This window comes from Sphingobacterium sp. (assembly GCF_032065005.1).
Taxonomy (GTDB): domain Bacteria; phylum Bacteroidota; class Bacteroidia; order Sphingobacteriales; family Sphingobacteriaceae; genus Sphingobacterium.
Genome location: NZ_DAMBMM010000001.1, coordinates 474,871 through 532,541 on the forward strand (window position 1 = coordinate 474,871; position 57,671 = coordinate 532,541).

46 protein-coding genes and 1 tRNA gene (1 of these 47 running past the window's edge) are annotated in these 57,671 nt (G+C 39.8%); 28 read left to right on the plus strand and 19 right to left on the minus strand.

Annotated features, from left to right (window positions below):
- Positions 1 to 688: 688 nt before the first annotated feature.
- From RT138_RS02035 to gyrA, 3 genes are read right to left on the minus strand one after another with little or no spacing between them, the layout of a single operon-like run.
- A complete protein-coding gene (locus tag RT138_RS02035) occupies positions 689 to 1,864 on the minus strand; it encodes a tetratricopeptide repeat protein (RefSeq protein ID WP_313189310.1) in 1,176 nt (391 codons plus the stop codon).
- A gap of 17 nt (positions 1,865 to 1,881) precedes the next feature.
- Positions 1,882 to 2,994: a tetratricopeptide repeat protein gene (locus RT138_RS02040; protein ID WP_313189311.1), complete on the minus strand. Its 1,113-nt coding sequence runs from the start codon at positions 2,992 to 2,994 to the stop codon at positions 1,882 to 1,884.
- Positions 2,978 to 5,542, minus strand: coding sequence for a DNA gyrase subunit A (gyrA, locus tag RT138_RS02045; protein ID WP_313189312.1), 2,565 nt, complete (start codon positions 5,540 to 5,542; stop codon positions 2,978 to 2,980). The genes RT138_RS02040 and gyrA overlap by 17 nt, the downstream gene beginning before the upstream one ends.
- Positions 5,543 to 5,883: 341 nt before the next feature.
- Here gyrA and serC point away from each other — a divergent pair, with 341 nt between their 5' ends.
- The 4 genes from serC (at position 5,884) to lysA (ending at position 10,502) form a co-directional block, all read left to right on the plus strand.
- On the plus strand, positions 5,884 to 6,951 hold the full coding sequence (gene serC, locus RT138_RS02050; protein ID WP_313189313.1) for a 3-phosphoserine/phosphohydroxythreonine transaminase: 1,068 nt from the start codon (positions 5,884 to 5,886) through the stop codon (positions 6,949 to 6,951).
- A gap of 5 nt (positions 6,952 to 6,956) precedes the next feature.
- Positions 6,957 to 7,904, plus strand: coding sequence for a D-2-hydroxyacid dehydrogenase (locus tag RT138_RS02055; protein WP_313189314.1), 948 nt, complete (start codon positions 6,957 to 6,959; stop codon positions 7,902 to 7,904).
- A gap of 115 nt (positions 7,905 to 8,019) precedes the next feature.
- Positions 8,020 to 9,333: an aspartate kinase gene (locus RT138_RS02060; protein ID WP_313189315.1), complete on the plus strand. Its 1,314-nt coding sequence runs from the start codon at positions 8,020 to 8,022 to the stop codon at positions 9,331 to 9,333.
- A gap of 5 nt (positions 9,334 to 9,338) precedes the next feature.
- Positions 9,339 to 10,502, plus strand: a complete 1,164-nt coding sequence (gene lysA, locus RT138_RS02065) for a diaminopimelate decarboxylase (protein ID WP_313189316.1) — start codon at positions 9,339 to 9,341, stop codon at positions 10,500 to 10,502.
- 201 nt (positions 10,503 to 10,703) lie between these two features.
- Here lysA and clpB read toward each other — a convergent pair whose 3' ends face one another.
- Positions 10,704 to 13,304 carry an ATP-dependent chaperone ClpB gene (gene clpB, locus RT138_RS02070; RefSeq protein ID WP_313189317.1) on the minus strand — a complete coding sequence of 867 codons (2,601 nt, stop codon included), beginning with the start codon at positions 13,302 to 13,304 and terminating at the stop codon, positions 10,704 to 10,706.
- 245 nt (positions 13,305 to 13,549) lie between these two features.
- Between clpB and RT138_RS02075 the strand changes: the two genes are divergently transcribed.
- Positions 13,550 to 13,622 (plus strand) — tRNA-Thr (locus RT138_RS02075).
- Positions 13,623 to 13,674: 52 nt separating this feature from the next.
- On the opposite strand, the gene RT138_RS02080 is transcribed toward RT138_RS02075, so the two are convergent.
- Positions 13,675 to 13,911 (minus strand): hypothetical protein, encoded by a 237-nt coding sequence (locus tag RT138_RS02080; RefSeq protein ID WP_313189318.1) that lies wholly within the window; start codon positions 13,909 to 13,911, stop codon positions 13,675 to 13,677.
- Between the two features lie 2 nt (positions 13,912 to 13,913).
- A complete protein-coding gene (locus RT138_RS02085; RefSeq protein WP_313189319.1) occupies positions 13,914 to 14,762 on the minus strand; it encodes a universal stress protein in 849 nt (282 codons plus the stop codon).
- A gap of 200 nt (positions 14,763 to 14,962) precedes the next feature.
- On the opposite strand from RT138_RS02085, the gene RT138_RS02090 reads away from it, so the two are divergent.
- The gene (locus RT138_RS02090; RefSeq protein ID WP_313189320.1) at positions 14,963 to 15,571 is read left to right on the plus strand and encodes an RNA polymerase sigma factor; all 609 of its coding nucleotides are present in this window, start codon (positions 14,963 to 14,965) and stop codon (positions 15,569 to 15,571) included.
- Between the two features lie 12 nt (positions 15,572 to 15,583).
- Entirely contained in the window at positions 15,584 to 16,957 is a 1,374-nt protein-coding gene (locus tag RT138_RS02095; RefSeq protein ID WP_313189321.1) for a hypothetical protein, read from the plus strand.
- Between the two features lies 1 nt (position 16,958).
- On the opposite strand, the gene RT138_RS02100 is transcribed toward RT138_RS02095, so the two are convergent.
- Positions 16,959 to 17,570 carry an HAD-IA family hydrolase gene (locus RT138_RS02100; RefSeq protein ID WP_313189322.1) on the minus strand — a complete coding sequence of 204 codons (612 nt, stop codon included), beginning with the start codon at positions 17,568 to 17,570 and terminating at the stop codon, positions 16,959 to 16,961.
- A gap of 87 nt (positions 17,571 to 17,657) precedes the next feature.
- Positions 17,658 to 18,848: a proline dehydrogenase family protein gene (locus RT138_RS02105; protein WP_313189323.1), complete on the minus strand. Its 1,191-nt coding sequence runs from the start codon at positions 18,846 to 18,848 to the stop codon at positions 17,658 to 17,660.
- Between the two features lie 95 nt (positions 18,849 to 18,943).
- Between RT138_RS02105 and RT138_RS02110 the strand changes: the two genes are divergently transcribed.
- The 14 genes from RT138_RS02110 (at position 18,944) to ruvB (ending at position 38,706) form a co-directional block, all read left to right on the plus strand.
- A complete protein-coding gene (locus RT138_RS02110; protein ID WP_093096688.1) occupies positions 18,944 to 19,150 on the plus strand; it encodes an RNA-binding S4 domain-containing protein in 207 nt (68 codons plus the stop codon).
- Between the two features lie 87 nt (positions 19,151 to 19,237).
- Complete coding sequence (aroB, locus tag RT138_RS02115; RefSeq protein WP_313189324.1) at positions 19,238 to 20,302, plus strand: 3-dehydroquinate synthase; 1,065 nt, start codon at positions 19,238 to 19,240, stop codon at positions 20,300 to 20,302.
- A gap of 5 nt (positions 20,303 to 20,307) precedes the next feature.
- Positions 20,308 to 21,033, plus strand: a complete 726-nt coding sequence (locus tag RT138_RS02120; RefSeq protein WP_313189325.1) for a ThuA domain-containing protein — start codon at positions 20,308 to 20,310, stop codon at positions 21,031 to 21,033.
- 518 nt (positions 21,034 to 21,551) lie between these two features.
- The gene (locus RT138_RS02125) at positions 21,552 to 24,824 is read left to right on the plus strand and encodes a TonB-dependent receptor (protein WP_313189326.1); all 3,273 of its coding nucleotides are present in this window, start codon (positions 21,552 to 21,554) and stop codon (positions 24,822 to 24,824) included.
- Positions 24,825 to 24,852: 28 nt separating this feature from the next.
- Positions 24,853 to 26,544, plus strand: coding sequence for a RagB/SusD family nutrient uptake outer membrane protein (locus tag RT138_RS02130; RefSeq protein ID WP_313189327.1), 1,692 nt, complete (start codon positions 24,853 to 24,855; stop codon positions 26,542 to 26,544).
- A 121-nt stretch (positions 26,545 to 26,665) separates the two neighbouring features.
- Entirely contained in the window at positions 26,666 to 27,961 is a 1,296-nt protein-coding gene (locus RT138_RS02135) for a D-alanyl-D-alanine carboxypeptidase (RefSeq protein ID WP_313189328.1), read from the plus strand.
- A 43-nt stretch (positions 27,962 to 28,004) separates the two neighbouring features.
- Positions 28,005 to 29,321, plus strand: a complete 1,317-nt coding sequence (locus RT138_RS02140; protein WP_313189329.1) for an MFS transporter — start codon at positions 28,005 to 28,007, stop codon at positions 29,319 to 29,321.
- Complete coding sequence (locus tag RT138_RS02145; RefSeq protein ID WP_313189330.1) at positions 29,321 to 30,052, plus strand: (Fe-S)-binding protein; 732 nt, start codon at positions 29,321 to 29,323, stop codon at positions 30,050 to 30,052. The genes RT138_RS02140 and RT138_RS02145 overlap by 1 nt, the downstream gene beginning before the upstream one ends.
- A gap of 20 nt (positions 30,053 to 30,072) precedes the next feature.
- Positions 30,073 to 30,951, plus strand: coding sequence for a sugar phosphate isomerase/epimerase (locus tag RT138_RS02150; RefSeq protein WP_185216369.1), 879 nt, complete (start codon positions 30,073 to 30,075; stop codon positions 30,949 to 30,951).
- Positions 30,952 to 31,434: 483 nt separating this feature from the next.
- Positions 31,435 to 33,018 (plus strand): peptide MFS transporter, encoded by a 1,584-nt coding sequence (locus tag RT138_RS02155; protein ID WP_313189331.1) that lies wholly within the window; start codon positions 31,435 to 31,437, stop codon positions 33,016 to 33,018.
- 200 nt (positions 33,019 to 33,218) lie between these two features.
- Positions 33,219 to 35,009, plus strand: coding sequence for a peptide MFS transporter (locus tag RT138_RS02160; RefSeq protein ID WP_185212194.1), 1,791 nt, complete (start codon positions 33,219 to 33,221; stop codon positions 35,007 to 35,009).
- A gap of 21 nt (positions 35,010 to 35,030) precedes the next feature.
- Positions 35,031 to 36,563 carry a peptide MFS transporter gene (locus RT138_RS02165; protein WP_313189332.1) on the plus strand — a complete coding sequence of 511 codons (1,533 nt, stop codon included), beginning with the start codon at positions 35,031 to 35,033 and terminating at the stop codon, positions 36,561 to 36,563.
- Between the two features lie 356 nt (positions 36,564 to 36,919).
- Positions 36,920 to 37,654: a polyprenol monophosphomannose synthase gene (locus RT138_RS02170; protein ID WP_313189333.1), complete on the plus strand. Its 735-nt coding sequence runs from the start codon at positions 36,920 to 36,922 to the stop codon at positions 37,652 to 37,654.
- A 29-nt stretch (positions 37,655 to 37,683) separates the two neighbouring features.
- The gene (ruvB, locus tag RT138_RS02175; protein WP_313189334.1) at positions 37,684 to 38,706 is read left to right on the plus strand and encodes a Holliday junction branch migration DNA helicase RuvB; all 1,023 of its coding nucleotides are present in this window, start codon (positions 37,684 to 37,686) and stop codon (positions 38,704 to 38,706) included.
- Here ruvB and RT138_RS02180 read toward each other — a convergent pair.
- From RT138_RS02180 to RT138_RS02190, 3 genes are all read right to left on the minus strand, one after another.
- Complete coding sequence (locus tag RT138_RS02180; RefSeq protein WP_313189335.1) at positions 38,703 to 39,254, minus strand: hypothetical protein; 552 nt, start codon at positions 39,252 to 39,254, stop codon at positions 38,703 to 38,705. The genes ruvB and RT138_RS02180 overlap by 4 nt on opposite strands.
- 63 nt (positions 39,255 to 39,317) lie before the next feature.
- A complete protein-coding gene (locus RT138_RS02185; protein ID WP_313189336.1) occupies positions 39,318 to 41,801 on the minus strand; it encodes a DPP IV N-terminal domain-containing protein in 2,484 nt (827 codons plus the stop codon).
- Positions 41,802 to 41,888: 87 nt separating this feature from the next.
- Positions 41,889 to 43,313: an AAA family ATPase gene (locus RT138_RS02190; RefSeq protein WP_313189337.1), complete on the minus strand. Its 1,425-nt coding sequence runs from the start codon at positions 43,311 to 43,313 to the stop codon at positions 41,889 to 41,891.
- A 73-nt stretch (positions 43,314 to 43,386) separates the two neighbouring features.
- Here RT138_RS02190 and RT138_RS02195 point away from each other — a divergent pair, with 73 nt between their 5' ends.
- The 3 genes from RT138_RS02195 to coaD are packed head-to-tail and all read left to right on the plus strand — an operon-like array spanning position 43,387 to position 45,172.
- Positions 43,387 to 44,172 carry a DUF3822 family protein gene (locus RT138_RS02195; protein ID WP_313189338.1) on the plus strand — a complete coding sequence of 262 codons (786 nt, stop codon included), beginning with the start codon at positions 43,387 to 43,389 and terminating at the stop codon, positions 44,170 to 44,172.
- Positions 44,163 to 44,696 (plus strand): 16S rRNA (guanine(966)-N(2))-methyltransferase RsmD, encoded by a 534-nt coding sequence (gene rsmD / locus RT138_RS02200; RefSeq protein WP_313189339.1) that lies wholly within the window; start codon positions 44,163 to 44,165, stop codon positions 44,694 to 44,696. The genes RT138_RS02195 and rsmD overlap by 10 nt, the downstream gene beginning before the upstream one ends.
- 2 nt (positions 44,697 to 44,698) lie before the next feature.
- Complete coding sequence (gene coaD / locus RT138_RS02205) at positions 44,699 to 45,172, plus strand: pantetheine-phosphate adenylyltransferase (RefSeq protein WP_313189340.1); 474 nt, start codon at positions 44,699 to 44,701, stop codon at positions 45,170 to 45,172.
- On the opposite strand, the gene RT138_RS02210 is transcribed toward coaD, so the two are convergent.
- A complete protein-coding gene (locus RT138_RS02210; protein WP_313189341.1) occupies positions 45,164 to 46,474 on the minus strand; it encodes a DEAD/DEAH box helicase in 1,311 nt (436 codons plus the stop codon). The genes coaD and RT138_RS02210 overlap by 9 nt on opposite strands.
- Positions 46,475 to 47,113: 639 nt before the next feature.
- Between RT138_RS02210 and RT138_RS02215 the strand changes: the two genes are divergently transcribed.
- Both RT138_RS02215 and RT138_RS02220 read left to right on the plus strand, forming a co-directional pair.
- On the plus strand, positions 47,114 to 47,440 hold the full coding sequence (locus RT138_RS02215; protein WP_313189342.1) for a hypothetical protein: 327 nt from the start codon (positions 47,114 to 47,116) through the stop codon (positions 47,438 to 47,440).
- A gap of 670 nt (positions 47,441 to 48,110) precedes the next feature.
- Positions 48,111 to 49,004: an OmpA family protein gene (locus RT138_RS02220; RefSeq protein ID WP_093096626.1), complete on the plus strand. Its 894-nt coding sequence runs from the start codon at positions 48,111 to 48,113 to the stop codon at positions 49,002 to 49,004.
- Between the two features lie 724 nt (positions 49,005 to 49,728).
- Here RT138_RS02220 and RT138_RS02225 read toward each other — a convergent pair.
- Genes RT138_RS02225 through mazG form a run of 4 tightly spaced genes read right to left on the minus strand, consistent with a single transcriptional unit; the run spans position 49,729 to position 53,245 of the window.
- A complete protein-coding gene (locus RT138_RS02225; RefSeq protein WP_313189343.1) occupies positions 49,729 to 50,502 on the minus strand; it encodes a sulfite exporter TauE/SafE family protein in 774 nt (257 codons plus the stop codon).
- Positions 50,492 to 51,160, minus strand: a complete 669-nt coding sequence (locus tag RT138_RS02230; protein ID WP_313189344.1) for an HAD family phosphatase — start codon at positions 51,158 to 51,160, stop codon at positions 50,492 to 50,494. Before RT138_RS02230 ends, RT138_RS02225 begins: the two co-directional genes overlap by 11 nt.
- Before the next feature lie 53 nt (positions 51,161 to 51,213).
- The gene (locus RT138_RS02235; protein WP_313189345.1) at positions 51,214 to 52,389 is read right to left on the minus strand and encodes a serine hydrolase; all 1,176 of its coding nucleotides are present in this window, start codon (positions 52,387 to 52,389) and stop codon (positions 51,214 to 51,216) included.
- 52 nt (positions 52,390 to 52,441) lie between these two features.
- On the minus strand, positions 52,442 to 53,245 hold the full coding sequence (mazG, locus tag RT138_RS02240; protein ID WP_313189346.1) for a nucleoside triphosphate pyrophosphohydrolase: 804 nt from the start codon (positions 53,243 to 53,245) through the stop codon (positions 52,442 to 52,444).
- An 83-nt stretch (positions 53,246 to 53,328) separates the two neighbouring features.
- Here mazG and RT138_RS02245 point away from each other — a divergent pair, with 83 nt between their 5' ends.
- On the plus strand, positions 53,329 to 53,637 hold the full coding sequence (locus RT138_RS02245; RefSeq protein ID WP_093096607.1) for a hypothetical protein: 309 nt from the start codon (positions 53,329 to 53,331) through the stop codon (positions 53,635 to 53,637).
- Positions 53,638 to 53,761: 124 nt separating this feature from the next.
- Complete coding sequence (locus tag RT138_RS02250; protein WP_185212178.1) at positions 53,762 to 54,703, plus strand: hydrogen peroxide-inducible genes activator; 942 nt, start codon at positions 53,762 to 53,764, stop codon at positions 54,701 to 54,703.
- Positions 54,704 to 54,718: 15 nt separating this feature from the next.
- On the opposite strand, the gene RT138_RS02255 is transcribed toward RT138_RS02250, so the two are convergent.
- The 3 genes from RT138_RS02255 to RT138_RS02265 all read right to left on the minus strand — a co-directional run.
- Positions 54,719 to 55,309 (minus strand): riboflavin synthase, encoded by a 591-nt coding sequence (locus RT138_RS02255; protein WP_313189347.1) that lies wholly within the window; start codon positions 55,307 to 55,309, stop codon positions 54,719 to 54,721.
- A gap of 547 nt (positions 55,310 to 55,856) precedes the next feature.
- Complete coding sequence (nhaA, locus tag RT138_RS02260; RefSeq protein WP_313189348.1) at positions 55,857 to 57,041, minus strand: Na+/H+ antiporter NhaA; 1,185 nt, start codon at positions 57,039 to 57,041, stop codon at positions 55,857 to 55,859.
- A 109-nt stretch (positions 57,042 to 57,150) separates the two neighbouring features.
- Positions 57,151 to 57,671, minus strand: the final stretch of a protein-coding gene (locus RT138_RS02265) for an ABC transporter permease (protein WP_313189349.1). It continues 796 nt past the right edge of the window; the window shows 521 of its 1,317 coding nt (coding positions 797–1,317); the start codon falls outside the window, past its right edge — the gene reads right to left on this strand; the stop codon is at positions 57,151 to 57,153.

Consider the following 57,671-nt stretch of genomic DNA (forward strand, 5'->3'; position numbering starts at 1 on the left):
CGGTGGGAGGAGAGCCGTACAGATTCTTCACGAATTGTTCAGAATTGTAAGTTCGCTGAAGTGGGATTCAGAGTGCAACGAGGAATCTATTGTTGTTTTTTATGAGGATGTTGGTCTTTGTGAATCGTAAGATGAGCAAACTATTCACCCTGCTAGGCAATGTCAAAAAGTTTAGTTTTTTTCTGTTATTGGTAGGAACAAAGCTCGGAGAAATGCGAACCTTCAAAATCAAGGACAACCATCAAGGTATTAGCGTACAGTTCCTTGACCTTCGGTCAAGGATGACAGGGCCGGTAGGAGGAGAACCGTACAGATTCTTCACGAATTGTTCAGAATCACAATGCGCTAAAGAGGGATTCAGAGTGAAACGAAGAATCTATCTCTTTTTTTATTTAGAGGTGGTTGTCATTACGAATCGTAAGATGAGTAAACTATTTTTTTGATTGTTTTCTATCTATAGAAAGATATTTTGAAAAATATTTCACCCACGCTGTGGGTTCGCCATTTTAAACCTCCAAGTTCTACAAAGATTCCATCCCCTCTGGGGGTTTGCAAATCTTTCAATGAGCATATTATCTTGGTCCATCCTCTCATCCATTACCCTGAGCTGCGTCGAAGGGCATCCTGGTTCAAAACAAAAAAAGGGATGACCATCTGATCATCCCTTTTATTATGTTGTATGCTAAACTTAGTTTAGGGCTTCGATTTTAGCTTGCAATTCAGCAGATTTTGCTTCGTCGTTCATAAAATCGTAGTAGTTTTTAAGGTTTCTTAAAGCATCTACGTTTTTAGCGTCAAGTTGAACAGCTTTTTCCAAGTAAGGAACCGCTCTTGCGATTTTACCTTTGATAGCTTCTACTTTTTTGTTGTAATCGGCAGCAGGAACTGATTTGTCTTCGTTTAACTTCATCAATTCATCACGGCCACCATTCATGATAACTACGGCAGCATTTGTGTTTGCTTCCAAGTAGTTAGGGTCGATCTCGATTGCTTTTTGGTAAGAAGCTAATGCTTTTTCAGGATCTCCTGAAGCACCATAAGCAAGACCTAGGTAGTAGTGAAGGCTTTTGTTCTGTGGGTCTTTTGCTAATTGAGACTCGATATCAGATACAATCTTAGCTTCATTTCCAGTGATCAGGTTCAATTCGATGTTCTGAACAACAGCATCGTTATCGTTAGGATAAGCCGTTACTGCTTCAGCAGCAGCAGCGATTGCTGATGTGGTATCACCTTTTTGAAGGTAAAGTTTAGGAAGGTCCACCATAATTGTTTTATGGCTAGAGTATTCCTTAACTGGAACTAGCTCTTTGTATTTTTCGATCGCTTTGTCGTATTCCTTGTTCTGAACTGCCGCTAAACCTGAATAGAAGGTAAGGGTAGTATCGCCAGGAAGGTAAACTAAAGCATCGCTAAAGTCTGAATAAGCTGTTTTATAATCTTGTTTATCCCATGCTGCAACACCTTGGTTGAATTTGTATTGACCTAAAGTCTGACCAGCAACAGTGATATTTTCAGCGTGTTTCTTGTCTTTGTCCAGTTCAGTAGCTTTTTTGATTGCGTCTTGCGCTTTGGCAGCGTCTTCTGCATTCTTGTCTAAGCTAGCTAAGTTGGAGTAAACTAGGGCATAATATGTCCATGCTTCTGGATCATCTTTCGTTTTGTCATGTACTACTGCAGCATCGATTGCTTCTTTTGCAGCAGTAAGGTTTGATTTACCTAATTCAGCAGAACCTGCTCCCTTAAGTTCTTCAAACTTTACAATTGCAGCTTTTGCTTTTTTCACATTGCCCGACTGTGCAAAAAGGGCAGTGGAACTGGTTGCAAAAAGCAATCCTACAAATAATATCGATTTTCTTAAATTCATATCTATTTATTGTTTGTTTAATTTGTAAGTTGGTTTAACAAAAGATTCACTCGGTCTAATTGAGCTTCATCTTCAGTCTTTTGATAGAATAAAGCTAAGGATTTTAAAGCATTAATTTCATAAGGCTTAATTTCATTTGCTTTCAGCAAATAATTTTGAGCATTATATTGTGCTTCTTGATTTTCATTATCCTTTAAGAAAGTATTCAAGTTGATTAGACCTAGTGCTAGATTAGACTCATAGTTGTTTGGGTCCAATTCAAGTACTTTCTCATAATATGTCTTAGCTATCTCTAAATTATTGGCATTTTCATTTGCATAACCTGCCAAGTAATTTAATTCTATGTTTTCTGGCTCGAGTTTGATGGCCTGTTCAATAATAGGAACGATGGCATCATATGCATCACTTTTTGCATATTTATCGATCAACAAGAACAGTAAAGCTTTGTCATCAGCATATTTGGTCCTTCCTTCTTCCAAGGTTGATAGTGCTTGTTGTTTCTGATCCAATTGGTCGTAAAGATTAGCCAATTCAATATACTGGTTTGGGGTCATGTTACCGGCTTCATGGATCTTTCCATAATACTTGATAGCTTCCTCCGGTTTACCTGCTTTGCTGGCTAATAGCGCCAAATTGTAGGTTACATCTCCACTTTTGGCATCTAAGGCATCAACCTTGCTGAAATCTGCAAAGGCTTCGTCAAACTTTTTGTTCTCTAGCGATTTGTTTGCACGATAAATCAGTGCAGCAGCTAAGTTTTGGTTGACATAGCTTATTTCTCCAGAGTAGCCTGGCCTGTCTTTTTTATCGATCTTATCCATTGTTTGGTAGGTCAGATCGATTGGGTCAGCATTTAACTTGATGGTCCTTGCAGAATCTGCATAAGCAATTGAACTCAATACCATGGCTCTAAGGACATTCACGCGGGTTTTGGAAGAGTCGCGTCTTGTCTTGTAGATATTGTCGATTTGTTTCCTGGCATTATCAAGGTTGGCGATGTTACCTGTTTGGGTGTATAATGCAAAGGCATTGCTGGCTTCTTTATAAGCCGACTGTCCGAAAGCACTATTGGCACCCAATAGTAATATAGCTCCTAAAGCACTTGAAATATATCTATTCTTGTTCTTCATTCTCCGTGTTAGCTGATTCATTGTCTGTTGAGTTTTCTGCTCCTTCAGCTCCTTCAACGTCTAATTCCTCTTCTTCCTCTTGTCTTTCAACTTTGGTCACTGATGCAATTTCGTCGTTGTCTTTCAAAGTGATCAATTTCACACCTTGAGTAGCACGACCCATTACACGTAAGCTTTCAACTCCGATACGGATTACAATTCCAGATTTATTGATGATCATCAAATCGTTCTCATCAGTAACGCCTTTAATAGCAACCAATTCACCTGTTTTGTCCGTAACGTTGATTGTTTTTACACCTTTACCACCACGATTGGTAATTCTATAATCATCGATATCGGTACGTTTACCGTATCCTTTCTCGGAAACTACCAGTACAGTGGTTTCTTGATTATTAACACTAATCATGCCAACTACCTCATCTTTTTCATGCGCTAAGGTAATACCACGAACACCGGTAGCTGTCCTACCCATCGGTCTTACGGTTGATTCATTGAATCGGATCGCACGACCAGAACGAAGAGCCATAACGATTTCGCTCGTACCATTGGTCAATGTTGCTTCCAATAATTGATCGCCATCATTGATGTTGATCGCATTGATACCATTTGCCCTTGGTCTCGAATAAGCTTCAAGTGATGTTTTCTTGATGGTACCTTTCTTAGTACACATGATGATAAAGTTGTTCTCAAGGTATTCCTGGTCCTTCAGGTTGGTTACCTTAATATAGGCCTTGATCTTCTCATCTTTAGGAATATTGATGATATTTTGAAGGGCACGGCCTTTAGAAGTACGGCTTCCTTCAGGAATCTCGAATGCTCTTAACCAGAAACATCTACCTGCTTCTGTAAATAACAATAGATAGTTATGAGCAGATGCCGTAATGATATGTTCTGTAAAGTCTTCATCGCGGGTCGTTGAGCCAATAGCTCCCTTACCACCGCGACCTTGTACGCGGTACTCTGTTAGAGGAGTACGTTTTACATAACTGTTGTGGGAGATTGTGATTACAACCTCTTCATCATCGATGAAATCTTCCATACGAAGATCTTCCGCTGAGTGAACAATATGAGAGCGTCTTTCGTCGCCATATTTCTCTTTAACTTCAATCAGTTCATCTTTAATGATCTTAAAGCGAAGGGATTCATCAGCAAGTACTTCTTTCAAGAATTCGATGGTTTTCATCAATTCAGCATATTCTTCTTTGATCTTGTCGCGTTCCAGTCCTGTCAACCTTCTTAGGGTCATGTCCAAGATAGCTCTTGCTTGGATATCAGAAAGCGCAAAACGCTCCATCAAGCCAACACGTGCATCTTCTGGGGTATCTGAATTACGGATCAATTTGATTACCTCGTCCAAGTGGTCTAGGGCGATCAGGTAACCTTCAAGGATATGGGCTCTTTTTTCAGCTTCAGCTAATTCAAACTTAGTTCTGCGGATAACCACATCATGTCTATGTTCTACGAACTCGTGGATCATATCCTTCAAGTTCAACATCTGAGGTCTTCCTTTAACTAAGGCAATATTGTTTACCGAAAAAGAGGTTTGTAAAGCGGTATGCTTATATAGGTTGTTTAGAACCACATTGGCATTCGCATCACGTTTTATTTCATAGATAACACGGATATCTTTAGAGGATTCATCCCTGATTTCCGAGATACCTTCGATTTTCTTTTCTTGCACCAAATCGGCTGTTCTTTTGATCATGTCCGATTTGTTGACTTGGTAAGGGATTTCTGTTACGACGATGATCTCTTTACCGGTCTTAGTGGTTTCGATTTCCGCCTTAGCGCGCATCACGATACGGCCACGGCCAGTTTCGAAAGCTTCTTTTACGCCATTGTAGCCATAGATCAGACCGCCAGTAGGGAAGTCAGGACCTTTGACATGGGTCATCAATTCCGAAATTTCGATATCTCTGTTGTCGATATAGGCAATGGTACCATCGATAACTTCGCTCAAGTTGTGCGGAGCCATATTGGTCGCCATACCTACGGCGATACCGGATGCGCCATTGACAAGCAGGTTGGGGATACGGGTAGGAAGAACGGTAGGTTCTTCAAGGGAGTCGTCAAAGTTTAATTGGAAATCAACGGTGTCTTTGTTAATGTCCGCCAACATTTCTTCGGTAATCTTCCTTAAGCGAGCCTCTGTATAACGCATCGCTGCTGGTGGGTCACCGTCAATTGAACCGTAGTTACCCTGTCCATCGACTAGGGGATAGCGCATGGACCAGTTTTGAGCCATACGGACCATGGTGTCATAAACGGATGAGTCACCGTGTGGGTGGTACTTACCGAGTACATCTCCAACAATACGAGCAGATTTTTTATAAGGTTTACCACTCGTTACCCCAAGGTCTAGCATACCATACAATACACGACGGTGTACTGGTTTCAGACCATCACGGGCATCAGGTAATGCACGCGAAACGATTACCGACATCGAGTAATCGATGTAGGCAGATTTCATTTGGTCTTCGATATTGATGGGGATGATCCTGTTTTCAGCAGGAACTAAATTGTTTTCGTTTTCTGTTTCTTCAGCCATTATATTTTGGTTTCAATCAATATAATAAGTGTTATATCTATAAAAGACACGTAACAGGCGAAGATACACAATTTTTTAGGTTTTTGGTACGGATTTCATCATTAAAGATATCCACAATGGAGGGGATTTGTTAATATTTTTCACAAAGTTATTTGTTTAAACAGGTATATTTGTTCAATGAGAGAATGATACCAAATGTCTTTTTAATTTAAGATATTTTAAACAAATATGGATTTTGTTTTAAAAATTTTTAAAAATATTTTACCTTTGGGCATTCAAATTAAGGTCAAACGATTGTTTAATCGTTAACCTCCTAATTTTTAACAAATTATACAAGTCTAATGAAACATAATTTCGGTGCAGGCCCATGTATTTTACCAAAAGAGGTTTTTGAAGAAGCTTCAAGAGCGGTAATTGATTTTAATGGTACAGGTTTATCAATCTTGGAAATTTCGCACCGTTCCAAAGAGTTTGAGGAAGTCGTAATCGAGACGGAGAAATTGGTCCGTGAATTACTGGAAGTTCCTGCTGGATATTCCATTTTATTCCTTCAAGGGGGTGCGAGTCAGCAATTTGCCATGGTTCCTATGAACTTATTGCCTGAAAATGGCAAGGCTTCATACCTAGATACAGGTGTTTGGGCAACGAAAGCTGCCAAAGAAGCTAAAAAAGTTGGGCAGGTGGAAATCGTTGCTTCGTCGAGTGACAAAAATTACAACTATATTCCAAAGGATTTTGTAGTGCCATCGGATGCTGCATATTTCCATTACACTTCAAATAATACCATCTACGGAACAGAAGTATTTGAAAAACCTAGCACATCGGTAACGACCGTTGTTGATATGTCTTCGGATATTTTGAGTAGAACGATCAATGTGTCTGATTTTGGTTTGATCTATGCTGGTGCCCAAAAAAATATGGGTCCTGCAGGTGTTACGTTAGTGATCATCAAAGATGATCTGTTTGCTAAGTCTGGACGTACCATCCCAACGATCTTTGATTATGAAGCACATGCCAAAGCGGGTTCTATGTACAATACGCCGCCAGTATTCTCCATCTATGTTTCTATGTTGAACCTACGTTGGTTGAAAGCTAAAGGTGGAATTTCGGTCATTGAACAAGAGAATATCATCAAGGCACGTACTCTATACGATGAGATTGACCGCAACCCATTCTTTAAAGGAACGGCAGCAGTGGAAGACCGCTCCAGAATGAACGTGACTTTCGTGATGGATACGCCTGAATTGGAAGCAGAATTCTTGGCCTTAGCTAAGGAGCGCAACTTAATCGGTATCAAAGGCCACCGTTCAGTAGGTGGATTTAGAGCATCGATCTACAATGCTTTGAGCATCAGTTCAATTAATGCATTAGTGGATACGATGAGAGAGTTTGAAGAAAAGAAGAAATAATTACTATGAAAATTTTAGCTAACGATGGGATTGATCCTATCGGTAAAAAAATATTAGAGGATGCGGGCTTTGTAGTGGATACAAACCATATTCCTCAAGATGAATTGATCAATAGATTGAATGAATATGATGCAGTTACGGTACGTAGTGCGACAAAATTACGTCAGCCTTTGATCGATGCTTGCCCTAATATCAAGGTTATTGGTAGAGGTGGGGTCGGCATGGACAATATTGATGTGGATTACGCACGTTCAAAAGGTATCGCTGTAGTGAATACGCCAGCGGCATCTTCACATTCAGTTGCTGAATTGGTATTTGCACATCTTTTGAATGGGGTTAGGTTCTTATATGATTCTAACCGTAAAATGCCTGTAGAAGGAAACAGCAATTTTGCTGGATTGAAAAAAGCCTATGCTGCAGGTTCAGAATTGCAAGGAAAAGTATTGGGTGTTGTTGGTTTTGGCCGTATCGGTCGTGAAACTGCTAAGATCGGCTTAGGTTTGGGAATGACGGTAATCTATTCAGATTTGTTTGAAGGACCAAACTCTTTGACGTTAAATTTCGCTGGAGATGTAAGTGTCAATGTCCCTGTTGAACAGGTTGATATCGAAACTATCTTCAAGAAATCAGACTTTATTTCCCTGCACGTTCCATTCACAGACAAACCTGTAATTGGTAAAGAAGAGTTTGCATTATTGAAAGATGGTGTTGGCTTGGTAAATGCTTCCAGAGGAGGCGTTATTGAAGAGTTAGCTTTGGTAGAAGCGTTGAATTCTGGTAAAGTTGCTTTTGCTGCGCTTGATGTGTTTGATAATGAACCGACTCCAAGAGCAGAGATCTTGAATCATCCTAAGGTTTCCTTGACTCCCCATATCGGTGCTGCAACCAATGAGGCGCAAGAACGAATCGGAGAGGAACTAGCCCAGTTATTGATCGATAACTTGAAGAAATAGTTCTTCCGCATAAAATTATATGTGGCACAAAAGCTTTTATTTGCATTTGTGCCGCTTTTTTTTGTCAAAAGACTTATATTCACAACCTCGTAAAAACAAATAGTTTAAAATAGATATGAAAATTCTAAAATTCGGTGGAACATCCGTAGGGAGTGCTGAACGTATCCAGAGTTTATTGGATATCGTTAATCCCGCAGAGCGTCAGATTGTGGTGCTTTCAGCAGTTGCTGGAACGACAAATGCATTGGTTGAAATCTCTAAAGCTTACTTGAATGGTAAGAAGGACGAAGCCAAGGAATTGATCAAGGAACACAAGAACAAGTACGAAGCTTTAATCAAGGAACTCTTCAGCACTGAGAACGGATATAAGCAGGGTAAGGAATTGATAGATTATCATTTTAACTTAATTGCATCTTTGTCGAACGATCTTTTTACACCAACAGAGGAAAAGATTATCTTGGCACAAGGTGAATTGATGTCCACTACGTTATGGCATCTTTACCTGAGTGAAAAAGGCATAAAATCCGTATTGCTTCCGGCTCTTGATTTTATGAAAATAGATGAAGACAATGAGCCAGTGGTTCCATTCATCAAAGAGAAATTGGAAGCGATTTTGGCTGATCATCCTGATAATAGCTTGTTTATTACGCAAGGGTATATCTGTAGAAATTCCTTTGGCGAAATAGACAATTTACGTCGTGGTGGTTCGGATTATACCGCATCCTTGATTGGTGCTGCCATACAGGCTGATGAAATCCAGATCTGGACGGATATCGATGGTATGCATAACAATGACCCTAGAATTGTAAAGGGCACTACTCCGATTGCAGAACTGAGCTTTGACGAAGCTGCCGAGCTTGCCTATTTTGGTGCTAAGATCTTGCATCCTCAGAGTGTGTTTCCAGCGCAACGCTATAATGTGCCGGTTCGTTTGTTGAACACCATGGATCCACAAGCTTTTGGAACCTTGATTTCTAAAAACGGAGGACAGAAAGGATCGATCCGTGCGGTTGCCGCGAAAGATGATATTACGGCTATCCATATCCATTCATCAAGAATGTTATTGGCATATGGTTTCCTGAGGAAGATCTTTGAAATTTTTGAACGTTATAAAACGCCAATCGATATGATTACTACTTCAGAGGTGGCCGTATCCTTGACGATTGACGATACCAAAAATTTAGAGGATATCATCCGTGAAGTGGAGGATTTTGGAAATGTAAGTGTCGATAGAAATCAAACGATCATCTGTGTGGTGGGTGATTTTGGAGCTAATACGCATGGTTATGCTGCGCGAGTTTTAGATGCAGTGAAACATTTGCCATTGCGCATGGTTTCTTATGGAGGTTCAGATTACAATGTCTCCATGCTTTTGGATTCTGAGCACAAGGTAGAAGCATTAAGGTCGTTACATAATAGAATTTTTTAAAGAGAATGAACATCAATCAAATTGATTTAGGACGTTTAAAGGAATTTGAAACTCCATTTTATTACTATGATCTGGACCTGTTGAATGAAACATTGGACAGGGCCAAGGCAGCAGCTGATAAAAGAGGTTTTCATGTTCATTATGCGCTAAAAGCTAACTTTAATGACAGGATTTTAGGTTTAATCCAATCTAAAGGCTTTGGTGCAGATTGTGTAAGTGGAAATGAGGTTCAAAAATCAATTGATTCTGGTTTTCCTGCCAATCAAATCACCTTTGCAGGGGTAGGGAAGTCTGACAAGGAGATTAATTTGGCTTTAAAGCATCAGATTTTTGCTTTTAATGTCGAATCTATACAGGAGCTATTGGTGATCAATGAGCTGGCTGCTAAGCAGAATGTGAAGGCAAAGGTTTCATTGCGGATCAATCCGAATGTAGATGCCCATACACACCATTATATCACCACGGGTTTGGATGAAAATAAATTTGGAGTCCCCAATTCTGAATTGGAAAAGGCGGCTTCTGTACTTAGGGACTGTGATCATATTGATCTGTTGGGTCTGCATTTCCATGTAGGTTCTCAGATCACGGATATCAATGTGTTCAAGAGTCTTTGTGTGAAGGTTAATGAGTGGAAGAATTGGTTTGAAGAGCGCGGAACAACCATTAAAGTATTGAACGTAGGTGGTGGGCTAGGCGTGGATTATCATGAGCCCGATGCTCATCCTTTTGCAGATTTTGAGGCTTATTTTGATGTGTTCGATAGGTTCTTGGAAAGAACTCCGCAGCAAGAGGTGCATTTTGAACTAGGCCGAGCATTAGTAGCGCAATCTGGATCTTTGCTGAGCAGGGTGTTGTATACCAAAAGTGGGGTTAAGAAAAACTTTTTGATCCTTGATGCCGGTATGACCGAGCTTATGCGACCAGCATTGTACCAAGCATTCCATAAAATCGAAAAATTAGGCAACAACGACGGTATTGAAAAATTGAACTACGATGTGGTTGGGCCAATCTGTGAGAGCTCAGATTGTTTTGGAAAGGAAGTAACCCTTCCTGTTTCAGAACGTGGCGACCTGATCGCTATCCGTACTGCAGGCGCTTATGGCGAAGTAATGGCTTCGAAATATAACCTTAGAGATGAAATTAGGTTTGTGTTTTCGGATGAGATTTGAAGGTAGATGTGAGATATGAGAATTGAGATGTGAGATAGTAGAAAGGGATTTTTAGTTATTAGACAGGGGGATATAGAAATTGTGGGACGTTTAATATCTCAATACTCAAATCTCATATCTATACCTCGTATGATATCTCAATACTCCTATCTAAATAAAAAAGAACTCCTGAGCTAAACTAGCTCAGGAGTTCTTTTTTATTTATTCCTCATTCTTGTTGAGGAAGACGAATTTTCCATCAAAAGCATCCAGTTTGATTACGGAATCTCTGGATATTTTTCCTGAAAGGATCTCTTTAGAAAGTTCGTTGAGGATTCTTTTTTGGATGACACGTTTCAGTGGTCTTGCACCATAGACAGGGTCGTATCCTAATTGTGCTAACCAATCTAGGGCTTCGTCGGAGGCTGTTAGGAAGATGTTTTGTTCAGCAAGTTGCTTTTCAACCCTGTTGAATTGCATCCTAACGATATCTCCAATCTCTGTCCTGGACAGCGGAGTAAACATGATCACTTCATCAATACGGTTCAAGAACTCCGGACGGATGGATTTTTGCAATAGATCCAAAACTTCATCCTTTGTTTTCGCTACGACCTCTTCTCTGTTCTCATCATTCAATTTAGAGAAATTCTCTTGGATAATATGAGAGCCCGTATTAGAGGTCATGATGATGATGGTGTTCTTAAAGTTTACCACACGGCCCTTGTTGTCTGTCAAATGGCCATCATCCAATACTTGTAAAAGTATATTGAATACATCAGGGTGTGCTTTTTCGATTTCATCTAATAGCACCACTGAGTATGGTCTACGACGTACGGCTTCGGTTAACTGTCCGCCTTCGTCATAACCTACGTATCCTGGAGGCGCACCGATCAAACGGGAAACGGCATGTCTCTCTTGGTATTCCGACATATCGATTCGGATCATTGCCTGCTCGTCATCAAATAGGTATTCTGCCAAGGCTTTTGCAAGTTCGGTTTTACCGACCCCGGTCGTACCAAGGAAAATAAAGGAACCGATCGGGCGTTTTGCATCACTTAATCCGGCCCTTGATCTACGGATCGCATCAGCAATAGCTTCAATAGCCTCATCTTGTCCTGCGACACGCTTATGTAATTCCTCTTCCAGGTTCAATAATTTTTCCCTTTCGGATTGAATCATTTTGCTGACAGGGATACCGGTCCATTTTGAAACCACATCAGCGATATCTTCGGAAGTTACTTCTTCTTTAAGCATACGGCTGCTATCCTGTTTCTCCGAAAGTTCTTTTTTCAGAGCATCCACTTTGTCCTGTGCTTCCTTGATCTTGCCGTACCTTAATTCAGCAACCTTTCCGTAGTCGCCGGCACGTTCAGCCTGTTCGGCTTCCAATTTATAGTTTTCTATGTTTTGAGCCTCCGCGTTCACCTGGTCCACCAAAGTCTTTTCAGATTGCCACTTAGCTCTTAATGAATCTCGTTCATTGGAAAGGTTGGCGATGGTTTCTGAAAGTTCGGAGATTTTCTTCTCGTCTTTTTCACGCTTGATCGCTTCTCTTTCAATTTCCAGTTGCATGATCCTACGTTCCAGTTCATCGACTACCACAGGGACTGAGTCCATTTCGAGCCTTAATTTAGACGCTGCCTCATCGACAAGGTCAATGGCCTTGTCTGGCAAGAAACGGTCTGTAATGTACCTTTGTGAAAGTTCTACAGCTGAAATGATAGCCTCATCCAAGATCCTTACTTTGTGGTGGGTTTCATAGCGTTCCTTGATACCACGAAGGATAGAGATCGCATCTTGGGTATCTGGTTCTTCCACCATTACTTTCTGGAACCTACGTTCTAAGGCTTTGTCCTTCTCGAAATACTTTTGATACTCGTTTAGGGTCGTAGCACCGATTGTTCTTAGCTCACCACGGGCCAATGCAGGTTTCAGGATGTTGGCAGCATCCATAGCGCCCTCACCGCCACCAGCACCTACTAAGGTGTGGATCTCATCAATAAATAGGATGATCTCACCGTCGCTGTCGGATACTTCCTTCACTACAGCTTTTAGGCGTTCTTCAAATTCACCCTTATATTTCGCACCGGCAACCAATGCGCCCATATCCAAAGAGAATACGGTTTTGGTCTTTAGGTTTTCTGGTGCATCACCCTTTATGATTCGGTAAGCTATTCCTTCCGCAATCGCTGTTTTACCTACTCCGGGCTCACCAACCAAGATAGGGTTGTTCTTTGTCCTACGGGATAAGATCTGCATGACGCGCCTGATTTCTTCATCGCGACCGATTACAGGATCGAGTTTGCCAGATTCAGCGTATTCATTAAGATTCCTGGCATATTTGTTCAGTGCATTGTAAGTTGCTTCGGCGTTCTGATCAGTAACCCTTGAATTACCTCTCAATTCTTTGATTGCGGTTTTTAGGTCTTTTTCAGTGACTCCTTGATCCTTCAATAGGCTGGAAACCTTGTCGCCAGATAACAATAGTCCTAGCAGGATATGCTCAATGGAGACGAACTCATCGTTGAATTCCTTCAAGAAGCTCTGCGCTTTCTGTAACACAGCGGTAGCGGAGTTGCTTAGGTAAACATTGCTTCCGCTAACCTTAGGGTAGGATTCGATGATTTTATCGACCTCTTGGCTAAGGTAGCTGATATTGACATTTAGTTTCTTGAGTAAATGAGAAATGACGTTTTCATCTACTGATAATAAGGCTTTCATGATATGCGCTGGCTCGATCGCTTGTTGCTGATGGCCAGATGCAATTTCGGAAGCTTTTTGTATTGCCTCTTGGGCTTTGATTGTAAAGTTGTTAAAGTTCATATGATAGTTTCGCTATATGTAATATGAGGTTAACAAAAGGAATGCCTACAGTGTTTTTAGTTATTTTACTGTAATATTGACAGTTAAATTTAAATACACATGTCAAAAAGACATATGATAAATAAGTTTTGTAAAAATAATGGCTTGTAGGTCATTTAGTTAGTGTTTTTGTAAGAATGAAGATAGTAAAAAGGCTTGTAAGTTTGCGCTGAAGTTTACATATTTGCATCGCTTTTAAGGGAAATGCCTCCTTAGCTCAGCTGGTAGAGCAACTGACTTGTAATCAGTAGGTCATTGGTTCGATTCCGATAGGAGGCTCAAAAAGAGGGTATCAATTGATACCCTCTTTTTTGTTTTTCTTATGTCTTTTCTATTTCAGCATCATGGCTTCTTTATGGTTCAGTACCTGTTTAAAGGTAGGAGTGCCATTTTGGAAAAGGGTTTTATGGTGTGGTGCAGGGATCAATACTTTTACTTCATATTTTTCGAGTGGGATAAAGAATAGGATTCCATGTTCGACAAAGTTTTCATCTGTTATCTCTGTGAACTTTTCTGCTTTATCGTTGATACGATTTAATGATTCTAATTTTTTGATGACCTGCTGCATGTTTATTTTTCTTCATGAAAAACCAATATTGGCACCTTTGAATGCAGAGCAAGGTTATTGCTGATGCTGCTATTGAATAGCCGATCAAAGAAGCTTCGATTTCTCTTAACGACACCTAATATATCAATATTGTTTTCAAGGATATAATTTGCAATGGTATTTTCTATGCTTTCCACCTCATCTAGGAGAATATAATTAATGTTTTCTTGTGGAAATTCCTTTTGCCAAGCTTCGGTTTGCAATAGGACATCGGCCACTTTATCGTTGTGCATCACGTGTATGCAATCGATTTTAGCATCCACAGCTTTGGCCATGATCAGCATTTCCTTTAGAGCAGATTTGTCCTTTTCACGGAATAGCGTCGTGAAGACGGTGCGCTTGATGCCTTGATATTTAGCATGTGGAGGGACCGCAAGGACCGGGTTTTGAATAGACTTGATAACACTTACGGTATTGGTTCCGATTAATTTGGACAGGAATCCAGATTCACCATGTGTTCCCATAACGACCAAGTGGATCTTTTCCCGGTCTACAATGCTTTTGACCACTGAAGCGACTGGTCCTTCTTCAAAAAGAAAAACTAGTTCTACTTCTTGCATCCCGATCTCGGAGGCTATCTCTCGGAGTTTTTGGGTTTTCTTTTTATAGACCTCGAATTGGTTGAGCTCAATGGTCTGATAGACTTCTCCTAAAAGTTCCGGTTGTCCACCGTGTGTTGCGGATAGGACGGGCTCTAGATAGGAGTAAAGCACATAAATCTTGGCATCAATCGATTTGGCAATATGTAATGCATAGAGGAACGCATTATTGGCGATTTCGGAAAAATCTGTAGGAAATAAGATGGCTCTCATAGTCGTTAATTTTGTGTTTGTTAAATTTACCAAATAATGGGCAAGGAATTAATGACCTTTATCATTATTTTATACCAACTGTAGCATGGAATTGTTTTATATCGTTATCCTAATATAGAATATTTATAGCAGGATTTGTATGAATAAAGCTTAGCTTCATCTATAGTTTTTTTAATTACAGAAGATTAGAGAAGACATAGGTGGGAATTTTAAGGAAATATCTCAGTAACAGTACAGCATTGAACCTAAGGACAGCTTTGGAGCAATGTGCTATGTCTAATTCTGAGAAGAGCAAATCCTTTCTATACAAGAAATTCTATGGGTATGTAATGGCTATCGTGATCCGCTATATGAAGCATGAAATGGAGGCTGAGGAGCTTGCCAATGAATGTTTTGTGAAGGCCTTCAATAAGATCGGGACCTTTTCACTGCATGAGGATCCCAATGTTTTAGAGAAGACTTTTAAGTCTTGGATAGCGAGGATCGCAGTTAATACGTCGATCGATGCACTGCGGGTTCGGAAGCAGATGTATATGCTGGATGACCTGAGCAGTAGTGATACCATACATTATTCCGTAGATAATGGAAGCAGGCTGGAATATGAGGATATGCTTTCCTTGATACAGCAGTTGCCAGATATTCAGCGATCGATCTTCAACCTGTATGAAATTGAAGGTTATTCGCATGAGGAAATAGGGAAGGAGCTGGGAATCCCAGAGAGTACTTCCAGGACTTATTTGACAAGAGCGAAGCAAAAGTTACGCAAATTGTATTTGAGTCAAATTGATTTAGAAAATATTAAATCCTGATTCGTTTAGATAATGGAAGAGAAGAATAAAAAAGATATTGTCGAACAGATCGTCGAAAAGATGAAATCCATGGAGGAACTTCCGTATAAGGAAGGTGCATGGGAGAATTTTCAAAGTCGGTATGGTGCTGCCCCGGTTAGAAGGAACAAAACTTTCTATTGGGCTGCCAGCGCTGCGGCAATTTTATTGTTGGGAATTGGAACGGTTATGTATTGGCCGGAAAATATCCCTAACAATATTGATAATCAAATTACCGCTAACCAGGATCCTGTTGTTGACAATGAAACTGGTTTTCAAGATAACCGCGGTGAACAAGCTTTGGTAAGCGGTCAGGATGGAAGTGTAATTGGTTCTCAGGATAATTTAATTGCAAATCAATCCGATTTGAATACTTCTGTACATGGGAATGGCCAAATAGCTCAAGCGGGAGTTGAGGATGCTAATGCAGAGATTAGAGGTTACCAGGACCTAGGATTGATATCCAATTACTCTAATGATGGGATTTATGCAAGTGGTATCCAAATCCCTAATGCTCTTCATTCCTATAATCTATCCAATAAAAGGGCAAAGATTGAAATGGATAACGACCTGAGAGGTTTCAGGGAAAATAATGTCAATAGCGAATTGGCATATCAAGCCCAAGAGGCAAAGAATGGTGCTGAGCCCTTAATAAAAAATAGGAAATTCAATTTTAGGGAGAAGTTTGATTTAGGGCTTTTCGTTTCTCCGAATTCCACCAATGAGCGGTTCAATTTTGGAGGCGGGATGTTGTTAGCCTATAATATCAATAAGAATGTAAGTGTTAGGACTGGATTGGCATACAACCGTTATGATGTTTCTCAAATGAAAGATCCAGTGGCAAATTCAGAAACTCCTGTTGTGGCCAGTAAAGATGCCCTGAAGAAAATTACGGCTAACGGTCTGACCCAGAATTTTGCAAGCAGTAATGCCATTATTCTGCCGAATGTAAATGCAATTTCGGGAAATGTCCAAGCATTGGAAGTTCCCTTGGATGTACGGGTAAAGTCTAAGTCTGGGTTTTATGCTTCCTCTGGTATAACTTATGCCGCTGTATTCAATCAGAACAGATATGCGCATTATGTTGAGAATGCCAATACCGAATTGTTTGGCAATGGTCTTCCTGAGAGTGAGGCGGATGTAAAAACGGCTGTTAAGCAGGTTTCCAGAGCAATCAAGACAGAGGATGAAAACGTGAGCAGTAATGGATTTGGTGGTTTTGTCAATTTCTCCATCGGTAAGGAAATGAAGATGAACAAAAACATCAATCTATCGGTTGAACCTTATTTTAAAATGCCTGTAGGTAGTTTTAAAAGGGCAGATATGAATTATACCAACGGTGGTATAAGGATCATCACTAATTTCTAGACTACAGCTGGTCTATACGGACCCAAGCCATTCCAGCAGAAATTGCACCTTGTACTCCAGGATCACCGTCTTCAAAGACCAAGCAATCGCTTGGATTGACGTTTAAGTGTTCTGCAGCCAATAAAAAAGGTTGAGGAGAAGGCTTACCTTCAGGAGTATCGCCTGCACATACCAAAGTCTCATATCTACCGACTACCTTAATGACGTCCAAAGTAATGTTAAGGGTGGAGCGGCTTCCTCCAGATACAATCCCAATTTTTCTTGATTCAGCAAAATCATATAGGACCTGTCTTACAAATTCCACAGGTTGCGTCTTTTGGATAAAATGTTCAATAAAGATGGCAGACTTTCGCTTTGCAAATTCAAATCTGTCCAATGGAACCTGATAACGGGAAGAGATTTCATCAGCTACATCCACTGTAGGCCAACCTGCAGTTTCATCGATCAGATCGGGGTTCAATTGAATGCCATGTTCCTTGGCAGTTTCTACATAAGCAGCTTTATGGGCATGCATATTATCTGCTAAGGTGCCATCGACGTCAAACAGTAATGCTTTGAAAGGGGATGCGATTTCTTTTAGTTTAAGGTATTTCTGATAATTTTCTTCCGTCATGCCGCAAAAATAAGAAAGTCTCCATGAATTGGAGACTTTCGTGATCATTTTATGGTCATACCTTGAATGAAGGTATGCATGTTAATCTTATTTTTCAGATTTACGACGTTTCAGTTCTTTCATGATTAAGCTTAACTCACGTCCGGTCTGTCCACCTACGGAGGTGTTTTCCTGAGCGCGGCGGAACAGATAAGGCATTACTGATTTTACAGGTCCGTATGGCATATACTTAGCCACATTGTAACCTGCAGCAGCCAAATTGAAAGAAAGGTTGTCCGACATTCCTAAAAGTTGTGCGAAAAACACGTTAGGAAGATTGTGAGGGATGTTTCTTTTTTCAAGTTCATTTGCCAATAACCTGCAGCTTTCCTCATTATGCGTTCCTGCCATCATGCCGACTGTATCAATGTTGTCAAGACAGAAGTCCACAGCGGCATTGTAATCGGTATCAGATGCTTTTTTGTTAGGTTGGATAGGAGAAGGGTAATTGTTCTCTTTTGCTCTTTCTCTTTCAATTTCCATGTAGGCACCGCGAACAAGTTTGGCACCAAGGTGGAAACCTTGAGTTTTAGCATAGGCAAAATCAGCTTTAAGGGAAGCTAATTTGTCATGACGGTACATTTGATAGGTATTATATACAATAGGGCTTTCCGAATTGTATTTTTCGATCATTTCTCTAGCAATATCATCAATGGTATCCTGGATCCAGGAGTGTTCAGCATCGATAAGCACACGGATGTCGTTATCATAACAAGCTTTACAGATACGGTCACATCTCTCCATCAGGCGTTTGTATTCCGCTTGTTCTTCAGGGGAAAGTGATTCTTTAGCATCGATTTTGGCCAATAGGTCAAATCTTCCCAAACCAGTAGGTTTGAACACACAGAAGGAGATCAGCGGGTTAGCTTTAGCAGCTTCTACGGTCCTAAGGATTTCAGCGCAGCAAGCATCGAAGCTTTCTTCCGAGTCTTCCCCTTCCACAGAATAGTCAAGGATAGTAGTAACATGACCTTTACCAAGGTCTTGGATTGCAATTTGGCAATCTTGGATACTTTCTCCTCCACAGAACTGTTTGTAGATGGTGTTTTTGATAATGCCTTGAATCGGTAATCCGATATTCAACGAAAAGTTTGTAATTGGTGTCCCTATCTTAATTAGGGTATTGCTCGCGACCATTTTAAATAACCAATACGCTTTGTTAAGGTCTTTGTCGCTTTTGCCTTGAAAGGCAATTTCGGTGTTGTTAAAGTCAAGCTTTAAGGGTGAAGCTATGTCCATATTACTTTAATTTGATGTTGGTAAAATTAGGCTTTTTTTATGAATTAAAAACATAGTTATAATGCAAATCCTATCAATTAAAATTACTTTTGTTTATGCAAACGTTTACACTAGAAGGGGACTATATCCAATTGATCCAATTATTGAAAGTCATGAACTGGGTTGAGCATGGTGCCATGGCTCAATGGGTGGTAGAAGAAGGACTTGTAAAGTACAATGGCCAAGTCGATTACAGGAAAAGATTAAAAGTTAAGGTAGGGGATATCGTAGAATTCGATGGGAATAAAGTGAAAGTTCAATAATCCTTAGGCTCTGTAAAATATCTGTTTACAGTTTTAAAAATCCAATTACATTCAATAAAAAAATCTATCTTTAGGTAGAAAATATATATGAAGAAGATTAATAGTTTGGGATACGAAGTCGTATTCGATGATGAGTTAGATGAACTGCAGTCCTTTCTCATTGATCATGATTATTCGCAACTCTTGATTCTCGTAGATCGAAACACGAATGATCATTGTTTACCTGTCATTCAGGCTGCCATACCTGATATTGTTGATTATGATATTATTGAGGTTGATCCTGGAGAAGAGAACAAGAACATAGACTTCTGTATAGGTGTTTGGAAAACCATGTTGGACTTTGGCGCCGACCGCAAAGCCCTCATGCTTAACTTAGGCGGTGGAGTAGTAACCGATATGGGCGGTTTTGCCGCTTCTACCTATAAAAGAGGTATTGACTTTTTAAATGTTCCTACAACCTTGCTTTCTCAAGTTGATGCCTCCGTGGGTGGTAAGACAGGGATAGACTTGGATAATGTAAAAAACATTATAGGTACCTTCAGCCAGCCGAAGGCTGTATTTATATCCCATAAATTTCTTGAAACATTAGATGACCGTCAGGTTCTTTCGGGATTTGCCGAGGTCATCAAGCATGGTTTGATCCAGGATAAGGATTTATTTAACCGTTGCAAAACAGTTAGCTTGCCTGTTATACCTGAAGGTATGGTGTACGATTCTGTTGTCATTAAGAATAAGGTAGTTCTAGAAGATCCTACTGAAAAAGGCTTGAGGAAGATCTTGAATTTTGGACATACGATAGGACATGCTATTGAAGGATACTCCTTGGTAACCGATGTAAATCCTTTATTACATGGAGAGGCAATTGCTATTGGAATGATTTGTGAAGCTTATCTTTCATATAAGGTAAACAATTTGGATAAAGCCGAATTGGACGAGATTGTCAATTACCTATTGTCAATCTATCCTAAATACAATTTAAATTCAGCAGTTTATCCTGAGTTATTGGCATTGATGAAGAATGATAAGAAGAATGAAGGCAATAAACTTGGATTTGCGCTGTTAAGAAAAATAGGAGATTGCGACTTCAATAAATATGTGGAAGAGGATTCCATCATTGAGAGTCTAGATTTTTATCAATCAAAAACCAAATAAATCAAATGAAAAGAATTTGCATACTGACCCTAATCTGTTGTTTAAGTATCTGTTTTGCTTTTGCAACAGGGATTGAAAAGCCAAAGAAAGTTTTAGTTTTCACCAAGACAGCAGGTTTTAGGCATGACAACATTGAAGAAGGAGTGAAGGTCCTGACGAAATTGTTGAAGGATGAAAACATTGGAATGTTTCATACAGAGGATGCAAATGTCTTTTTGGCGGATTCATTAAAGAATTTTGATGCTGTTTTGTTCTTTAGTACCACCGGTACCATCCTAGATGAGCAACAAAAAGTAGCATTCCAGAACTTTCTGAAATCCGGAAAAGGTTTTATGGGTGTTCATGCCGCAACAGATACAGAGCACGACTGGCCATGGTACAATAATTTAGTAGGAGCATATTTTGCCAGCCATCCTGCTGTGCAAGAAGCAAAAATAGATGTCAAGAACATAAAGCATTTGGCTACTAAGCATCTGCCAAAGGTATGGATGCATAAGGACGAATGGTATGACTTCTCCAATGTTAAACCTGATCTAAAGATCTTGATGACCATCGATGAGAAATCTTATGAAAATGGAAAAATGGGTGATTTTCATCCCATTGCTTGGTACCAGAAGTTTGAGGGAATCAAAGTCTTTTACACTGGCTTAGGACATACGAAGGAATCGTTATACGAACCGAACTTCCAAAAACAGCTCGTGGGAGGTCTAAAATACGTTTTAGGTTATTAATTGATTCACAATAAATGATATTAAAAAGGAGGTATTTTACCTCCTTTTTCTATTGTAAATAAATTGTTGCGGAAAAGTCTTGTTTATTAAAAATTATTCATAAATTAGTTCTAATTGTAAACTTAATTCTAAACAAAATCAATTCCTGTTAATATTGTATTATTCCATTTTGATATGAAGGAAAAGTACAGCAGAAATTTCAAAAGTGTTTGATGTACACTTTGTTAACATTAAGCAGAGGATGTGAAGTGAAAGGGAAAGTACCATAAATACCGATAACTTTAATAAACTATATAACTTTAACTAACAGCTTATGACACACGAGTACTTAAATCCAATTAGTAAACCAAAATAACTTAAAAGACTACATTTCTTTTTAGGAAGATAGATTTCTCATAAATGGGATCTCTATGGCTTTAAATAATAAATATTTAATTCATGGCTTTGCTATGCCTTGAGATTAAGATTTATTGCATCATTGAACTAATAATTTAACAAACTAACTAACAAATTCTATTATGGGAAGATCAATGAAGTTCCATAGCAATTCTTTTATTCCCAAAAGACTGCTAAAAAATGGACTTCTGATTTCAATGGGCGTGCTCGCGATGAGCAGTGTCTCCGCATCAGAAGTTTCAATTTGGAATAAAATCGCTATGCATCCATTATATGCGATGCAAAGTCCAGTGAAAGGTAAGATTATTAACCAGGCAACTCAAGAGCCAATTGCTGGAGCTACCATTAAAATCGTCGGCAAGACGTCGAGTACCTCATCAGATGCTTCTGGAAATTTTGAAATCGATGCGCAAGCAAACGATGTCCTCATCATTTCCTACGTAGGCTTTGCTTCTGCTCGTTACACGATCAGCTCTACCACTCAACCGATTACCATTACGCTTACAGAAGATAGCAGTAACTTGGAAGAAGTGGTTGTGACTGGTTATGGTACGCAGAGGAAGAAAGACTTGACAGGATCCGTTGCTGTTGTAAACGTGTCGGAATTGAAGTCTCAACCTGCAGGTAGTGCCGTTGAAGCTTTGCAAGGACGTGCAACCGGGGTTCAGATTGTCAATGACGGTGCGCCAGGTTCAACTCCTCAAATCCGTATCCGTGGTTATTCAACCATTAACAATAACGAACCGCTGTACATTATCGATGGTGTACCTTATGAAGGCAAGTTGAGCTGGTTGAACCAAAATGATATTGAAAGTATGCAGGTGCTGAAAGATGCTTCTGCAGCTTCAATCTACGGTGCCCGTGCGAACAACGGGGTTGTTATCGTGACGACCAAATCTGGAAAAGAAGGAAGTACCAAAATCACCTTGGATGCCTATGCAGGCGCAGGTGTTCCAAACAAAGGCTCCTTTCCAAAAATGCTGACTCCTCAACAGATCTTGGATATCGACAATAAATTCAATGGAACAAGCTTACAGCTTCCTGACTATTTATTGGCCGGTTCAAAAACCAACTGGGATGTGACAGCAGCAGATGCGGACATGAACAAGTACAACTATTTCGCAAAAGACCGTGCATCCTTCTATCAAATTACAAAAGCCAATAAAGCAGGTACGAAGTGGTTTGATGAATTATCGCAAACTGCTCCAATCCAATCTTATCAATTAGCTGCAACGGGAGGTAATGAAACTTCTCAATATGCCTTCTCAGGTGGCTACCTTGATCAAAGAGGAAGTATCATCCATACCGGTTTCCGTCGTTATAACGTAAGGACTAATACCCAATTCAATGCATTCGATAAGAAATTAAGATTTGGTGAAAACCTTTCTTATGCTTATACAGAAGGCCATGGTATGGGTGTTAACCCAAATACTGCGGGTGGTTATCAAGGTGAAGGGTCTGTATTGGGATTCGCTTACCGTATCCAGAACATTATCCCAGTGTATGATGAAGGTGGAAACTTTGCGGGTTCATTTGGTAAGGATTTAGGAAACGGTGAAAACCCTGTGGCTTTAGCTTATCGCGCTAAGGATAACATGAACCGTTCGAATTTCTTCTTCGGAAATGCATTTGCAGAGTATGACATCATCGATGGTTTGACATTGCGCTCTAATTTCGGTTTGAGATATGAAAACTACAATGGCGTAAGTTACACTTATCCTAACCCAGAGTTCTCTGAAGGTAGTTTCAATAATGGTATGAGTGAATACCAAGGATATACCACAGAGTGGACCTGGACCAATACGTTAAACTACAAACCTAATCTAGGTGAAGATCATAGCCTTAACGTAATGGTAGGTACCGAGGCCATCAAAAACAGAAACCGTGGTATTGACGGTAGTAGAAATGGTTATTTCATCATGAACAGCTTAGACTATTTGTATCTAAATGCAGGTAGTTCGAACTTCAACAACAATGGTTCTGGTTCAATAGGAAGTATGTTCTCATTGATGGGAAAAGCTGACTATGCATACAAAGACCGTTATTTATTGAGTTTAATTGCTCGTCGTGATGGTTCATCCAATTTCGGTGAAAACCATTTATACGGGGTATTCCCAGGGGTAAGTGCTGCATGGCGTATTTCTCAAGAGGAGTTTGCTAAAAGCGCAGAATGGTTGACTGATTTAAAACTTCGTGCAGGTTACGGGGTTACAGGTAACCAACGTATCCCAGGATTCCAGTATTTAAATAGATATTTAGCTTCCTTGACAGAATCATCATATCCAATCAATAACGGTGTAGTGAATGGTATCTGGCAAAACTCATATTCTAACCCAGATATTAAATGGGAGCAGGTTAAATCATTGAACGTAGGTTTGGACTTCACGGTATTGAACGGTGATCTAGACGGATCGATTGACTGGTTTAACAAGAAAACAACTGACATGTTGTTCTTGGTTCCACTTCCAGCTGCTGCTGCAGGTAGAGCTGCTTCTCCATACCAAAATATCGGTGATATGAGCAACAAAGGTTTTGAGTTCTCTTTGGGATACCACTATGGTCACAGACAAGAGAAACCATTTACATTAGATTTGGCTGCTAATTTCTCAAACTACAAAAACGAAGTGGTTGCATTAGCTCCAACCGTATCACAGGTTAACTACGGTGCCTTCCGTTCTATGGAAACTTCCATCTTACAGAAAGGTCAGCCTTTCGGTTCATTCTATGGTTATCAAGTGACAGGTATCTATCAGAGTGTAGATGATGTAAATAATTCACCTTCATACGATGATGCAAGACCAGGAGGTTTGAAATATGCAGACTTAAATGGAAACGGTGAAATCGACCCAGGAGATAGAACAATTATTGGTAATCCACACCCAGACTTCACTTATTCATTGAATATCAATGCTGCTTACAAAAACTTTGATGTATTGTTATACTTCTATGGTTCACAAGGAAATGACCTATATGAAGCCACTCGTTACTTTACAGACTTCGGAGTATTCCGTGGACAAAAGAGTGTAAGGGTATTGGATGCATGGAGTGAATCAAACAAAGGTAGTAATATCCCATCTCTACCTAATCCAGCTGACAAAACAAGTGCGATGGAATACGCAACATCCTCTTATTATGTACAGGATGGTAGTTTCTTGAAGCTAAAGAATTTCCAAATTGGATATAACTTGCCTACTAAAAAGCTATTTGGTGAGAACACAACATTTAATAGGTTAAGATTATATTTAGGTGTTACCAACTTATTCACGATTACCAAATACGAAGGCTTAGATCCTGAGGTTTCAGCTACTCCATCTGCATACCCAGCATTGGGTGTTGACTTTGGGGTATATCCTCAGGCTCGTCAGTACACATTTGGACTTAATTTAGGATTTTAGTAGGTAGAGAATATTAAATAGAACAATCATGAAACGAAATAAATTAATGATTCTTTTAGGCGCGGGAATGCTACTTGTTACTTCCTGTGGAAAAGAATTTTTACAGAAATTACCTCAAGGCCAGTTATCTGAGCCTCAGGTAGGGAATAAAGATGGTGTGGAAGGTGCGCTGATCGGTGCATACAGTATCTTAAATGGAAATGTAAGTGGCACTTGGGGCAACTATGCTTCTGCACCTAGCCAGTGGCTATTTGGTGAAGTTGCATCAGACAATGCCCACAAAGGTTCAGAGCTTACTGACCAGACACCAATGAACATGATCGAAACCTATAATGCGATCAGTACAAACGACAACCTGTCCCAAATGTGGCAAGTATACTTTGAAGGGATTCTACGTTGTAACAATACCTTGAAGTTACTTGCAGCAGACCAAGCAGGGCCAAAGGAAATCTCTGCAGAGCGAGCTAAGGAAATCGAAGCTGAAGCGAAGATGTTGAGAGGCCATTACAACTTCTTCCTATGGAGGATCTTTAGAAATGTCCCAATCATTACCGAAGCAACGACAACTGCTGAAGCGCAGACCATTCCAAATGACAAGGATATTACTCCGGCCATTGAAGAGGATTTCAAATTTGCAGTCGCTAATTTGCCTGCTACCAAAATCAAAGATGAGTTTGGTCGAATGGACAAAAATGCTGCAAAAGCATATTTAGGTAAGCTTTATCTGTATCAAAAGAAATATGCTCAAGCTTTGACTTTGTTTAAAGAAGTTATGGCAGGTAAGGATATCACGACGATGCCTTACTGGAATAACTTTGATGTAACGAAAGAAAACGGACCTGAGGTGGTGATGGTTTCAAAACACGCCATCAATTCCAATGGTGCAGCAGATAACTCCAACGTAGGGGATATGTTATCCGGTCTCTATGGAAGTTCACCAGTAGGTTGTTGTGGTTTCTATCAACCAACCATTGATTTGGTAAATGCATTCCAGGTAGATGCCAATGGTCTTCCATTATCAACTACAGCTTACCGTGCTACACCATACCTTTCCGATTTGAAAAACCCAACTGATTCATACGTATTAGATGTGAACTTGAAATTCGACCCTCGTTTAGATTATACAGTTGGTCGTAGAGGTGTTTCTTATTTGGACTATGGAATTATGCCAGGTAATGCATGGATCCGTGATGCTAAATACGCCGGACCGTTCGTTACCATCAAAACCATGATTCCAGTGGCTCAATTTGCTACCAATGCAGCACCGGGAGCCAATTACCTAACCGGTTTGGACGTTAATATCATCCGTTTAGCTGATGTGTGGTTGATGGCTGCAGAATGTGAGGTTGAAGCAAATAACCTTCCAGGAGCTTTGAAATTGGTGAATGATGTTCGTAAGCGTGCTGCTACGCTTCCTGCAAAGAAAACAGGAACCGGAGCAAATGCAGCAGCATATAACGTAAAGCCTTATCCATCCTTTGCATCTCAAGATGCAGCACGCACTGCCGTAAGAACAGAACGCCGCATCGAATTGGCAATGGAAGGACACCGTTTCTTCGACCTTGTACGTTGGGGAGTAGCTAAATCAGTTTTAGAAAGCTATTCTACATTTGAAGGTTCATTTCTGCCTGCATACAAAGGTTTAACCTTCTCTGCAAACAGCGAATACTGGCCTGTACCTCAGGTAGAGATCGACCGTAGCAATGGTGCATTAAAATAGAACTATTAGGTTAATTCAATAAAAAGAAGATGGGGCTGGTCGAAAGATCGGCCCTTCTCTTTTTCTATAAAATCTTTGTTTCATACTTCCTTAAATTCTAAACAATGATTATGTTTACAACATGAGAAGCATACTAATCCTAATGGGGTTATTGGCCTGCTTGACAACCAAAGCGCAATCTACCCTCAACCTAAATGATGAATTCCAAAAATCAACCGTATTACCAAAGCATTACTACGGCTTTAGTCTTTACGATGTCGATCAACAAAGCTTTGTGTACAACCATAATCAGGACAAACATTTTACTCCGGCATCAAATACCAAGGTCTTCACTTTATTTGCATCCCTAAAGCTCATCGGTGATTCTATCCCAGGGATCGCATATGTCGAACGTGGGGATTCCTTGATTTTCTGGGGAACCGGTGATCCTAGCTTCTTACATCCAAGGTTAGATAATGGAAGAGTATATAACTTCTTAAAAAACAGTAATAAAAAGCTGTTCTATTCAAGTTCTGCTACGCAAGAACCGACCTACAGGAACGGTTGGTCGATTGAAGACTATGAATTCTACTACCAACCAGAATTGTTTCCATTTCCGATCTATGGAAATGTAGTGCAGTTTAGGGAGGTTGATGGCAAACTCAAATTATTCCCTTCCTACTTCGAACGCGATGTCAGACAGCTATCCGATACAACAACGCGATACAGAATACACAGAGCAATGGAGAATAACAGCTATGAAATCAATGAGCTTCCTTTGCCAAAGAACTATGTCAATGAAAAACCTTTCCGTCCTAGTGACAGCCTTTTGGTGCTTTTGCTTCAGGACACCTTGAAAAAGGATGTCGGATTGGTACATCAGAAACTACCTCAGGATTTCAAGATCTATAATTCTGTAGAAAAAAGAACGGTAGAGCGCGAAATGATGCTTCCAAGCGATAATTTCTTGGCAGAGCAGCTAAACATGGTTGCATCCTTCTTGAAGTACAATAGCTTCAAAACAGAAGACCTGCGCCAATATATGACCGACAACTATTACAGCAAATTAAGTGATAGCATTGAGTTGAGAGATGGTAGCGGTTTGTCGAGTTACAATAAAATAACACCAAGGAGTATGGTGGAGGTTTTGCTTCAGATCAGCAATGAAGTCCGTGATGAGAACGCCAAGTTATATTTATTTCCGGCAGGAGGATTAGAAGGAACGCTAAAGAATGTTTATCCAACACCGGGAGGAAAGGCCTTTGTCTGGGCTAAAACTGGAACCATCAATAGTGTTCACTGTCAGAGTGGTTATATCATAACCAAACGAGGTAAGCGCTATGTGTTTTCTTTTCTGAACAATAATTACTTGGGGAGTTCAAGTCCAGTCCGCAAGGAAATGGTACGGATAGTTACCCATATCTACGAAAATTTTTAAACCAGTTCTAAAATCAAATGGTATATTCGCATAAGCAAATCTTATGAAAATATTCAAGAAGAATGATAAAAGATTAATCAGATCATGGTCCATGTACGATTGGGCCAATTCTGCCTATAATCTGGTCATCAACTCCACCATTTTTCCAGTATATTATACGGCCATCACAAAAAATCCGGAAACCAATGACACGGTTTCCTTTTTTGGTATTGAGGTCATTAATACTGCCCTATCCAATTTTGCACTTTCCATTGCTTATTTATTGATGGCTTTAGGCTTGCCGTTTATTTCAGCTTATTCAGATGCGGCAGGAAAGCGGAAGTTCTTCATGAAGCTCTTTACCTATATTGGTGCCATTGCCTGCATGGGATTGTTTTTCTTTAAGATTAACACCTTGGAATGGGGGATCTTCTGTTATGCCATAGCTGCCATGGGCTATATTGGAGGGGTAGCTTTCAATAATTCTTACCTACCCATCATCGCAAGCCCAGATCAGCAAGATAGGGTCAGTGCACAAGGATTTGCCTATGGCTATGTTGGATGTGTGACCCTTCAGATCATTTGTTTCGTGTTTATTTTTAAACCAGAGTGGTTTGGAATCAGTGACGCCTCATTCCCGGCAAGATTTTCATTTCTATTGGTAGGACTTTGGTGGCTGCTGTTCGCGCAGATCCCATTCCGATTCTTGCCAAGAAATAGACCTACTGTAGGTTCTGAACGCTTGCCTTTCTTTACAAAAGTGAAGAAGGAATTCAGCAGTGTATTGGGTCAGATAAAACAGATCGAAGCCATCAAGACCTTTTTACCGGCCTATTTTTTCTATTCCATGGGAATTCAGACGCTATTGATCGTTGCTGCGGCATTTGGAGAAAAAGTGTTGAATTTAGGGGCAAGTAAACTGATTGCATCCATTTTATTGATTCAGATCGTAGCGATTGGTGGGGCATACGTCATGTCTGTGGCGGCCAAAAGGTTTGGAAACATCAAGGTTTTGCTTGTTGTGGTGTTCTTCTGGATACTGATTTGCTGTGCCTCTTTCTATATGACTACAGAATATCAATTTTACGGAATGGCCTTTGCTGTAGGATTATTGATGGGAGGGATACAGTCCTTGTCTAGGTCGACCTATTCAAAGCTTATCCCTGAACATATTGAAGATACCACCTCCTTCTTTAGTTTCTATGATGTCTCGGAGAAGGTAGCTATTGTGATCGGCTTATTCAGCTTTGGTATCATTGAACAGATCACTCAAAACATTCGATATTCGGCATTGTTCCTGTCTGTATATTTTATCATCGGGTTTTTGTTGTTGTTTCGTGTTTTAAAATTTAATAAATTACAGATTATTGAAAGCGATTAATGCATAAAGTAGAGTTATTTATCCCTTGTTTTATTGATCAATTATATCCTGAAACAGCCTTTAACACCGTAAAACTATTGGAGAAGGCAGGTTGCAAGGTCATATACAATACCGATCAGACCTGTTGCGGACAACCAGCATATAATGCAGGTTTCTGGGATGATGCCAAGAAAATTGGCCAGAAGTTCTTGAATGACTTTCATGAAGAACATCCCATCGTAAGCCCATCGGCTTCCTGTGTAGGGATGGTTAGGGGAGGATATGATGATCTTTTTACCAACTCCATTGAACACAATAAGTGCAGGGCCATACAGCGCAATATTTTTGAAATCAGTGATTTCTTGGTCAATGTTTTGCAGAAGGAATACTTCGGAGCAGAATTAGTAGGGACAGCGGTCTATCATGATTCCTGTTCAGCATTAAGGGAGTGCAAGATCAAGGAAGAACCAAGGCGCTTATTAAGCCATGTAGGAGGATTGGATATCGTAGAAATGAGAGATCAGGAAACATGCTGCGGTTTTGGTGGTACCTTTGCGGTTAAATTTGAAGGAATCTCGACGGCCATGGCGGAACAGAAAGTTCAAAACGCCTTGAATGTCAAGGCAGATTATATTATATCTACTGATTCGTCCTGCTTATTGCAATTGCAGGCTTATATTGAAAAAAATCAACTTCCCATTAAGACCATGCATCTTGTCGATGTGTTGACTTCTGGATGGGCTAATATCTAATAACTTTATATAACAAAATCATGAGTTCAAGAAGAGAGTTTTTAAGAAACTTAGGTCTAGTAACAGCTGGAGTAACTTTAGCGCCTTCGCTAGATGTATTCGCTGCTAAGAAAGACTGGTTTCAAATTTCATTAGCGGAATGGTCTTTACATAAAAAACTATTCAAAGGAGATTTGAAAAATATTGATTTTCCTGAGTATACAGCAAAAAACTTTGGTATCCATGGAGTTGAATATGTAAATCAATTCTTCAAGGATAAAGCTAAGGATATGACTTACTTAAAAGATTTGAATAACCGTGCTAAGGACAATGGCGTGAAAAACGTATTGATCATGGTGGACGGTGAAGGAAGTCTAGGAGATCGTGATGAAACTAAACGCAAGCAAGCTGTAGAAAACCATTACAAATGGATTGATGCCGCTAATTTCCTTGGATGTCATGCCATCCGTGTAAATGCTGCAGGTGAAGGAACTAAAGAAGAAGTTAAGGAACAAGTGGTTAAAAGCTTGTCTACCTTAGCTGATTATGGTAAAAAAGGTAAGATATCTGTAGTCGTTGAAAACCATGGTGGAATTTCTTCTCACGGTGATTGGTTGGCCGATGTGTTGAAAACAGTTGGTAAGAAAAACTGTGGAAGTTTGCCTGATTTCGGTAACTTCTATGAGTACGACCGCTATCAAGGGGTTAAGGACTTAATGCCATATGCTAAAGGTGTAAGTGCTAAATCACATGCTTTCGATGCAAATGGTAATGATACGGGAATTGACTACGCCAAAATGATGCAAATCGTTAAATCTGCTGGCTACAATGGCTATGTGGGTATCGAATTTGAAGGCGATAAGATTTCTGAAGACGAAGGAATCAAATTGACAAAGGCTTTATTGGAGAAATTCAAATAATAGCCAATAATATTATAGAAAGAGGCAAGAATCGAAATTCTTGCCTCTTTTTTAATTGAATTTAACCTATTCCAAATTCTGCTGAAGCATCGTAATAAATTGTTTACACAACTATTTTATTTTTTATTTTCCGAGAATTCGCTGTTACCACCTTTTGATTTTAATTGAAATTCAAAAAACAAGAAAAATAAATTTATTTCTAAAAATGAACATATTCTTTATCTTTTTTACTTTGCTTTTCGTTTAATCTTTCAAAATTATCAACATAAGGCTTCTTTTTATTTAAATCTTTCATTAAAAAATTTAATAGCACTTTAGCGGATTGATTAAACTTTTGGCTGAAATTGATATCTTAACCATTGAATGTTAAATACCGATAGGCCTGTTAACTTAGTATTAATTGTAAATAAAAATTTGTTAATTTGCTATCCGTAAAAAATATTGTTCTAAAAAAATCTTAATTAACGTAAATATCAATAACCGATGAATCAAGAAAAAGACCAAGAGTTGGTCCAGCACCTTGCCAAACAAGGAGTTGACGACAAAATGGTAATGGGACATCCTGCAAGTCTATTTGTCCTATTCTTTACTGAGATGTGGGAGCGTTTCAGTTATTACGGAATGAGAGCCCTTCTGACCGTATTCCTAATCACTGAAATTTCTAAGCAAGGCTGGGGATGGAGCAATAAAGAAGCCATGGAATTGTATGCTTGGTATACAGGCTTGGTTTATTTGACTCCTTTAATAGGAGGAATGATCGCCGATAAGTTGACCGGTTACCGTAAAGCCATCCTTTTGGGCGCCTTAATCATGACCCTAGGTCATGCCTCTATGGCCCTTGAAGGGACTTCACAATCCTTTTTCTATGTCGGACTTGTCTTGATGATCTTAGGTAATGGTCTTTTCAAACCAAATATTTCCTCCATGGTAGGTCAGTTATATCCTGATACATCGGCGAAAAAAGATGCTGGTTATACCATTTTCTACATGGGTATTAACTCAGGTGCATTCTTAGGAATGTTATTATGTGGTTATATCGGTGAAAAAGAGGGTTGGCATTACGGATTTGGATTAGCTGGGGTATTTATGTTCTTCGGTATGATCCAATTCTATTTCGCACAAAAGATCTTTGGTGTAATCGGTGAAAAACCAGGTACTGTTCATTCACCAGAAGAGCATGTCCACAACATTCAGGAAGAAGACCATACGCCTAAAAACGTGGTTAGAGACCGTTTGGTAGTGGTAGCCGTATTGATGATTGCCAGTATCTTTTTCTTCTTTGCCTTTGAGCAAGCCGGTGGATCGATGACCATTTTTGCAAAGAACTACACCCAACGTGTCCTTGATGGGGATACAGGTGAGATCTTTAAATGGGTAGATGCAGCCTTGACCATATTCCCGATCCTGATCGTAACGTATGTCCTTTTCAAATTATCCCAACAGATTTTCAGTAAGTATCCTTTGACCGTAATTTTCACGGCCCTCTCTTTCGCTATTATCTGGGCATTGGGTATTTGGAAAGTGAATAAGGAATTCTCTGTTGAAACGACAGAAGTTACAGTTTCTTGGTTCCAGATCTTGAACTCCTTCTTTATTATCACGCTTGCTTCTTCCTTTTCTAAATTATGGGAAAAGGTATGGAACCCGTCAGGTCCAGTGAAGTTTGCTTTCGGATTGATCTTGGTAGCCGTAGGTTTCCTTGCTTTGGCATATGGATCGATGTCTATCCCTTCAGGTGCGCAGACAGCCTCAGTGAGCATGATCTGGTTAATCTTGGCCTATTTCTTCCATACAACTGGAGAATTATGTGTATCGCCGGTAGGTCTTTCTTATGTAAGTAAACTTTCACCTAAGAAATTTGCTGGTCTATTATTTGGATTATGGTTTACTGCCTCTGCGATTGCTAACTTTATCGCAGGTATGACCGGTTCATTTATTGATAAGATTACCGAAACTTACTCGATGACTGTTTTCTTCTTGATCATCGCAGCTCTTCCAATTTTGGTTGCTTTCCTATTGTTGATCTTTAATGGTAAATTAAAGAAAATGATGCATGGCATCCAATAATTGAAGATTTTAATTCATATTGAAAAATTTTTGAAACAAATATAAAAGCCGAATCCTAACAAAATTCGGCTTTTTTCATTCAAAAAATAGCCCCTTAAAGACCTTAAGAAAAATTAACCTTAGCATTGAATCCTAAGGAATCCTGAAAGTTTTTTTATTTTTACAAATTCAAACTTAGCGTTTGATTGAAATTACAGTTTATGAGTCAAGCTTCAGATGCTTCTTTTTCAGAAGAATTAGAAAAACAGGGAATCGATGGCAGCCTTGTATTAGGTCACCCATCAGGTTTATTTGTTTTGTTTTTCACAGAAATGTGGGAGCGTTTTTCCTTCTACGGAATGCGCGTGTTACTTATCAATTTTTTAACCAGTGCAATTATTTCAGGTAGTCCATTTTCCGGATGGGGTTGGGATCCAGTCCAAGCCGGTGCCTTATATGGTACCTATGCCATGTTGCTGTATATCTCACCCATATTTGGTGGTATCTTAGCCGATAAGTATTTGGGCTATCGATATGCCATCGTTATCGGGGCTGCCATCATGACCCTGGGCCACCTTTTCATGGCCTTTGACACGCCACTGTTCCTTTATCTTGGTCTCGGGGCATTGGTAGTCGGAACAGGATTCTTTAAGCCGAATATGACTTCCATATTATCCGAGATGTACAAAAAGTTCCCGCAGAAGAAAGATGCTGCCTACACCATATTCTATATGGGGGTGAATTCAGGCGCTTTCTTTGGTATGATGCTATGTGGTTATTTAGGGGAAAAGGTCGGTTGGCATTGGGGTTTTGGTTTAGCAGGTATCTTTATGTTTTTAGGAACATTACAGTTCTGGTATGCCAAGCCAATCTTCGGAAAGGTTGGAGATAAGCCCACAGCAGAGATCAAAGCTGAAAAAGCTGAAGCTGCAGCCTTGGCAAATCCAGATGATAAACCAAATCCATTTACGAAATTAGATATCTTCCTAATTGTTATCATGACTATCCTAGGATTGGGTTATGCATTCAATGACCCACTATCTAAGATTTCAGGCATTGATATCTTCTCAAGTCTTCAGATGGGATCCATGGCTGGCCAAAATGTTGCCATATTTGCAGCATTGATCATCTTCCTGTTTGTCGTGATTTCAAGATTGTCCAGATATACAAAAGTTGTTCGAGACCGATTGATTGCCGTCATTATCTTTGCGTTTTTCGTTATCTTCTTTTGGATGTCCTTTGAGCAAGGTGCCTCTTCCTTGGTCATTTTCGCGCGGGATAGCGTCGATAGAAGTTTATCAGGAAATTCCCTGACTATTTTCAATGTGGTCAATAGCTTATTGACTATCGTTCCATTGATTTTCGTGACCTATGCGGTCACCATGCTAACCAAAAAGACTTTTGGCAAAGCACCACTTTCCAATATAGTTCAGGTGATTTGTTTTACAGCAGTATGGGGTTTGGCCTTATGGATGCTGTACCGTGAGTTCACTGCCGAATCTTCAGAAATTGCGGTTTCATGGTTTTCCATCATGAATTCTTTCTTTATCATCACCTTTGCCAATTTTGTGTCTAAAATTTGGGATTCCAAATACAATCCACCGGCAACCGTAAAATACGGAATGGGCTTGATTGTTATGGCAATTGGTTTCGGGTTATTGGCCTTTGGTGCAAATGGACTTCAAGAAGGCGTTAAGGTATCTATGGTCTGGTTGATTCTGGCCTATATGTTCCATACGCTTGGTGAACTATGCCTTTCACCGGTAGGCTTATCTTATGTTTCTAAACTTGCCCCTGCCAGGATGATCGGATTTATGTTCGGGATGTGGTATTTGGCATTGGCTATCGGAAATAAATTAGCGGCCATTATCGGTGGGCAGATTGAAATCATTACCAATCAGTATTCCTTGAGTACTTTTTTCTTGATATTTACCATTGTGCCGATCGGAGCTGGGATTATCGTGATGTTGCTTCACCCAATCGTGAAGAAGCTGATGCATGGCGTGAAATAAAATCTAAATACATTTATTAAAATGGCTACTGAGGCAAATAAAACTCTTGAGGAGATTCAAGATTTTAAAGGCAAATATCCGAAACAGATCTGGAGACTTTTCTTTTCCGAGATGTGGGAGCGGTTCTGTTTTTACGGAATGCGCGGGATGTTGGTCTTCTTTATGATTACACAACTGAATTTTGGCGAAAAAGAAGCTAATCTTCAATATGGAGCTACCCAGGCATTTGTTTATGCCTTTACCTTCATCGGTGGGCTCTTCGCAGATAAAATCCTCGGATTTAGGAAATCCCTCTTTTTTGGAGGACTATTGATGATCGTGGGATCTGTGTTACTGGCAATTGATACCCACCAATTTTTCTTCTTTGGTTTGGCCTTTATCATAATAGGAACAGGATTCTTCAAACCTAATATTTCAACCATGGTAGGGGAGCTCTATAGGGATAATGACAACCGTCGTGATGCCGGATTTTCATTGTTCTATGCAGGGATTAACCTCGGTGCCTTTTTAGGTGGATACATCTGTGTCGCTATTGGAAAGGGCTACATGTTGAGTTCTGTCATTGATGAGGCTCACCGTTGGAATGTCGCTTTTGGCCTTGCTGCCTTAGGTATGTTGATCAGTTTGATCAATTTCCAATTTACCAAGCATGAGTTAGGACCAATTGGCTTGCAACCTGGGCATCCAGACGCAATTGTAAAAACAAAACCCCTTCCAAAATGGGTGGAATATGCAGTGTATGCGAGTACCTTGATTTTTGTGCCCTTGATCCAAGTGATGGTCTCCAAAACGGAGTACACGGACTATTTTATGTATACCATTGGTCCATTGACCTTGATCTATCTTTTCTATGAGATGTCAAAAGTGGAGAAAAAGGAACGCCATAAATTGATCGCCGCATTGATATTCATTTTATTTTCCATTGTTTTCTGGGGGATATACGAACAGAGTGGTGGTTCATTGAGCATATTTGCCGCTAATAACTTAAATGATTCTGTAGCGGGCGGAGCTTTCCGTTTGGACCCTAATGGAGTCAATAACTCTGGAGGTGCCTTCTTCATTATCATTTTAGCTCCCTTATTTGGGTTGTTATGGTTGTGGTTGGCGCAACGAAAAATCGAACCCAATACCATTATCAAATTTGGTTTAGGCTTTATCTTCCTTGGCTTGGGTTATTATGTGTTGTTTGCGACGCGTTTCTTTGCGGTTGAAGGAATGACTTCCTTAGACATCTTTACCGCGGCATTATTGGTGATTACGATTGGAGAACTTTGTCTTTCTCCAATTGGGCTTTCTATCATGACCAAGTTATCTCCAGCTAAATTGCACGGGATCATGATGGGAATGTGGTTTTTAGCCAGTGCCTATGGGCAATATGTAGCCGGCCTTATCGGGGCCAATATGGCCGAAGCTCGAGAAGGAGCATCTTTGATGGATAAACTCTTGACATACACCGAAGGTTATAAACAATTAGGATTATATTCCTTGATCGCAGGTGCAATTTTGATTATTCTATCTCCATATATTAAGAAATTAATGCATGGGGTAAATTAATATTTAATTCAACAATTAATCAAAGGCCGGATGTAAAATCATCCGGCTTTTGTATTTGTGATAATTAATCCTGTATTTGGTCTCAACGGATATCGAGCGAAACCGAGATCCCGCTTGACCATCGGAATAGATCTTGGCCCATCCTCCAATCCATTCTATCCTGGTTCTTGCCCAAATCTTAGTCCATCCTCTCATCTCGTACCCTGAGCGGCGTCGAAGGGCATCCTGGTTCTTACCCAAATCTTGGCCCTTCAGTTGGGTGAGCGGCGTTGAACACCAATTCCCCCAACATCTTCTGTTACCGAACCCAATTGTTTGGGATAATTGCTTAACTTTACGCCATCAAAATTTAAGGCGTGTCAGATAGCATTGTAATCATTCCTACATACAACGAAAAGGAAAACATAGAACGAATCATACGAAAGGTCTTTTCATTAGAAGTAGATTTTCATATCCTTATCGTTGATGATGGATCTCCGGATGGAACTGCAAATATTGTGAAAGAACTTCAGGCTACTGAATTCGCTGATCGGCTCTTTATCGAAGAAAGAAAAGGTAAGCTGGGATTAGGTACAGCCTATATCCATGGATTCAAATGGGCTTTGCAGCGTTCATACGAATTTATCTTCGAAATGGATGCCGACTTTAGCCATAATCCAGATGACCTGATCCGTCTTCGCGAGACCTGTAAAGCTGGGGTTGCCGATATGGCGATTGGTTCCCGATATATCAAGGGTGTGAATGTGGTTAATTGGCCTATGAACAGGGTTTTGATGTCGTACTTTGCATCGGCTTATGTTCGGTTGATTACCCGAATCAAAATCCAGGATGCTACAGCAGGATTTGTTTGCTTTAGGAGAGAGATTCTAGAAACCATACCTTTAGACAAAATAAAGTTTGTGGGCTATGCCTTTCAAATTGAAATGAAGTTCACAGCCATACAATATGGTTTCAATGTTGTGGAAATTCCTATTATTTTTACAGATAGGACCTTAGGTACCTCTAAAATGAGTACCAAAATCTTTAAAGAAGCTTTTTTTGGAGTTATTCAAATGAAAATCAATAGCTTGTTTAAGAAATACGAGAGATAATTGTTCACTAAAGATTTGTTTTCCAAGATATGAATGAAAACCTTGACCCCAATCCTGAAAGATTAACCTCGACTGATAAAGACTTGGAGAGGGTGCTTCGTCCGCAGACTTTCGAAGATTTTACCGGTCAGGCTAAGATATTGGAGAACCTTTCCATCTTTGTTAAAGCAGCTAAGCTCCGTGCTGAAGCGCTTGACCATGTACTTTTACATGGCCCTCCCGGATTAGGAAAAACCACCTTATCCTATATTATCGCCAATGAAATGGGAGTAGGGATCAAAATAACATCAGGACCTGTATTGGATAAGCCAGGAGACCTAGCAGGGCTCTTGACCAACCTGGAGGAAGGTGATATCCTTTTTATCGATGAGATACACCGTTTGAGCCCCTTGGTGGAAGAATATCTGTATTCGGCAATGGAAGATTTCAAAATTGACATCATGCTCGAAGCGGGACCAAATGCGCGTTCTGTGCAGATTTCTCTGAATCCTTTCACCTTAGTGGGAGCAACGACACGTTCTGGCTTATTGACTGCACCGCTGCGAGCTCGATTTGGAATCAATTCCAGGTTGCAATATTATGATTCCAAGCTTTTAACGGATATCGTCATGCGTTCTGCCCAGATTTTGAAAGTTCCAATATCGGAAGAAGGAGCCTTTGAAATTGCCAGAAGAAGTCGAGGAACCCCGAGGATAGCCAATGCTCTATTGAGAAGGACCCGTGACTTTGCGCAGATCAAAGGAAACGGATCTATTGATAAAGCTATCGCTCAATTTGCCCTTAATGCCTTGAACGTGGATGAACATGGCTTGGATGAGATGGATAACCGCATCCTAAGTACCATTATCGAAAAATTCAAGGGTGGACCTGTTGGTTTAAAAACCATTGCTACGGCCGTGGGAGAAGATGAAGGGACGATTGAAGAGGTGTATGAGCCATTCTTGATCCAAGAAGGCTATATCATGCGGACCTCGAGAGGAAGGGAATGTACGGAATTAGCTTTTAAGCATTTAGGAAAAACACATTTCAATAAAGGGAATACCTTATTTTAATCCCATTTTGCTAATCTATTTAAGATATAGGTATCTCTGCTTTTTAAGGCAGGGGTATTTTCTTTTTCCAGGTGCAGTTCAATGATCAGCTTTAGTTCCTTTGCAACCCATTCATAGGTGGGTATTAGCCTGAATAGGATATCGAAGGCATTCACCTTTACTGCCACCGGACAATCATTAAGATCAATGATCGCAAAGCTCTTTTCCAAGATGATTTCTTTCTCCTTTTCGCTTAAGGTGATACTTGTGTTGGATTTTGATAAAAGCCACATTAATAGTTTAGTATAACTCCTTAAGCTGCTCCAATTATTTAGGTTCTGGTAATTTGTGATCAATCGTTTATAGATAGCATTAAAATGTTCTGGGTTCTTCAATAGGATATGTTCCATTGCCCAGGAACTGCGAAAACACAGCCTTGGATTTTCCTCATCCATGCTCCAACGAAGTAGGTGATCAAGACTGACTACCTGTAGGATTTCCTCATTTAAATCAGAAGCCCCAAAATGCATTAAGGCTTCTATAAATTTATCTTCAGTTTTTTCGCGCATAGTTAGCTTCCTAGATTGGAATATAAAATAAGGAGAAAAACTGCTTATATAAAAATGGAATTTTTATTTGAGTGGTTTTTCCCGATTCATTTCCATCATGTCTACTTCATTCATTTCAGAAGCACCTAAGAGATGCTGACTGAAGTAATCTGCCATTCTCCAAAAGAAATATTCGGTCATATCTCCAAATCCATGTCTTTGTCCCGGCAATAATAGGAAATCAAACCTTTTATTGGCCCTGATCAAGGCATCTACCATGCGGATAGAATTCGCTGGATGGACATTGTTGTCAATATCGCCAGTTACGATCAATAATTTTCCTTTTAAGTTCTTTGCCAGTTCCGTGTTCCGCTGGATATTATAGCTGAAGGTTGTATCGCCTTTTGCACTGATCTCTTCCTTGACACCGTGGTGCCTTTCGCTCCACCAACGGTTATAGATGTTGTTTTCATGGTTACCTGCACCAGAAACAGCCACCTTGAAGAAATCTGGATATACCAACATGGCAGCCGTAGACATGAAACCTCCACCTGAATGCCCTGTAATCCCTACTTTACTGATATCTATGAACGGATATTTATCTGCTAATTGCTCAGCTGCTACTTTTTTATCTTCTAATCCATAATCGCGTAGGTTTCCATATCCATAGGTATGGTACCATTTTGAACGGGATGGATGTCCACCACGGTTTCCAACGGAAACAACGATGAAGCCCATCTGTGCCAGCCTGTCAATCCTGTCCATGGATTTTCCAAAGCTCTTGTTTACGGCCTCAGTTTGTGGTCCTGGATAAACGTACTCAATGATAGGGTAGGTCTTGGTTGAATCAAAGTCGAATGGCTTATACATCACACCATATAGATCGGTTATCCCATCTCCAGCTTTAACCTTAAAGGGCTCAGGGAATTTATAGCCTGCTGCAAATAGGTTCGACAGATCCGTCTCCTCCAGTTTCATAATCAATTGTCCGTTAGCATTGTATAGGTTGCTAACTGGAGCTGTATTTACCCTAGAATAATTATCAATGAAGTAATTGCTGCTTTCACTGCTTACTACCTGATGGTCGAAATCCCCTGGGGTCAATAATTTAATCGCACCGCCGCTCTTATTTACGGAGTAATAATACGAATAGTAAGGATCGATATTTTTTTCCTTGCCATTGGCCTTGAAGTACAAGGTTCCTGTGGCCTCATTGTAACGGGTCAAATCGTCACAGTGGAATTCACCTTTGGTGATCTGATTGATCATTCTACCATTTTTATCATACAGATAGAAATGTCCCCATCCATCTCTCTGGGACCAATGGACAAATTGACTGCCATTATTGACGAAATAAGGCTTCTTGATATCTTGGTAGACATTCGAGCGCTCTTCTAATACCGTTCTGCTGTTACCGTTCACATTTACCGCCACAATATCTATACGCTTCAGGTCGCGACTAGACCTAGCTATATAGAATTCTTCATCGTTCCCCAACCAATAGTTGATGAAATGCTTGCCTTTGAAGCTTTCTTTTGTCCTGTCCTTGTTCCAATTACTGATGGTTTGGTTTTTGAAAGCTGCTACATTGATCTGCTTTGCTTTTAAGGTATTACTGTCGAATAAATAAAGCTCAACTTCAGTAGAATCCGTTTCACCTGGCATCAGGTATTTGTAGGTTTCCAAGGTAGGGCGTTTTGCTGCTACATTGTTGATCACCCATAATGCGCTGTATTCTCGGTTATCTTTGCGGGTCAAAGTGAAGTATTTTCCGTTAGGTGACCAATTGATCCAAACAGGTTTTCTTTTTTTCTTCTCTTCATCCTCGGATTTCTTATCACCTGTCGTGACACTATATTCATCACCACCCCAGGCATAGTATTGTACACCATCTGTGGTGATCTGATGCTCAACTATTGTGGAATCCTTTTCATCTTTTTGGGCTTTTAGGTAATTGCTATAATCCATCCAATATAGATTATAGTTCTTGGCATAATAGACCCTGCTGGTATCAGGATTGAAATTTGCCCAGAACAGTTTGGTCTTTTCCTTACTGTCTTCTCCTAATACCCTTAGATTGTTGTTGCTGATATTATATTCGAAATAATACATCTTCTTTTTGATGGTATCTTTCTTGTTCGTCAGCTTTTGGATTTCTTCTTTTGTTTTTACCGTATCCTTTGTGCTTTGCACCTCGAATCGAATCAGGTTTTCATTATCCATGAAACGAAGGTTCCTGATCTCTAGATGTTGTGCATCAAATGGGTTTTTGACAATGGAAGTGATCCTGGAAGCCATATCGGCATGGTCAAACAATTCAGATTTCTTTTTGGTCTTTGGATCCACCAAATACCATTTTTTGCCTGATGGACTATTGTATTCGTACCAGAATTTATCGCCAAAATTTATCCAATTGGGATTGATCTCTGTAGAGAAGATCAATTTACTAAGTTTGCTTGGAGAAAACTTAGAAGCTAATTGGTAGTTTGGTTTGGTTAAGGTAGATTTTTCTTGTCCTTGTGAAATTGCAAAACTTAGCAATAGGACAAAGGTTAAAAAATGCTTCATTTGAGTAATTTAGTCAATATTTGATTCAGCGAAAATATCCAATTATTGACCCAAAAAAGAAGCTATCTTGTATTATTTTTGATAGGATTAGGCTTCGTAAAACTTTTCGTTGAAATTAACTAGGAAAAGCTCTTGGGTTGCACGGGTGATGGCCGTATATAACCAGCGCATGAACTCCGTGTTCAGCATTTCATCGTTCATGTACCCTTGGTCCACGAAAACCAATGGCCACTGTCCACCCTGGGCTTTATGACAGGTTATTGCATAAGCAAACTTGATCTGTAGGGCATTGTAGTAGGGGTCTTTTTTGATGGAATCCATCCTGTCCTTTTTGGCAGGGATGTCCTGATAATCCTCGGCGATACTGTTATATAGTTTCTGTTGTTGCTCGTAAGGCAGATTTGGCGAATCTACATAGAGACTGTCCAATAAGACCCGACATCGGATCGCATCGCCTTCATTGTTGTCCATAAACTCGAGGTAGAGGTCGGCAAACCTAAAGCCGTGCATCTCATGTACATTACTTACTTTCTTGATGACAGCCATATCCCCATTGGCAATGAACCCGGTGTTTTTCTCGTCATTGTCCTGTAACCAATAATAGTTATTCTTGACCACCATGATAATGTCACCCCCGGTAATTTCCTCATCCCTAAAGAGGATCTGGTTTCGGATATGCTGATTATAAAGGTTTGCTGATTTATTGGAACGGCAAATGACCATGGAGTTTTCGATGCCAAATTTATCATAGGCATAGTGCAATCCTTCAATCAGCCGCTCACCATTCATCCGGAATATATCCTTGAAGGCTCTGGTGACAAACTGTGGATAGCTGTATTCCACAAACTCCTCATCCAATCGGATCTCATTCCTGATTTTGGTGGCATTATAGAGAATTCCTGAATTTTTGTCCTGACGTACCACATCGGTCATTTCATAGGTGAATATCTGCAAACCGAATTCTGCATTCATATATTCAGCGTCCAATGCGGGGCTCTGTTCCAAGCCTACGGGAGGCAGCTGCGCCGTATCACCAACCAGCATCAAGCAACAATTCTCACCGGATTGCACAAACTCGATCAGGTCATGCAATAGTCCATTGGAAAACATACTATGACCTTCATTGCTGATCATGGATGCCTCGTCAACAATAAAAAGTGTGTTTTCGTGTATGTTGTCAGCTAAACTGAACTGCATGTCCAGAGACACCGCATTCTTCTTTCTGTAGATTTTTTTATGGATGGTCAGTGCATTCCTGCCGGAATAGGAGGACATCACCTTGGCAGCTCGTCCTGTTGGTGCCAATAATACCGAACGCTTTTGGAATTTTGGAAGTGTTTTGACCAATGCACTGATGATGCTGGTCTTTCCTGTACCTGCATAACCTTTTAGTATAAAGCATGATTCCTCAGAAAAGGTATGCAAGAATTCCCCCAGTAGGGCAAATACCTGTTCCTGCTGTTGCGTTGCTTGGTGTGAAAACTGTTGTAAAAGGCTGTTTTTTATCTGCACAACCCAAAGTTATCCAAAAGGTTGGTCAATCCAATTTTAAAAACTAATTTTGTGTTTATACCATCTGCAAAGAATGAATTATACTTCAAAACAATTTCATATTCATTATATAACGCAATACACCCTGATCGTTAAAGCAAATTATCAGTATGATAAATTATATGTTTTAGATCAAGACAATCAACTTTTGCTGTACATGAACTTTGAAAGCCATAATCCTTCTGAAGAGGCACTCAAATTATTGAGCTTACCCTTTCAAAATGTTTATGTCAGTATTCCAAGCCATACCCTGACTTTTGTTCCCGATGACCTTTATCAAGAAGTGGATTTGGAGAAATATCAGGAATTTATGGAGAATCCTGCTCAGGAAATGAACCGCACTTCGATCGATTTCTTGCAAATCCAAGCATTTTACCAATCGGATGTACTGTTGCATCACCGATGGAAAACACTTTTTCCTGACGCTAAATTTGTTCCTGAATTTAAACTTAACCTGCTTCAGGCCAGACAATTCATTCCTTTAAAAGGGGATGTGCTAGGTGTTGTTTTTGATGATAACTCAGCTGATATCTATCTATTTATCAATGGTCAGTTCAAGTTCTATAATACCTTTGAGATTGTAAGTGATGATGACCTGAGTTATTTTATCTTGAACATCTTCGATAATTTTGGAATTGAAGGAAAGGTAAACAAGGTCCTGTATTCGGCTATCCATGCCGACCAATCCTTTATTCAAAAATTGAGAACCTATTCTAACGAACTGATTGAAATATCGGCAAGTAAACCAGCTGTTTCTTTAGATGATGAATCTGAGGATTATAACAAAAGCTACTTAATAGATTTACCTACATGCGAATAATAGGAGGAAAGGCTGCCGGACTGCGGTTAAACCCTCCGCAAAACCTTCCTGTAAGACCAACGACGGATATTGCAAAAGAAGCCCTGTTCAATATCTTGAACAATAGGATTGATTTTGACGGACTGGAATGCTTAGATTTATTTGCTGGAACAGGTAATATATCTTTTGAATTGGCCTCTCGAGGCGTAAAGAAGGTAAGTGCTGTTGATTTGCATGGAAAATGTGTCCTATATATCACGGAGACTTCTAAAAAATTAGATCTTTCTCAGATCAAAGCGAGAAAGGCGGATGTTTTTAAGTTTATCAAAACGGATAAGGAAAGTTATGATTTGATTTTTGCAGATCCTCCTTATGATTTAGGTCAATTGCCTATGTTGGCATCCATGGTTCTTGAAAATAACCTCCTAAAGGATGGAGGACTTTTGATTGTCGAACATCCTAGTAACCGCAAAATGATCGATCATCCCAATTTTGTCGAAACCAGGCAATATGGGAATTCTTCATTTAGTTTTTATTCAAAATAATTATGAAAATAGCTGTCTTTCCAGGATCCTTTGATCCTTTCACTATTGCCCATCAGGATTTAATAAAAAGAGCATTGCCTCTCTTTGATAAAATATATATAGCTATTGGTGTAAATAGTTCCAAAGTGGGAATGATGGATGTAGAAAGCCGCCGATCTTCGATTTCGGACCTTTATAGAGACAATGATCAAGTGGAGGTCGAATTCTATAACGGTCTGACTGTTGATTACTGTGAATCGATTGGTGCTAATTTTATTTTAAGGGGGCTGCGAAATGGTACCGATCTTGATTACGAAAATATCATTGCTCAGAACAATTTGTTATTGGCCCCTCAGATCGAGACTTACTTTTTGGTAAGCAGGAGCGGAGAGGCTCATATTTCTTCTACTATTGTTCGCGATATCTGGAAAAACAATGGAGATATCAGCCACCTTGTCCCAGATGTCATCCTGCAGTATATCAAGAAGTTAGATTAGGTTTATCCTGACTTTTTGTCCCTTGATCTTACCGTTAGTGCCATTTTTGACAACTTTATTGGCGACTTCTGAACGGATAGCCACATAAGAATCATGAGGTTTCACCACGATCAAACCTAAATCTTCTTTGCTAATCTCCGGTAAGTTCAAGATATATCCTACGATATCGATTTTGTTTACCTTCTGTTTCTTTCCGGCATTGATTCTTAAGGTCTTAAATTCTGGTTCTTCAGGAATAGGATAGAAGCCATCCAATTCAAGGGTCTCCGCACCTTCTAGATAATGGGCTGCACGATCTTCATCGGTCAGGATTCCGTATATATAGCCTTTTTGTCCATTTCTGCCTGCACGTCCATTTCTATGGATAAATTCATCCTCCTTATATGGGAATTGATAGTGTACCACATGGTTCATTTCAGGGATATCCAAACCTCTGGCAGCTAAATCCGTGGTCACCAAAATGTTCTGGCTACCATTCTTGATCTTAATAATTGTCAACTCACGGATAAACTGTTCCAATCCTCCATGGTAGGGAATGCTCTCGATTCCTTTTCCTTCCAATATCTCGGAAATATTATCTACAGCCTCCCTATGGTTACAGAAAACCAAAACCCGTTCGTTCCCAATTTTACAAAGCAATTTGAACAGGGATTCCAGTTTTAATTTAGTACTGCTCATGACCTTATAATAAGTCAAGTCTGGCCTTAAACCATGATTATCTACATAATCCAATTTAATTGGATCATTCAATTCCAGAAACGCTGGAATTTCTTCCATATCGGTTGCAGAAGTCAGGATCTTATGGTTCACATCTCTACATGCCCTGACGATATAGCTTAATTGGTCCTGAAAACCTAATTCCAGTGATTTATCGAATTCATCCAATACCAATGTATGGCAACCTTCCAAAAGTGTAGGAACGCGGTCGATATGATAGATGATCCTTCCGGGAGTACCGATGATCAAAGCAGGCTGCTGTTTTATTTTATCTTTCTCCAGTTGGCTGTTGTTTCCGCCATATAATAAGGCAACATTGATAGCACTGTTCATTTGCTTGATAACCGATTCGATCTGCAAAGCTAGCTCACGAGTAGGCACAACGATCATGGCTTTAGTACCTTTACTGATGTTGTCACCCAATAATTTGAACAATAATAAGCTAAATGCTAGGGTCTTACCAGAACCAGTAGGAGAAAGGAGTACAAGGTCACGGGATGTACTGAACTCTTTTAATACCTCTTCCTGCATAGGATTTAGTGCTTCGATGTTCAGATTTTTTAGATAGGTGTTCAAATGTTGCATGGACAAAATTATCATTAATGATCGGTATTTAAGCTTCCGAAGGTAAATTGAGCAAAAAAATTATAGGTTTGATTTTTTGGCATAGGTTTTGAGTATAAGATAGTATTCATAATTTAGGTTAATAATTGGTTAGTTAAGGATTGAAATCTCCCCGATTTCAATCCTTTTTTCTTTAAGACTAATTTGACCTTATTCGAGACATATTCCGAAATATTGCAAAATGGATAAAATAATTTCAAACAGATGTTCGAATGTGTCCCGACTATGTCTCGAATATGGTTAGGATAGAAACTATGGAATTGACAGAATATTATCCTCCTTTGGGAAGGGAATTGGTGAACTTTTCTTTCCTTCGGTTACCACCTAATTGTTGTCCTGAGGGTTTAAATTTTGATAAAATTTATCGGAAGGTGATGACCGCATAATAGAAGGCAAAAAAATGTTTTGTTTAATTTCAGAGATATAACCCCTTTTGGGGTTCCATTATTTTAGCTGACATGGCACGTTAGCCTGAAAGTCGCGCAAAAACGATGTTCGATTAATCGAACATCGTTTTTGCATTAGTCCTATATTGTTTACCATCCATGCTAAAATAATTCATCCCCTCCGAGGGATGTATGGCGGATAAAAAATATTCTTTTGGAATATAAATATAGGTCTAAATACCTAGAAACACAGTTCTATCAAACTTGCCATTGGTTAGCAGGAAAGATCTCGGAACAATGCGAACCAAATTTAGTTATGATTGCATTGGCGTACAGCTCCTTTACCTTCGGTTGCCACCAAATTGTCGTCCTGACGCAGGAAGGATCTCGGAACAATGCGAACCTAAATTTAGCTATGATTGCCTTGATGTATAGTACCTTTACCTTCGGTTGCCACCAAATTGTCGTCCCGACGCAGGAAGGATCTCGGAACAATGTGAACCTAAATTTAGCTATGATTGCATTGGCGTACAGTTCCTGAACCTTCGGTCCAGAATGACAGGTAGTTTTGGGAGGAGAACCGTACAGATTCCTCACTGATCGTTCAGAATCAATTGCGCTAAAGAGGGATTCAGAGTGAAACGAAGACTCTATTTTTGTTTTATTTTTGGAAATGCTGTCTTTTCGATATCGTAAGATGAGAAAACCATTTTTTATGTTTTATGCCCATTCTAAAGATTTTTAAAAAAATATTTCACTCCCTCCAGGGGTTCTCCATACCAACGATCTGGTCTCTACAAATATTTCACCCCCTCCAGGGGTTCTCCATACCAACGATCTGGTCTATAAATATTTCACCCCTTCCAGGGGTTTTCCCTATAAACTAACGTTATCCTTCTGCTGTAATTCCTTTAGCAATAAACTCATTTCCCTTGCGGAAAAATGGAAAGAAAGACAAGCTCAAGTGCTGGCAATGAATAAGGTGTAAATTTTATTGAATTGTGATAAAATTATGAGAATTCCTATTGGTTTATTCAAAGGAAAGAGCTTAAATTTAAAATAAAATATTTTTAAATATTCGCTGCTCATGGGGGTAAAACAGGGGATTATTTAGAAAATCTGTTTTGCTGGAAAGCTAATTTTGCATAAAAGGCATTCCTTTTGCTTAACAGTAGCGTAACATTATAAGAATACAAACAAAATCAAGCGTTATGATTAAAAGAATTAGCGTACCATTACTGTTGGTGTCAGCCTTGTTTATTACCTCATGTGGTGTAAGCAAGAAGACTCACCGAGCTTTGGAAGCTCAATATAAGGAACTGGGTGATAAATATAATCAGAGTCAGTTAGACCTTGCAGAAAGTAAAACCAGAGTGAAGAGCTTGGAGGAACAACTTGAGCAAGAACGCAAAAACAATGCGGGATTAAGAGAGGCCTTAGCTAAACTTCAGGGAACATTGGATAATAGTATCAACCAAAATACCCAAGGAAATGTCAATATTTCCAAATTGGTCGATGAAATCAATGCTTCCAATAAATACATTCAGCACTTAGTAAACACCAAACAAAAAAGTGATTCACTTAATATGGTGTTGACAAATAACTTGACCCGTTCCTTAAGTCGTGAAGAAATGAACGACGTGGATGTTCAAGTTTTAAAAGGTGTGGTTTATATTTCATTGTCTGATAATATGTTATATAAATCAGGTAGCTACGAGATTTCAGACCGTGCTGGTGAGACCTTGTCGAAAATTGCCAAGATCATCCAAGATTACAAAGATTATGATGTGCTGATCGAAGGTAATACCGATACAGATCCAATCTCAAAACCTAATATCCGCAACAACTGGGATTTAAGTACATTGAGAGCATCATCAGTCGTTCAAGCCTTGCAGAACACCTATGGAGTTGATCCTAAGCGTTTGACAGCCGGTGGACGTGGTGAATATAACCCTGTCGCCAGCAATGCTAGCGCAGATGGTAAATCTAAAAACCGTAGAACACAGATTATCATTACCCCTAAACTGGATCAGTTTATGGAGTTGATCGATAAAGCTCCTGAAACCGAAAATTCAGAAGTTCCGGTGGATACAACATCGTTTTAATTAAAACCACAAAGGGATTCGTAAATGACTCCCTTTGTGGTGTTTAGACATAACACAAAAGACACAAGACAATAGAACGTTCTTGTGTCTTTTTTTTGGTTTGAACCAGGATTGGGGTTCGACGGTTATCGAGCGAAGCCGAGATGCCGCTCACCCAACGAGGATTTGGGGTTCGACAGGCTCACCCACCGGATAGACCAAGATCTGGATTTGAACCATGATTAAAGGATTAGAGGAAAGACCAAGATCTGGATATGAATCACGAATAAAGGGATTAGGGAAGTGTTTTTTGTTTACTCTTATTCTGAACGATCAGTGAGGAATCTGTACGGTTCACCTCCAAAATGTCCTGTCATTCTGGACCGAAGGTCCAGGACCTGTACGCCAATACAAACTATAGTTTAGATTCAAATTAACTATAGTTCCTAGATGTTTCGTGCCTTAACATGACAGGTGTGGATATAATAAAGGGCATAGTTCCGAGATGTTTCGTGCCTAAAGATGACAGGTGTGGGGATAATAAAAGGCAAGGTTCCGAAATATTTCGTGCCTAAACATGACAGGTGTAGGTATAATAAAGGGTATGGTTCCTAGATATTTCGTGCCTAAACATGACAGATGTGGGTATAATAAAAAGCATGGTTCCGAGATGTTTCGTGCTTCACATGATAGGCGTTAGAAATGCTCTAATGTCTTGTATCTGATGTCTTAAGTCTCAATTAGTTTACCCAAACATCAACATCAGCGACGATATTATCACCAATGCCAGAATAACGATCTTAAATTCTTTTTCGGGAATGATCTTGACAAGTTTTATGCCGATGTAGCCTCCTAGAAGGATAAAAGGAATGGCAAGGCAATTTAGGATGATGCCTTCCCAGGTCAGGTTTTTCCAGACAAAAAGCTGAAGGGGTATTTTGGAGAAGTTGAGGATCATGATGAACCAAGCTCCAGTTGCGACCAAGGTTACTTTGTTGAGCTTGCGGGTCAGCAGGTAAATGGTGAGGGCTGGGCCTGCTGCATTGCCGATCATCGTTGAAAATCCGACCAAGAGACCGAAGGAAGGAGAATACCACCAATTGTCCGTGAAATCCTTAGCATCTTGGTTTTTCTTGGCTTTGTTGGTTCCCCAGATCATCAACAGGACGGAGATAAAGATACAGGCCCCCATGATAAACTTAAAGGTGCCATCGTCAATATATTCACCGACAAAGAGACCTATAAAAAGTCCTATCATGGAAAAAGGGAGCATGGATTTGATTTCGGACCAAATAAATTGTTTCCTATAATAGATCACTGCGAGGAGATCCGCCATGCAGAGGAGAATCAGAACGATCCCTGTAGAGAATTTGGCTCCAAAAAGTAAGGCAAACATTGGAATGGTAAAAGTTCCTACGTTCTGTATGCCGGTTTTAGAGACCCCAATGAGTATGGCACAGAAAAAGTAGAGAATCCATGCAGCTGGAGAGGGGATCAGTTCTAATGCATTATCCCACATTCTCTTTGTAAAGTGATTTTAACCTGTCGACATTCATGTTTTTATAGTTGTCGATATAATCGAGGCAAACAGGCAAATCTTCCTTCTTATGGGAGCTAAGGACCCCAATGACATTCATATTGGCATTCAGGCCAGCAGTAACACCGGAAAAAGAATCTTCAAATACAAAACAGTTTTGGGGATCCATATTCAGGTTATTTGCTGATTTCAGGTAAACTTCAGGATGAGGTTTGTGCAGTTCCACATTTTCGGATCCGAGGGTTGACTTAAAGAAACTTCGGATGTCCAGGGCGTCCAATATCAAGTCCATATTAGCACGAGGAGCAGAGGTAGCAACCCCAAGTTTAATGTCGTTGTCTTTTAAGTTGCTCAGGAAATCTGGAAGGAAGGGGATTGGTTTGGCTTCCACTTTATAAATTTCCCTGAACAGACCTTCTTTTTCCATTTCAAGGTTTAATAGTTTTTGTCCTGCAATGGGTCTTTTAAAGAAGTGGGTAAATATATAGCTGTTATGTTTGCCATACATATGTTTTTCAAATTCCTCATCGGAATAAGGGATTTGGTACTTATCAAAAAATGCTTCAAAGGCTTTGGCGTGGTATGGATTAGTGTGGGCAATTACACCATCCATATCAAAGATGACGGCTAATTCTTTCATTGGGGCAAAAATACAAATATTATCTTTAAAACTGCTTTAATTCAGTAGTTTGGCTAATTTTCTTTGATTCTGTCGCCAAGCATGATATAGGCTTGGTCAATGAAATTATAGAATGCGGAACCTGGATTGGATCTCGGCTTGCCACCGATACCATGACCTAAACGAACGATGATCAGGTCGTCCTGCGGGACTGAAATAACATATTGACCTAGGTGGCCATCCATATAGAAATAATCTTTGTCCTTGTATTTGCCTATCCACCAGCCATATCCATATTCCGGAGAGTCCGCAAAGGTATTGGTAACCGATTGTTTGATATAGGCAGAGTCCAAAAGCTGCTGACCATTCCATTTTCCGTGGTTCATGTACAGTTTGCCGAATCGGGCAAAGTCGCGGGCATTGGAGGCTACGCAGCAATAGGCTTTTTCAATACCGTATTTTTTGCTGTCAACCTGCCAAAGTGCCGTATGCTCAGCGCCCATTGGCTTCCAGAAATATTGGGAAAGCAATTCCGATAAGCTCTTTTTTGTAGCTCGCTGCAATGCAATTCCAAGTAATTGGGTATCCCCACTTTTATAGATGAACTTTTGTCCCGGTTGGTTGTTGATGGGGAGCTGGTCTAAAGTTCCAACGATATCTTTATCAAAATACAGTCTTGTTGTGATGGAAAATGGGTCGTAATAGCTTTCGTCCCATTTCATACCGGAGCTCATGGAAACGAGGTCAACCATTTTAAGGGAGTCTGCATAGGGTCCGATCAGTTCTGGAACAAAATCCTTGACTTTCTGTTGCAAGCTCTTTACCTGTCCGCTTTCAATTGTTTTTCCCAAGAGGGCAGCGACCATGCTTTTGGCCATGGAGAAAGAGTTGGATCGGGAGGAATCAGCATATCCTCCATAATACTCTTCAAACCAGATACTGTCTTTATGGATGATCATATAGGCCACAGATTTCCATCTGTCATGTATTCTCTTCAGGCTATCGGTTATTTTTACGCTATTATATTCTTTGGAGATGTTCCAGGGCTGAGGGGTTCCGGTTTCAATTTCATGGTTGTCGAAAAAACGATAATCATCGAGATAGGCGGTTTTATGGCCATGTAGGTAAGTGACATAGACCCCTTTGAGCAGAAAGTCTTTTCCAGTGGCATATAAATACACAACAGCGATGAGGAGAACCGACACCAGGGCGATTCCCAACCATTTAAGGAGCTTCAAAATAATTTGCATACGACAGGTTTTGTACCGTATTAAAGTTATCAAGAAAAAAACATAAGTGCAATTATTTCAGCTTTTTAGCTTCGTTCCAATACACATCCATTTCTTCCAGGGTCATCTCCCTTAATACCTGTCCGTGCTTGGCTGCTTGGGTTTCGAGATAGGTAAACCTATGGATAAATTTTTTATTGGTTTTTTCCAGTGCATTTTCCGGATTGATACCGATATGTCGAGCATAATTGATCAAGGAGAATAGAAGGTCACCAAATTCTTCTTCCGCTTTTTCCGCATTGATGGTTCCGTTTTTAAGGTCAAATTCAGCTTTGAATTCCGCTAATTCTTCCTCGACTTTATTCCAGACTTCGGTTTTATCTTCCCAGTCAAAGCCTACACCACGAACCTTATCTTGTATCCGGTAAGCTTTAACCAGAGCAGGAAGGCTTTGCGGAACTCCCTGAAGAACGGATTTGTTACCTTCTTTGAGTTTGATGGCTTCCCAGTTCTGTTTTACGTCTTCATCATCCTTTACTTCCGTATCCGAATAGATGTGTGGATGTCGGATGATCAGTTTGTCGCATACCGCGTTTAGTACATCTATGATGTTGAACCTGTTTTCCTCCGCTGCAATTCGAGCATAGAAAACCAAGTGCATCATAATATCACCCAGCTCTTTTTTTATTTCTTCATAGTCTTTTTCAAGGATAGCATCCGTAAGTTCGTACAGCTCCTCAATGGTCAGGTGCCTTAAAGATTCCATAGTCTGTTTTTTGTCCCAGGGACATTCGATCCTTAATGTATTCAGGACTTCGAGTAATCTTTCAAAGGCTTCTGAAGCTGTATTTTTTGCTGGAGGAGGTATGTGAGCCATAGTGCGGTAATAAATTATATGATCATTTTGAAACAATAGCCAAAGTTATGTGTTTTTAAAGAAACGTACATTAAGAATATAAAATGGATAAAACATTTAAATATGCAACAATGACAGAGGCCTTGGATAATCTGTCGAAGAATGGGTATTCAATTGATTATAATGTTGAGTTTGATAAGCTTTCGGATGAGGCTGCAGTTTATGAAATTGATGTGCTTTATCGCTATGAGGGCGAGTCAGATCCGGCAGATGAATCATCGGTTTATGGTATCCGGAATACTAAGACAGGGGAGAAGGGCGTATTTGTTGCCGGTAACCTTTCGTTGATCGAAGGTAAAAAGAGAGATATAATTTTAGATTTAGAAATGAAATACAAGCAGCATCATCATTAAAATGAGCTGTTGATTAACACAAAGCCTGGGGATTCCCGGGCTTTGTTTGTTTTATGTCCTTTTTAAGTTAGGATTCTAAATGGCATAATAACTTCATTACATTTGTATAGTTAAAATTTATAACATGACCCTAGTCCAATTAGAATACATAATTGCCGTCGATACCTATAGAAGCTTTGTGGCTGCTGCTGAGAAATGTTTTGTAACCCAGCCCACCTTGAGCATGCAGATCCAAAAATTAGAAGAATCATTGGGAGTCAAGATTTTCGATAGAAGTCGGCAGCCCGTGGTACCCACAGAAATTGGAGAAAAGATCATTGAGCAAGCGCGTACTGTCCTAACGGAGAGCAAAAAGATCTCCGAGATATTGCAAGCTGAAAGGGGCGAGTTGGCTGGAGATCTAAAGATAGGGGTAATCCCCACTGTTGCACCTTATTTATTGCCGAACGTGATTTCGAATTTCATGAAGAAATACAACAAGTTGAAATTGCAGATCTGGGAATATACGACGGAGCAGATCATTCAGGAATTAAAGATAGGTACACTGGATTGTGGTATCCTTTCTACACCCTTACATGATCCGGGAATCCAGGAAATTCCTTTGTTTTATGAAACTTTTGTAGCCTACGTATCGGATCGCAGTTCTGTTTATGAAAAGAAAATGATCAATGTGGAGGATATCTCCAGTGAAAAACTATGGTTATTGAATGAAGGTCATTGTATGCGGGGCCAGGTCTTGAATATCTGCAATTTCAAGCACAACCAATCCAAGGAAGGTACTTTTGATTATAATACGGGAAGTGTTGAAACGTTGAAGCGCATGGTGGACCTCAATGGAGGTTTGACGATCCTTCCGGAAATGAGTATTTCCAATTATGATGAAGATCAATTGGCGCATGTTCGCTATTTCCGGAATCCGGAACCGGTGCGGGAGATCAGCTTGGTGACGCCGCAGAATTACGTCAAGAAACATGCGATAAACATGCTGAAGAATGAGATCCTGAATATTGTACCGGAGAAATTTAAGACGAAACGCAAAAAAGAAGTAATGGGCTTTTCAATATAAAAGCCCATTGTTTTTTTATTGTCTCATAGCGAGCAGTTTGCTCACGTATTTACCGATGATATCAAATTCCAGATTGACGGTGGAACCGAGTTCTATGGTTTTGAGATTGGTGTTGTCCAGTGTATAGGGGATAATAGCTACGGAAAAGCTATTTTTGCCAGAATTCACTACCGTTAAGCTGATGCCATTTACAGTAATAGATCCCTTTTCTACAGTTAGATTGTTCAAAGCGGCATCGTATTCAAAAGTATATACGACACTTCCTTCCTGAGGCTCTACTGCGGAGCAGATTGCGGTTTGGTCCACATGGCCTTGAACTATATGTCCGTCCAATCGTCCATCCACCTTGACACATCTTTCAAGATTCACTATATCGCCAACCTTGAGTTTTCCTAGATTGCTTTTTTCAAGAGTTTCATGGATAGCCGTAACCTGATGGGTATTTTCTTCAATGCCTACCACCGTTAAACATACGCCGTTGTGGGAAACACTCTGGTCGATTTTAAGGTCAGGGGATATGGGCGATTCGATGAAGTAATGAATGTTGCTTTGTTCCAACTCAATTTTCTTAACCGTTCCTAAAGTTTCTATAATGCCTGTAAACATATATCTGAATGTTTTTTTCAAATATAATATAAACAATTTTCTTCCTATAAGGGCAGGGTTGAAAAAATATTTTAAAAAAGATTTGCATATGTGTAAAATGTACACTATCTTTGTGGTATCATAATTTAGGTTTATAATTGGTTATTAAAGGTTTTCATTCTCCCCGTTTGAAAACCTTTATTTTTTTAATTTTATTCTCCTGATTTCCAACAAGTTAAATATTTTATATACAAGAATACGGTTTAAATCCTTCAATAAATTTGGAATTTATATAAGTAAATCTCTATCTTTGTCTTAGGTTTAGGTTGATTACCTCATAAAAGAGGTTATTTTTTAAAGCTTGAGCGATCGCCCGATTGACTCAAGCTTTATTTTTTTTATGGCCTTTTTTCCTTATAAATTTCCTGATATCTGTAGCTTAATATTTCTCACAACGATAATCTGATTGAATATAATATTTATTAAAAGTAGAATGCGCGCATATTATTTTATATAAGCGCGCATTCTTTTAATATATATGCAAAAAGGACGTTGTAACGTCTATTTTTTAATCAACTTTAAATTTATCTTTTTTTGCCACAAAGGACAGGTATAAATACCCGCAAGTACCTGATATTAATGAACCTATGAGCACCGCGAATTTAGCTTCTTCAATAAATACAGGGTCTTTGAAGGAAAGCATGGAAATGAAGATAGACATGGTAAATCCAATACCACCCAGCATACCTACGCCGATCATGTGTTTCCATCCTGCCATATCTGGGAGATTGGCCAATTTTGTTTTTACACAGATCCAGGTGGTCAGGTAGATTCCAATGGTCTTTCCGAAAAAGAGTCCAAGGATAATTCCCAATCCAAGAGGTGTATTGAGGCCGTGGACCATTTCGCTATGGATGGTAATATTGGTGTTGACGAGGGCAAAAAGAGGAATAATGATAAAATTTACTGGATTTGCCAGCGCATGTTCCAATTTTTCCAACGGGGATTCCGTTGCATCTGGGGTTGTTGGCAAGGTCATGGCTACCAATACACCGGCAATGGTTGCATGGATTCCGGAGTGATGGATAAAGTACCATATAAACAGGCCTGGGATAATATAGGCCCAAACACTTTTTACACCGGTACGATTGAAAACGACCAATAATCCTGTGATTCCCGCGGCGTATAGCAAATAGGTATAATGCAGTTCAGTAGAATAAAAGATGGCGATGACCAAGATTGCCAAGAGGTCATCGACAATGGCCAGTGCAGCCAGGAATATTTTCAGGCTTGGTGGAACTCGTTTATCGAGTAGGGATATAATGGCCAGTGCAAAGGCAATATCAGTTGCCATTGGAATACCCCAACCGTGATGTGAGGCTTGGTCATGATTAAAAATGGTATAGATTACAGCCGGAACAATTGCACCACCAACAGCAGCCAGAATAGGCAAGATTGCATTTTTAGGTGAGGAAAATTCGCCTTCCACCAGTTCACGTTTTATTTCAAGGCCTACTAAAAGAAAGAAAATGGCCATCAAGCCATCATCAATCCATTGCTTAAGGCTGTATCGTAATTGGATGGTTTCGTTTTCGAAACCTAATTTAACTTGTAAAAGCTCATTGAATGCGGTTGAGGAGGAGGTGTTAGCAATGATCAGGGAGATCACAACACATAAAAAAAGTAGAATACCGCCGGATGTATTCGAGGAAAAAAACTTCTTGAATACCGACAGATTAATTTTATCAGTCATTTGAATTCTGTTTGAATTTTATTACAGCGATGGTAAAGGTATAAAAAATTTAAAAGCCCTTCCTAAAATTAACTGTCAGAAGGGCTTTTAAAATGTATCTTTTTGGTTGCTAACTTTTGTATCGGAACCATTTAATAAGTTCCTTTAAGCTGGCTTTCTTGCCGTACATGAGGATACCGATACGATAGATCCTTGCTGCTACCCAAGTCGTGAAAATAAATCCGGCAACGAGTAGGATAAAGGATACGATGATTTGCCAAGTTGGCACGCCAAAAGGAATCCTAACCAGCATCGCAATAGGGGAGGTCAGCGGGATAAAGCTCAGCCAAGTCGCAATTGGACCATGTGGATTATTGACCAGTACGCCGAAAGATAGGATGTAGGCCAACAATAAAGGTGTTGTAATAGGCATTGTGAACTGATTGGCTTCTGTTTCATTATCTACTGCTGAACCCACTGCTGCAAACAGTGCGCTATAAAGCATATATCCTCCAATAAAGAACAAGAAGAAGGTGATCAAGAGTTCTGGGATATTTACAGCGTCCATTGCGGTACTGATTTCAGTAATGATGGAATTATTGTCCATTTGCATTTCAGCACCCTGTGGCGCGTTCTGCATCATTTCTTTTT

Excerpts from the sequence above, each read along its gene's own strand:
- RT138_RS02145 (WP_313189330.1), top strand. The coding sequence starts at position 29,321 with ATGCATAAAGTAGAGTTATTTATCCCTTGTTTTATTGATCAATTATAT.
- RT138_RS02230 (WP_313189344.1), bottom strand. The coding sequence starts at position 51,160 with ATGAAAGAATTAGCCGTCATCTTTGATATGGATGGTGTAATTGCCCAC.
- RT138_RS02225 (WP_313189343.1), bottom strand. The coding sequence starts at position 50,502 with ATGTGGGATAATGCATTAGAACTGATCCCCTCTCCAGCTGCATGGATT.
- RT138_RS02195 (WP_313189338.1), top strand. The coding sequence starts at position 43,387 with ATGAATTATACTTCAAAACAATTTCATATTCATTATATAACGCAATAC.
- ruvB (WP_313189334.1), top strand. The coding sequence starts at position 37,684 with ATGAATGAAAACCTTGACCCCAATCCTGAAAGATTAACCTCGACTGAT.
- coaD (WP_313189340.1), top strand. The coding sequence starts at position 44,699 with ATGAAAATAGCTGTCTTTCCAGGATCCTTTGATCCTTTCACTATTGCC.
- rsmD (WP_313189339.1), top strand. The coding sequence starts at position 44,163 with ATGCGAATAATAGGAGGAAAGGCTGCCGGACTGCGGTTAAACCCTCCG.
- RT138_RS02040 (WP_313189311.1), bottom strand. The coding sequence starts at position 2,994 with ATGAAGAACAAGAATAGATATATTTCAAGTGCTTTAGGAGCTATATTA.
- RT138_RS02080 (WP_313189318.1), bottom strand. The coding sequence starts at position 13,911 with ATGCAGCAGGTCATCAAAAAATTAGAATCATTAAATCGTATCAACGAT.
- RT138_RS02140 (WP_313189329.1), top strand. The coding sequence starts at position 28,005 with ATGAAAATATTCAAGAAGAATGATAAAAGATTAATCAGATCATGGTCC.
- RT138_RS02110 (WP_093096688.1), top strand. The coding sequence starts at position 18,944 with ATGCAAACGTTTACACTAGAAGGGGACTATATCCAATTGATCCAATTA.
- RT138_RS02235 (WP_313189345.1), bottom strand. The coding sequence starts at position 52,389 with ATGCAAATTATTTTGAAGCTCCTTAAATGGTTGGGAATCGCCCTGGTG.
- RT138_RS02100 (WP_313189322.1), bottom strand. The coding sequence starts at position 17,570 with ATGACGGAAGAAAATTATCAGAAATACCTTAAACTAAAAGAAATCGCA.
- RT138_RS02155 (WP_313189331.1), top strand. The coding sequence starts at position 31,435 with ATGAATCAAGAAAAAGACCAAGAGTTGGTCCAGCACCTTGCCAAACAA.
- RT138_RS02250 (WP_185212178.1), top strand. The coding sequence starts at position 53,762 with ATGACCCTAGTCCAATTAGAATACATAATTGCCGTCGATACCTATAGA.
- RT138_RS02055 (WP_313189314.1), top strand. The coding sequence starts at position 6,957 with ATGAAAATTTTAGCTAACGATGGGATTGATCCTATCGGTAAAAAAATA.
- RT138_RS02165 (WP_313189332.1), top strand. The coding sequence starts at position 35,031 with ATGGCTACTGAGGCAAATAAAACTCTTGAGGAGATTCAAGATTTTAAA.
- gyrA (WP_313189312.1), bottom strand. The coding sequence starts at position 5,542 with ATGGCTGAAGAAACAGAAAACGAAAACAATTTAGTTCCTGCTGAAAAC.
- RT138_RS02210 (WP_313189341.1), bottom strand. The coding sequence starts at position 46,474 with ATGCAACATTTGAACACCTATCTAAAAAATCTGAACATCGAAGCACTA.
- RT138_RS02105 (WP_313189323.1), bottom strand. The coding sequence starts at position 18,848 with ATGGACATAGCTTCACCCTTAAAGCTTGACTTTAACAACACCGAAATT.
- clpB (WP_313189317.1), bottom strand. The coding sequence starts at position 13,304 with ATGAACTTTAACAACTTTACAATCAAAGCCCAAGAGGCAATACAAAAA.
- nhaA (WP_313189348.1), bottom strand. The coding sequence starts at position 57,041 with ATGACTGATAAAATTAATCTGTCGGTATTCAAGAAGTTTTTTTCCTCG.
- RT138_RS02185 (WP_313189336.1), bottom strand. The coding sequence starts at position 41,801 with ATGAAGCATTTTTTAACCTTTGTCCTATTGCTAAGTTTTGCAATTTCA.
- RT138_RS02220 (WP_093096626.1), top strand. The coding sequence starts at position 48,111 with ATGATTAAAAGAATTAGCGTACCATTACTGTTGGTGTCAGCCTTGTTT.
- RT138_RS02060 (WP_313189315.1), top strand. The coding sequence starts at position 8,020 with ATGAAAATTCTAAAATTCGGTGGAACATCCGTAGGGAGTGCTGAACGT.
- RT138_RS02180 (WP_313189335.1), bottom strand. The coding sequence starts at position 39,254 with ATGCGCGAAAAAACTGAAGATAAATTTATAGAAGCCTTAATGCATTTT.
- RT138_RS02035 (WP_313189310.1), bottom strand. The coding sequence starts at position 1,864 with ATGAATTTAAGAAAATCGATATTATTTGTAGGATTGCTTTTTGCAACC.
- aroB (WP_313189324.1), top strand. The coding sequence starts at position 19,238 with ATGAAGAAGATTAATAGTTTGGGATACGAAGTCGTATTCGATGATGAG.
- RT138_RS02255 (WP_313189347.1), bottom strand. The coding sequence starts at position 55,309 with ATGTTTACAGGCATTATAGAAACTTTAGGAACGGTTAAGAAAATTGAG.
- mazG (WP_313189346.1), bottom strand. The coding sequence starts at position 53,245 with ATGGCTCACATACCTCCTCCAGCAAAAAATACAGCTTCAGAAGCCTTT.
- serC (WP_313189313.1), top strand. The coding sequence starts at position 5,884 with ATGAAACATAATTTCGGTGCAGGCCCATGTATTTTACCAAAAGAGGTT.
- RT138_RS02120 (WP_313189325.1), top strand. The coding sequence starts at position 20,308 with ATGAAAAGAATTTGCATACTGACCCTAATCTGTTGTTTAAGTATCTGT.
- RT138_RS02245 (WP_093096607.1), top strand. The coding sequence starts at position 53,329 with ATGGATAAAACATTTAAATATGCAACAATGACAGAGGCCTTGGATAAT.
- RT138_RS02095 (WP_313189321.1), top strand. The coding sequence starts at position 15,584 with ATGGAAGAGAAGAATAAAAAAGATATTGTCGAACAGATCGTCGAAAAG.
- RT138_RS02085 (WP_313189319.1), bottom strand. The coding sequence starts at position 14,762 with ATGAGAGCCATCTTATTTCCTACAGATTTTTCCGAAATCGCCAATAAT.
- RT138_RS02150 (WP_185216369.1), top strand. The coding sequence starts at position 30,073 with ATGAGTTCAAGAAGAGAGTTTTTAAGAAACTTAGGTCTAGTAACAGCT.
- RT138_RS02130 (WP_313189327.1), top strand. The coding sequence starts at position 24,853 with ATGAAACGAAATAAATTAATGATTCTTTTAGGCGCGGGAATGCTACTT.
- RT138_RS02160 (WP_185212194.1), top strand. The coding sequence starts at position 33,219 with ATGAGTCAAGCTTCAGATGCTTCTTTTTCAGAAGAATTAGAAAAACAG.
- RT138_RS02135 (WP_313189328.1), top strand. The coding sequence starts at position 26,666 with ATGAGAAGCATACTAATCCTAATGGGGTTATTGGCCTGCTTGACAACC.
- lysA (WP_313189316.1), top strand. The coding sequence starts at position 9,339 with ATGAACATCAATCAAATTGATTTAGGACGTTTAAAGGAATTTGAAACT.
- RT138_RS02125 (WP_313189326.1), top strand. The coding sequence starts at position 21,552 with ATGGGAAGATCAATGAAGTTCCATAGCAATTCTTTTATTCCCAAAAGA.